Here is a 55,174-nt window from a genome sequence, read left to right on the forward strand (position 1 = left end):
ACGGCCAGCACCGGCCGGCCGGCGCCGTTCTGCGCCGCGGCGATCGCGGCGAGCAGGACCGGGCGCACCGGCGTAGGCGCGCTCAGATCGAGCGTCGTGACCCCGTCGTTGCGGGCGTCACGGACGGCCTCGGACACCACCGGATCGGTGATCAGGGTGTCGACCAGACCGCTGAGCTTCACGAGTTGTACTTCCCTTGGGTGGACTCGAGGCCGTCGGTGAGCAGCGACTCGACCGCGTCCGCGGTCCGGTCGACGGCGAACGGAAGGTCCTTGCGTTCGGCCGCGGAGAACTCGTTGAGGACGAAGTCGGCGGGCGCCTGCCGGCCCGGCGGACGACCCACACCGAACCGGACTCGATAGTACTCACCGGTGCCAAGCGATTTGCGCAGCGATTTCAGCCCGTTGTGGCCGTTGTCCCCGCCGCCGAACTTGCACCGCAGGACACCGAAGTCGATGTCCAGCTCGTCGTGCACGACGAGCAGGTTGGCCGGATCCAGCTTGAAGAACTTCAGCAGCCCGGAGACCGGTCCGCCGGACTCGTTCATGTACGAGCGGGGCTTGGCCAGCACCGCCCGCAGGCCGCTGATCCGGGTCTCGATCACCTCGGCCTTGACCTGCTTGCTCTGCTTCCACTTCGCACCCGACCGGGCGGCCAGCTCGTCGGCGACCAGGTGCCCGATGTTGTGCCGGGTGCGGGCATACGAAGGGCCGGGATTCCCCAGTCCGACGACCAACCACACGTCGTCCGCCACGGATCCCGGCCCTCCCGAAGATGTCTGGTGCTGCGGCAGAGGCTACTCGGCCGCGGCGGCCACCGGCTCCTCGGCCGCGGTCGGCTCGTCGCGCTCGATGCCCGCCTCGGCCTCGGCCTCGGCCAGCTCGCCCTCGACCTGCTCGGCGGTGGGCTGCGCGGTGACGTTGACGATCAGCGTGTCGGGCTCGATCGCCAGCGTGGAGCCGGACGGCAGGGTCAGGTCGGACGCGTGGATCTGGGCGCCGATCTCCAGGCCCTCGATGGAGACGACGATGCTCTCCGGGATGTGCGTCGCCTCGGCCTCGACCAGGACCGCGGCGTGCTCGGTGACGACCAGCGCGTCGGACGCGGCCTCGCCCTCCAGGTGCACCGCGACCTCGACCTGGACCTTCTCGCCGCGGCGGACGATCACCAGGTCGACGTGCTCGATGAAGCCCTTCAGCGGGTCGCGCTGGACCTGCTTCGGCAGCGCCAGGTGCGACTCGCCGCCCTCGACCTCGATCATCAGCAGGGCGTTGGCGGTCTTCAGAGCCAGCATGGTGTCGTGACCAGGCAGCGTGATGTGCACCGGGTCGGTGCCGTGGCCGTACAGGACGGCAGGGACCTTGTTGTCCCGGCGGATTCGGCGGGCAGCACCCTTGCCGAACTCGTTGCGCGCTTCGGCTTGGATCTTGACCTCGGCCACGAGATGACACTCCTCAAAAGCGTTGCGGTGATCTGTTGACTGGATGGAACTCGGCTGCGGCCTCAGCGGGCGCCTGCTGACCCCGAGAAGGCGTCAGGCAACGAACCACCGCGTCGATCACGGAGCCGCGCCCAACAGTTCCGGGGGGCGTCCCTCGCCGAGGCAACCAAAACAGTCTACCCACGAGCCTGCCCAGACGGGAAATCCGTCCTCCTGGGGCATTTTGCTCCGGCGACGGCGAGGTTCCCGGTGACCCGTTGCCGCACCCGATCTTCGGCGCGTTGCCGAGGTCGGCGCCGTTCGTCCTGCGGGACCAGGGCCTAGGTGAGTCTGGTCCAGACCTGACGGAGCGCCCGGGCCGCGTCGCCTTCGAGGCCGGCGGCGTCCAGCGTCTCGGCGAGCTCGTCGAACTCGGGGCCCCAGCGCCACGCGACGCTGCGGAGCTGCTCGGGCAGTCCCGGATCCTTCAGGGATCCGGCGTCCGCCCGGATCTGCTGCGCGACCAGCGCGTCGGTCACGCCGTGCTTGTCCGCCAACTGGAACGCGAGCACCGCCAGCGCCGCCTTGCCCTTGTTGTAGAGCGCGTACGACGACTTGGCCGCGCTCGCCGCGCCCGGTTCGGCGCCGACCACCATCGGCGTGACCGCCGTACCGGCCCACAACCCCGCCGCGGTCTCGGCCTCCGCGCCCGACAACATCAGATGCGTCGGGCTCGCCCCACCCGTCGGCGGCGGCCCGATCACGCCGGCGTCGACGAACGTCGCCTCGGGTACGGCGGAGCGCGCCTGCGCCAGCGACGCCGGGGACAGCGGGTTCGCCTCGACGTACAGACCGCTGAAGCCTGCACCGCCGACCTGCCGGGCGACGTCGACGGCGCCCTGCGGCGCGCAGGAGCAGAGGATCGCCTCCGCGGCCCCGACCGCCTCGGCGAACGGCGTACCGATCAGACCGGCCTCGTCGGCCCGCGCCTTGCTGGCGGCACTGCGGCCGTCCGGCACCCAGTGCACCTCGTGACCGGCGACCACCAGCTGCGCAGCGAGTTTCGAGCCCATCGCTCCCGGGTGGAACACGGTGATCCGCATGCGGCGTCCGATCCTCGATTCGGTCAGTTACCGCCCAACCTATGTCAGTCACCGTCCCCGGCGAACCGTTGTCACATCGCCGTGCCCGGGTGCAGCGTGGACAGGAACAGCGGTTCTCAGGGGGAGGGTTTCATGAGCGAGAACGCGATCGGGCGCCGGCAGGCGCTGAGGGGTGCGGGAATGGCAGCAGGAGGTGTCGCCGTCGCCGGTCTGGCGGCGACCACACCGGCGATGGCGGACAGCGGCGGCGGGTTGCTGGGCAGCTGGATCTGCACGCGGCAGGACGACGGATCGCCCGACAAGGTCCGCCTGGTGCTGAGTTTCGCGGGCGGCGGGGTGATCGTGTCACACGACATCAGCCCGGCGGGGCCGCCTTTCACCGGGACCTGGGCATCGCACGGGAAGTCTTTCCGGCTGACGATGTGGACCGGGACCGCCGGTGAACAGGGGCCGGAATCGGTCGGGCCGACGATCCGCGTGCAGGCCTGGGGCTCGGTGTCCCACGGCACGATCACGGCGAAGTACCGCTTCACCGTGTTCGCACCGGGCAGCCTCAGCCAGGTCGTGGACTCTGGCACCGGAAAGCTGAGCGGACGCCGGATCACCGCCTGACAGCCGCCGGCACTGCTGGGACGCGGCGGCGCGGCCGCACGCCGCCGCGTCGGGAGGTCGCGGTCAGGCGCGGCCGTCGAACAGGCTGGTGACCGAGCCGTCCTCGAAGACTTCGCGGATGGCCCGGCTGATCAGCGGCGCGATCGACAGCTCGGTGAGCTTGTCGAAGCGGCGCTCCTCGGCGATCGGCAGCGTGTTGGTGACGATCACCTCGCTGGCCTGGCAGTTCTTCAGCCGGTCCACCGCCGGGCCGGACAGGATCGCGTGCGTGGCCGCGATCACCACGCCGGCGGCGCCCTCGGCGTACAGCGCGTCGGCGGCCTTGGTGATCGTGCCGGCGGTGTCGATCATGTCGTCGACCAGGATGCAGACCCGGCCCTTGACCTCACCGACGACCCGGTTCGCGACCGTCTCGTTCGGACGGTCGATGTCGCGGGTCTTGTGGATGAACGCCAGCGGCGCGTTGTTCAGCCGCGCCGACCACTGCTCGGCGACCTTGATCCGGCCGGCGTCCGGCGACACCACGGCCAGTTGCTGGTCGCCGTACTTCTCCGCGACGTACGAGCTGAGGATGGGCAGCGCCATCAGGTGGTCCACCGGGCCGTCGAAGAAGCCCTGGATCTGCGAGGTGTGCAGGTCCACGCAGATCAGCCGGTTCGCGCCCGCGGTCTTGAACAGGTCGGCCATCAGCCGGGCCGAGATCGGTTCCCGGCCGCGGTGCTTCTTGTCCTGCCGGGCGTACCCGTAGAACGGGAGCACCACGGTGATCCGCTTGGCCGACGCCCGCTTCAGCGCGTCGACCATGATCAGCTGCTCCATGATCCACTCGTTGATCGGCGAGGTGTGGCTCTGGATCACGAACGCGTCGCTGCCCCGGACCGACTCCTCGAACCGGACGTAGATCTCGCCGTTGGCGAAGTCGTACGCCTGGGTCGGCACCAGGCCGGACCCGAGCTCCTCGGACACCTCCTCGGCGAGACCGGGATGCGCCCGGCCGGAGAAAACCATCAGGTTCTTCTCGGTGGTTCGTTTCATCCCGCTCATCGCCCGCGCCTCCCGTTGTCCTCGTACCGCTCAGGCCTGCTCGTCCGGCTGGTCCGCCGGCTGCTCGGAGAGCGCCGCCTCGGCCGCCGCGGCGGTCTTGGTGCCGGCCCGCTTGCGCGCGACCCAGCCCTTGATGTTGCGCTGCCGGCCGCGGGCGACCGCGATCTCGCCCGGGCCGACGTCCTCGGTGAGCGCCGTGCCGGCCGCGAGATACGCGCCGTCCGCGATCGTCCGCGGCGCCACCAGCACCGAGTTGCTGCCGATGAACGAGTGCTTGCCGACGTGCGTCGGGTGCTTCGCGACACCGTCGTAGTTCGCGAAGATCGTGCCGGCGCCGATGTTCGCGCCCTCGCCGATCGTCGCGTCGCCGGCGTACGTCAGGTGCGGGACCTTGGCGCCGTCGCCGATGGTGGAGTTCTTGGTCTCCACGAACGTGCCGATCTTGCCCTTCACGCCGAGCTTGGTGCCCGGGCGCAGGTACGCGAACGGGCCGACGCTGGCCTGCGGGCCGATCTCGGCGCCGGAGCCGTGCGTGCGGATGATCGTCGCGCCGGCCCCGACGGTGATGTCGGTGAGCGTGGTGTCGGGGCCGATGGTGGCGCCCTCGTCGACCGTGGTCGCCCCGTGCAGCTGGGTGTTCGGCAGCAGGGTGACGTCGCGGGCGACCTGGACGGTCTGGTCGACCCAGGTGGTGTTCGGGTCGACGACCGTCACGCCCGCACGCATCAGGCGGGTGAGCGTACGCCGGTTCAGCTCGGCGCGGAGCGTGGCGAGCTGGACGCGGTCGTTGACGCCCTCGGTCTGCATCGCGTCGTCGGTGACGTGCGACCCGACCCGCTTGCCGTCGTTCCGGGCGATGCCGATCACGTCGGTCAGGTAGAGCTCGCCCTGGGCGTTGTCGGTGGTCAGCCGGCTCAGGCCGTCCCGCAGGGTGGCCGCGTCGAACACGTAGATGCCCGCGTTGATCTCGTCGATCGCGCGCTGCTCGGCGGTGGCGTCCTTGTGCTCGACGATCGCCGCGACGGTGCCGTCCGACCCCTGCACGATCCGGCCGTACCCGGTCGGGTCGGGGACCCGCGCGGTCAGCACGGTGACCGCGTTGCCCTGCTTGTCGTGGTCGGCGATCAGGTCGTGCAGCGTCTCCGCCTCGAGCAGCGGGACGTCACCCGACGTGACGACGACCGAGCCGTCGAAGTCGGCCGGTACGGCGCTCAGGCCGGCGCGGACCGCGTCGCCGGTGCCCAGCTGCTGCTCCTGGACGGCCGTGCGGGCCTCGGGGTCGACGGCCTTCAGGTGTTCCTCGACCAGTTCGCGGCCGTTGCCGACCACGACGACGAGGTGTTCGGGGCTGAGCGCCCGGGCGGTGTGCACGGCGTGCCCGACGAGACTGCGCCCGCCGATCTCGTGCAACACCTTCGGGGTCGCCGATTTCATCCGGGTGCCCAGACCGGCGGCCATGATGACGACCGCCGCGGGGCGATGGGAAGTCACGCGGTCTTCTCCTCGAGTTCCCTGCGAGTTTCTTTCAACAAGTATCAGCATGGGCACCCGAAACAGCGCCCGCGCAAGCCTACTTGCTGTCCGCACCGCCCCTCGCACGGGGACGGCGAGACCGATCTCACCCTCCCCGGCACCGCGCGTAGAACCGATGGCTACTCTCCGTGGTATTCGTGACCTACTTCACCGCGTTCCAATAGCCGTGGGTCACCGCGATCGGGCGGCAGCTGTCGAGCCACTGGACGCCGACGAGCCACATGTTCTTTGCGGACACCACGGTCAGGACGTTGCCGTTGACGGAACCTTCCAGACCGGCGTTGAGTGCTTGCCACTTTCCGCCGGCGTAGCGGTAGACGACGGCGCGTTCCTTGCCGCCGACGTTCGCCCAGCCGGTGACCCAGACCGAGGCGTCCGGCGCGATCGCGACGTCGTCGAAGGATCCCGTGGGTACGGCGGGAGGCTTGACGACCTGCCACTTGGTGCCGTTCCAGCGCAAGGCAAGCGGTTTCGGCTGGTCCGGGTCGGTGCGGTCCTCACCCACGGCCCACACGTTCTTCGCCGTACCGACTGCGACGCTTTCCAGGGTCGCGTTGGTCTTCACCGGTTGCGCTGTCACCTTCCAGGTCTTGCCGTCCCACCGCATCGCGAGCGGGCGCCGGTCCTGGAAGTCCTGCTTCTGGTCGCCACCGACCGCCCAAGTGCCGCCCGCTCCGGTGGCCACGTCGTTGAACGTGGCCGGCTGCCGGTTCGTCGCAGTCGTTGTCCAGCGCAACGATCCGTCCTGTTCCCCGGCCTGCTGGGCGGCCGCGGGCACTGCTGTCAGCACGGACCCGGTCAGCGCGACCAGGATGCATGTCTTCAGTCTCACAACGATTTCCCTCCGAGATCGGCGTCGTCTACATCCCTCTCGACGCTGCGACTCCTTCGCTGCGTTACCTGCGGCTTTCTGCAACCCTGGAAGGCATGGCCCTCACACTCGGAGCAATCGTCCTGAACGTGCCGTCGACCGGCCCGGCCGCGGAGTTCTGGCGCGCGGCCCTCGATCTCACCCCCGACGAGAACCCGGACTTCCTCGTCCCGCCGCCGGGTACCCGGCCGACCAGGGTCCACCTCGACAGCACCGACCGCACGCATTTCGACCTGTGGGTGGACGGCTCCTCGACACCGGAAGCCGAAGTGGAGCGGCTGATCGGCCTCGGCGCCGAGCGAGTCGAGGACTGGACCTACCCGCCGGACGCCGACTTCACGGTCCTCAAGGCTCCGGACGGAACTGTCTTCTGCGTCATCGACTGAGCAGTGCGACGACCTGCGGGCTGTTGAAGAACTTCGCCGTCAGGGGCGCGTGACTGTCGCGGTCGTAGGGGTCGTCGTCGTGGGCGTTGGCGATGATCAGCGAGTACGCGCAGCGGTGGAGCAGGAGCTGATCGGCGTCGTACCCGAGGCCGGCGGCGAACGCCGCGTCGTACGCGGCCTCGACCTCGCGGGCCCGCGGCGACCAGAGATCGATGACGCTCGCGGTGGCCGCGGCCTCGAACACCGGATCGCCGGCCATCGTCAGCAGACCGAAGTCGAGCAGCGTCACCGGGCGCAGCTCGTCGTCGACGAGGATGTTGCCGGCGGTGACGTCGCCGTGGACGAGCCGGGGCTCGGGCTCCTTGAGGTCGGCCAGCAGCCGCAGCAGCGCCTCGAGCTTGGCGTCGAAGTCGTCCACCAGCCGCGCGTCGAAGCGAGCGGCCCGGCGCCGGACGAGCCCGGTCAGAGCCTCGCGCCACGACACGCCGCCCGGGCGGAACGGGTCGGTTTCGTCGAGCACCGACGTACGGCGGAGCACCTCCGGCGCGGCCACTTGCGCGAGTGCGTCGACCACCTCGACGACACAGTCCCGCACGCGCTTCCAGCCCGGCGTACCGAACTCCGGCGCCACCTCGTGCAGCGGGACGCCCGGCACCAGATCTTCGCGACCTTCCCGCCGCCGAGCCGGAAGACCGCGCCCTGCATCCCGATCGCGATCTGCTCGGGACCGCCGTACCCGAGGATGCGGAGCTGTTCCTCCAGGAAAGCGTCGGACAGCGGCATGCCGCAAGACCCTAGTCGCGTGCCGCGGCACTGTCGTCCGATTTTGTCGGTGGGGCCTGAAACCCTTGCGGGCATGGGTGATTCGCTGGTCGATGTCGGCGGTGTCACGCTGTTCGTGCGGGAGCTCGGGCGGCGGGGCGACGGGCCGTCTGTGGTGGTGATGCACGGCGGGCCGGACGTCGGGCACGGATACCTGGTGCCCGGGTTCGAGCCGTTGGCCCGCGATCATCACGTGGTGCTGTTCGACTTCCGCGGGTGCGGGCGGAGCAGCCGCGGGTTGCCGGACGACGATCTGCAACCGGAGTACGTCGTGCAGGACACACACCGACTGATCGACCGGCTCGGGCTCGGCGCGGTCGATCTGGTCGGGTTCTCGACGGGCGGGCGGGCCGCGATGCAGTTCGTGGACAAGCATCCGGAGCAGGTACGGCGGTTGGTGCTCGCCTCGACGTCGGCGTACTCGTCGGCGGACGCGGCCGGTTATCTGGCGGGCTGGGACGAGTATCAGCGCCGCCGACGCATCGAGGACGAGGCGAAGGGTGCCCTGCGCAACTCCACGGTCTTCGTGTGGGACCTCGGCCGCGCACCGGCGTACCTGCAGCTGCTCGAATCCCTCGGCACCGACCTCGGCGACTGGTCCGAGGAACGCGCGCTCCAGGGCCTCATGCACCCGTGGTGCCCCGGCGATCCCGAGCAGATCCTCGGCTCGTTCGCCAAACCCATCCTCATCCTGCACGGCGACAAGGACATGGGCTTCCCCGTCCAACTCGCCCACCGCCTCCACGAGGCCGTCCCCAGCCGCCTGGTCGTCATCCCCGACACCGCCCACATGTGCCACTTCGAACAGCCCGAGACCTGGTCGTCCCACATCCGCGAGTTCCTGGACAGCTAGGAGGTGGGACTTGGAAGAGCAGAAGCAGGTACGGGTTCCACACGGCGTGCTGGGCGCCGAGTGCCGGCAGCAGGACTGCCACCGGCACCGTTGCCCGGATCCACCAGCGCACGCGTCGGGCGACGAACGCCATCGCCACCATCGGCAAACCCTGCGAGCATTCCTGGCGCCGCCAGCGCCAGGAGGAGTCCGCCGGCGCATTGCACCACGGCTCCACGGCGTACAGCATTGCCACCAATGTCCCCCACCTCAGCGGATCCCGTCCCTGGTGATACCTGCACCGTCCTGGCTCGGATCGACCTGCGCGAACTGCTGTCGGAACACCACCGGCGGCAGCAGCAATGGAACCGCCGCGACCAGGACCAGGACGGCGATCGCGACCCGGTCACGCCACGAGACGACCGCCCCTGCCGTTCCCCGAGTCTGCCGTAGGCTGCGGTCTCGTGCAGGGGACACGGCTCGACATGGACCGGATTCGCGCGGCCCGGCGGGTCATTGCCCCGGTCTTCCTGGACAGTCCTCTCTATCGCTGCGAAGCGCTCGAGCTCGGCTGCGCGGTCGACATCAAGCTCGAGACGGCGAACCCGGTGCGCAGCTTCAAAGCCCGCGGTACAGAGGTCGTCGCGAGTCAGCTCGCGACCAGCGACTCGCGCGCGGTCGTCTGTGCCAGCGCGGGCAACCTCGGGCAGGCGCTCGCGTGGTCCGGTCGCGATCGCGGACTGGACGTCACGGTCGTCGCATCACGGTTCGCGACCACGGCGAAGCTCGATCGGATCCGCGCGCTGGGCGCCAAGCTCGAGCTCGTCGACGGCGACCACGAGCTCGCCCGCGTCCGGGCCGCCGAGATCGCGCGGTACGACGGGATCCGGCTGCTCGAGGACAGCCTCGACCTCGAAACCTGCGAGGGCGCCGCGACGATCGGCCTCGAACTCGTCGACGCTCTGCACGGGACCGACCCCGCCGTACTGATCGCGCTCGGCGGCGGCGCACTCGCGACCGGTGTCGGGTACGTCCTGAAGACCCTCGCACCCGCCGTCGAGGTGATCTGCGTCCAACCGCTCGGCGCGCCGGCGTTGACGCGTTCCTGGCACGAGCGGCGCGTCGTCACCACCGAAACTGCCGACACGATCGCGGACGGCGTCGCCGGGCGGATCCCGATCCCCGAGGTCCTCGACGACCTGCTCGTCGTCGCGGACGACGCCGTCCTCGTCCAGGAATCCTCGGTCGTCGCCGGCCTGCGCCTGCTCCTCGACCACGCCGGCCTCGTCGTCGAGCCGTCCGCCGCGCTCGGCATCGCCGCGATCCTCGAGGACCGCGACCGCTTCGCCGGCCGGCAGGTGGTCACGATCGTGTGCGGCAGCAACGTGGACCAGGACAAGTACCGGCGCTGGGTCGGCCTCTGATGGCGAGGCTCGCGGTCAAGCTCCTGCTCCTCGACGAGGACGACCGCGTGCTACTCATCCACGCCCGGGACCCGAAGACCCAGGCCGAATGCTGGTACCCGGTCGGCGGCGGCGTCGACTCCGGCGAAACGCTGCAGTCAGCCGCAGCCCGCGAGGCGTACGAGGAAACGGGGCTTCGCGACCTCCCACCAGGGACGCACGTGTGGACGCGGGACCACACGTACGAGTTCAACGGCCAGAGCACCGACGTCCACGAAGAGTGGCTCCTGCACCACGTCGCCCACTTCACCCCTGCACCGGCGCAGCTCTCCGAGTATGAATCCACCACCATCCTCGGCTTCGCCTGGTGGACCGCTCAGGATCTCGACGCCACCACCGAAACCGTCTACCCACCCGAGCTCGGGCGACTGGTCGCCGACGTGGCCGCTAGAACGTGACGCCGGGCGCCCGCTCGGTGCACGGGCTCGACGGCGCCTCCGGCTCTTCGTGGTCGATCTCGTACTGACACTCGCCACAGCCCTCCCCCGGCATGTGCTCCCGCCAGTCGTGCTGGCAGACCGGGCAGCCTCCGTAGTACGCCCACAGCACCCGCCGAGCCCGGCGTTCGCGCCACCACCTGCCGAGATTCACAGGCTCGATTCAACCCCGGCAGGTATTGAATTGCCCAGGCCATCGCGACTGGATCACCAATCCGGCGTACGAACCGCACCACCTGTTGTACGTCGCCGGCGACCTCGTCGTCAGCCACCTCGACATCGTCCATCCGCCCGGCCCGCGTCGACGACGGCGAGCACGTCTGGCCGCTCGCACAGGCGTTCGCCACCTCGTTCACTCCCGAGAAGACCGCGTTCGACGCGACGTGGCCGCACCTGGTCGAGGTACCAGACGCGCTGCTGCTGGTCGCAGAGACCGCTGACGGCAGAATCGTCGGCTACCTCCTCGGCAACAGCCACCTCACGTTCCTCGCCAACGGTCGTGTCGCGTGGGTCGAGGAGCTCGTGGTCGATGAGAGTTTGCGGCAGCACGGAATCGGCCGCCAGTTGATGGAGCACGCCGAACAATGGGCTCGCGCCACAGGCGCCGCCTACCTCGCACTGGCCAGTCGCCGGGCCGGACCGCTCTATCTGGCACTCGGGTACGACGATTCCGCGGTCTTCTACAAGAAGACCTTGTCCTGACTCAACGCGGCAGCGGCGGAAGTCCGAGGGTCTGCAGGAACCTGGCCGTCTTCAGCTCCACGAAGACATCCTCGTCAGGTACGTCGTCCTGCCTGTCGTCGGGCTGCTTATTGTCGCTCGCCAGAAAGCGTTCGATCTCGTCCGGGGCTGGGGACGTGCCGGCCAGCTCCGCCCAGGCGGCGAGTCCAGCGGCCTCGATCCCCGTGTCGGCCGCCGTCGGCGCGGACGGGTCCCCGAAGTACGCGCGCGGCGTGTGCCCGAGGAACGCCTCGCCGGTCCCCACACCCGCCGGCGCGTACCGGATCATCGCGATGTCGCTGTCATGAATCATCACGATCATGTACGGCTCCGACGGCACGCCGGCCTCCGCGTCCGGATCAACCTCGCTCCACGCGCGGTCGGCGTACACATAACTCCCGAAGAACCCCACCCTCGTCCCCTCTGATTCGGCTGCGCCGAGGCTACAGCCCGCCGAGCGGCACGGCCTCGACGGTTCGCCACTCGTACCTGCGGTTGTCGCGGTGCATCTCGACGAGGGAGACCGCGTCGACGGCAAACGCGGACGGTTGTGCGGTGTTCGAGTACGCCAGGCTGATGTGCGGGCGGTAGCCGTCCGCGTTCTCGGGTACGCCGGTTGCGCCGAAGTCGTCGGCGAAGGCGGCGCGTACGGCGTACCGGATCGTCTGCAGCGGTTCGAGCGGATCCGACGGGAGGAGGACCGCCTCCCGGCGTACGACGGGTCGGTGGAACCGCACCTTGACCGGCTGCAACTCCCCCCAACCGCGCCCAGCAGCGCATCCACCCGCGCCGCCGGCAACTCATCCACGAAGCCGACGCCCTGCATGGTCAGGTGCAGCCAACGCAGCGGGATCATGTCGAGCCCGGGCACGCCCGGAGACCGGCCGCCGAACCATCAGGTGTCGTAGCCGAGGCCGTCCCAGGGCTCGTAGTACGCGATGAAGTCGCCCGGTTCGATGTGCAACGAGTACGTACCTTCGAAGTCCCCGCTCACCCAGCCGAAGGTCACGCCGTCGACCTCCACCGCGAACGGCGCAACGTCGATCGGCTCGAGCACGTACTTCCCGAGCTCGGCGAGCCGCGACGCGACGACCTGATCCGCTCCGGCGGACGCCGCCTGCCCCGGCGGAACCCCCTCCGGCCGGACCGCCTCGTCGACCTTCACCTCGGCGAACGTCCCGTCCGCGTTCCACAGAAACAATCCGACGTACGCCGCGCCGCTCGCCGGATCGAACAGCTCGTCACTGAGAAAGAACCGCCGTCCGTCACCGGCCGTCCCGGCGTACGGCACGTGATAGTCGTCCGGCACGATCCGGAACCGCGCAGGCGCTTCGTCCACCGCTGCCCCTCCCCCACTGGCGCCACACCCGCTCAGCGCAACCACCAACCACAACGCAAGCCCCAACCGCCTCAATGTCCCACCCCTCGCACTGAACTTGTGGGCATCCTTCCGTACGCACTCGGCCTGGTGATCGCGCTGGTCCTCAGCGCACAGATCCTGCTGCTGATGGAACGCGACCGCCCACTCGCCAAGCGACTGCGCGACCTGAGCACCGGCGGCGACGCCCTCTCAATCCTCTTCGCCGCCTTCCTCACCCTGGGCACCCTCGGCGCCCTCCTCGGCAGCCTCCTCCACGCCCCCGCCCCCGGCGCCGCAACCGGCCTCACCCTAGCTCTCCTGACCTGGATTACAGCCGGATTCGCCGGGGTTCAGATCGAGTACGTCGAGGAGGGTTCGGTCCTCGTCGATCGCGTGGCTCAGGTGGCCGAGCTTGCCGTCGGCGGCCGCGTCCGTGGTGCCGACGAGTTGCCAGAGCCCGTCGTCGGCGTCGTGGCCGATCAGGAGTACGGGCTCGCTCATCCGTCGACTGATGCGCGACACTCGTCCGCCAGGTGACCTGCGACAGCGAATGCGCGGTTTGCGGCAACTCAGTGCGTCTCTTGGTTGGTACCTGGGCTCGGCGCAGCAGTCGATGGCGCTCTGGTGTCTGCGTCCGGTGAGCCGCCGGCCACAGCTCAACCATCGATGGGATCAGGAACGCGATCACGATCTGCGGCTGTGGTAGCTCGGCTTGGGCAGTTGGCCTGCGCGTCGATCTCGTCGGCAGACATCACGGTCCCGTTGACGTCGTACTGGCCGGGAGGTAACGGCGACCGGATGGCGTCTGGGTTGAGGAAACTCCCTCCGTAGTTGCGAACTGATCCGTCCACGTCTACTCCGAAAGACATGCCGACTTCATAGCGAAACTTCCCGGTGCTCGCGATCCAACCTGAGGCGTCGAGGACCACCAAATGCTGACGCGGATCCCGGACCCGGGTACCGCGCCACTGGACGTGCCCGCCGCCTTTGCTGTCGAAGCGCCGAATCTCCGCGCCGTTGACTGTCTCGTTCGCGCACAACGGAACGTAGATGCTGACAACCCCATCATCGACGCGGAATCCGTCGGCCGGAGGCTCCGGATCACCCGGCACAAGCCCGCAGCCGGTCAAGACCGTCACGAGACACGGGAACACCACAGCTGCGAGCCTCATTCATCCTCCCCTCGATGTATCCGTGCCGGGTGCGCCCGTCCGTGCGGTTCCGGCATGCGGCCCATCGTGCCCGATCAGACTCGCCCGTTACACCAACGTTGCTCATGCAGGAGAGTAGGAGACCTACGGTGCACTCACTGGCACGAGCGCGCTTCACTCGCGGCGGCCAATGAGTGCGTCGCGTGACGATGTGTCCGCTGCCGACCTACCATGGCCGAAACCGCACCGGGTCGCGTCACGTTACGGCGCAGCAGATGACGAGGAATGATCTACGCGGGATGCCTCATCGGCCTCGCGATGCCAGAACTGCCAACGGCCTCCATACGCAATGGCTACTGCGGAGGTGGGAGCACATCGTCAAGCGGGCCGAGGCTGGCTTCGACGAAACTTCGACCGGCTGTCCCGCTTGTGACGGCACTGAGGGTCTCGACGCATGTGACGAGCTTGAATCACTGATGCGCCGGGGCGGCAGACGAGCCGAGCGCATCTCGGTCCAGGTGAAGGCGCTGGATGAGCGCTTCCTACGAGCAACTTCTCCGCAGCCGTTCTCGCCCGTCGACGGCAACTGGTGGCGCTATCGCAATCTGGACTGACAGGGCCTAGGTCCGATACCCGGCAGATGACGTTGCGTCATCCAGGCGGGCGAGTGAGGCAGGTCGGGCTCGGGGTGGTTGGTGACGAAATCGCGGACTGCGTCGTCGCCGGTAAGCCCTTCGTCCAGCAGCCACTCGACGGCTCGGCCCTTGGCTCGCACGTCACGAAAGGCGTGCCAGACCGGCACCAGCTCGGCGTGTTCCTCGTACAGCTCGTCCTTGAATCGGCGGAAGGCTCCCTCGCCGAGGATTGCCCGCTCCAACCGTCGTCCGACACGCTCGTCGCTGAGCGCCTGGGGCAGCCGACCCCGCAATCACGCTGCGGGTTTACGCCGATGTGATCCGTCAGCACGCGGACGAGGTTGCCAACACATTCGCAGCCGCCGTCGGCGGCTCTGACTCGGGCATCGAGTAGCGGCGTGTTGGCAAATCCGTTAGCAAAACCCCGGCTCGGAGGCTCCGGACCGGGGTTTTGCGTTGCTCCCCCGCCAGGTTTCGATCCTGGTCTTCGAGATTCAAAGTCTCGCGGGCTGCCGATTACCCCACGGGGGATCGTGGTTGCCGGGACAGTTTGCCATGAGTGGGGTGGATGACACGCTCAGGGGTTCCTTACCTACGGGTCCGTAGGTTACGGTGGCGTAGGTAAGGAACCCCTGACTCGAGGGATGAACAGCTATGACTCCACCCGCCGTAGCCACTCCGGACGCGCCCACCCGTACCGTGCCGGTCGACGAGGAGGTGCACACCGGGACGCTCGGTGGTGAGCAGAAGAAGGTCTGGGAGCAGGTCGCCCTGGCGCTGTTCATCGGGATCCCGTTCCTGGCGGTGCTGGCGGCGGTGCCGATCGCGTGGGGCGGGTTCCTCGGCTGGCGGGACGTCGTGCTCGCGGTGGTCTTCTACACGATCGCCGGCCACGGGATCTCGATCGGGTTCCACCGGCTGTTCACGCACAAGTCGTTCAAGCCGAACCGCCCGCTGAAGTACGCGCTCGCGATCGCCGGTTCGCTCGCGATCGAGGGCCCGGTGATCCGCTGGGTGGCCGACCACCGCAAGCACCACAAGTTCTCCGACCGTGACGGCGACCCGCACAGCCCGTGGAAGTACGGCAACACGCTGGGCGCCCTCACGAAGGGGTTCTTCCACGCGCACGTCGGCTGGCTGTTCGACACCGAGCAGACCCCGCAGCGCCAGTACGCGCCCGACCTGCTGAGGGACAAGGACATCGTCAAGGTGTCCCGGATGTTCCCGCTGCTGGTCGCCGTGAGCCTGCTGGCGCCGGCCGTCATCGGCGGCTTGTGGTCGTGGTCGTGGACCGGTGCGCTGACCGCGTTCTTCTGGGCCAGCCTGGTCCGGATCGCGCTGCTGCACCACGTGACCTGGTCGATCAACTCGATCTGCCACACGATCGGTGACCGGCCGTTCAAGAGCCGTGACAAGTCCGGCAACGTGTGGTGGCTGGCGATCCTGAGCCAGGGCGAGTCGTGGCACAACCTGCACCACTCCGACCCGACCTGCGCGCGGCACGGCGTACTGAAGGGCCAAATCGACACGTCCGCGCGCTGCATCTGGTTCTTCGAGAAGCGCGGCTGGGTCTCCGACGTCCGCTGGCCGGTCAAGGAGCGGCTCGAGGCGCGCCGTACCGACAACTCCCAGCGCACCCTCAAAGCGGCCTGACCGTTAAACCTCCGCGAGCAACACCCGAAGTACGGCATGATGCTGACGTGATCACGACGTGACGGAACCCAAACCGCGGCGGTCCGGCCGGATCCGGATGACGAGTGCCGAACGTCGCGAGCAACTCATCACCATCGCCCGCGGCCTGTTCGCCCAGAAGGGGTACGAGGCCACGTCGGTGGAGGAGATCGCGGCCCGGGCCGAGGTCTCCAAGCCGGTCGTGTACGAGCACTTCGGCGGCAAGGAGGGCCTGTACGCCGTCGTCGTGGACCGCGAGGTCCGGGCGCTGCTCGACGGTGTCACGCAGTCGTTGACGGCCGGCCGGGCGCACGAACTGGTCGAGCAGGCCGCACTCGCGCTGCTCGACTACATCGAGAACAACTCCGACGGGTTCCGGATCCTGGTCCGCGATTCGCCGGTCGGGTCGTCGACCGGGTCCTTCATCTCGATCCTGAGCGACGTCGCGACCCGGGTCGAGCACATCCTGGCCGAGAACTTCAAGCGCCGCGGCCTGGACCCGAAGAACGCCCCGATGTACGCGCAGATGCTGGTCGGCATGGTCGCGCTCACCGGCCAGTGGTGGCTGGACGCCCGCAAACCGAAGAAGCCGGACGTCGCCGCCCACCTGGTCAACCTCGCCTGGAACGGCCTCTCCGGCCTCGAGGCCAAGCCCACGCTCTCCACCCGGCCCCACAAGTAGCGGACCGCCAGCACTCATCAACCACACCTCCGCCGGGCCGGCTGAGCGTGGAACGGTCGTCCGACGGCCGATTGCGCCGCCTTGGTGAGTGGTGGGCGTCCGCATACCCCGGTCGTACGGCGACATCAGCCCGCGGCATGATCCCCGCCGAAGAGCCAACCCGTACCCTGGCCAGCATGACGGGGATCCTGACCGCGCGGCCGGTGCCTGCCCGGAGCAGGGCGTTCGATCTGCTGCTGGCCGGCAGCCTCTGCATGGTGTTCGGCTTCCTGTCGCTGGCCCAGGCGCACCTGAGCGGCATCCTCGCGTTCGGCATGCTCGCCCCGCTGATCTGGCGCCGCACCCACCCCGAGCTGGTCTTCTTCGGCGTCTGCGCGGTCGCGGTGCTGCAATGGCTCGGCGGCTTCCAGCTGATGCCGGGCAACGTCGGCCTGCTCGTCGCCCTCTACGCGATCTCCGTGTACGGCGACGTGCGGCTGAGCCGGATCGCGCTCGGGATCGGCGGCCTCGGCGTCCTGATGGCGACCTCGCGGTACTGGGCCAACTCGGACTGGAAACAGCAGGTCACGATGATGGTCGCGCTCGGCGCGCTGGTCTTCGGCGTCTGGGCGTTCGGCGAGCGGCGCCGGACCCGCGGCCTGTACGTCGCCCAGCTCGAGGAGCGGGCCGCCCAGCTCGAGCGAGACCGCGACCGCGAGGCGAAATTGGCCGTCAGCAACGAACGGACCCGGATCGCCCGCGAGATCCACGACGTGGTCGCGCACGGGCTGTCGATCATGATCGTCCAGGCCGACGGCGGGCTGTACGCCGCCGACCAGTCCCCCGACGCGGCGAAGAAAGCGCTCGCCACGATCGGCGACACCGGCCGTGCGAGTCTGACCGAGATGCGCAAGATGCTCGGTCTGCTCAAACAGGACGAGCAGCACGACCTCGACCCGAACCAGCCCCGCCCGCAGCCCGGCGTCTCCAGCCTCCCCGAGCTGATCGACAACGTCCGGGAGGCCGGCCTCAACGTCACGTACGACGTCACCGGCGAGCCTCGCGATCTGCCGGCGCTACTGGGCCTCACGGCGTACCGGATCGTGCAGGAGGGGCTGACCAACACGCTGAAACACGCCGGGCCGGGAGCGCGGACCTCCGTCACCTTGGACTTCGGGCGCGAGATGCTGACCGTGGTGGTCACCGACGACGGCCGCGGCGCCGGTGTCGCGCCGAGCGCGGACCCGGGTCACGGCCTGGTCGGGATGCGGCAGCGCGCGTCGGTCTCGGGCGGTACGGTGAGCGCCGGACCGAAGGCGGGCGGCGGTTACGAGGTGATCGCCAGGCTGCCGTACAACCTGCCGACTGGAGAGTAATGGAAGACGACGTGATCCGGGTGTTCCTTGTCGACGATCAGGAACTCGTCCGGGCCGGATTCACGATGCTGGTGGACTCCCAGGCCGACATGCGGGTGGTCGGGCAGGCCGGTGACGGCGGCGAGGCGATCGAGAAGATCCAGGTGACCGCGTCCGACGTCGTCCTGATGGACGTCCGGATGCCGCGGCTGGACGGCGTCGAGGCCACTCGCCGGCTCCAGTCGTTGCCCGAAGCACCGAAAGTGATCGTACTGACCACCTTCGACCTGGACGAGTACGCGTTCGCCGCGATCAAGGCCGGCGCGGCCGGCTTCCTGCTCAAGAACACCCCGCCGGCCGACCTGCTGAACGCGATCCGGCAGGTGCACTCCGGTGACGCCGTGGTCTCCCCCAGTACGACGAAACGCCTGCTCGAGCACTTCGCCGGCGCTCTGCCCGACGAGCAGACCGAGCAGCCGGACCTGGCCGACCTGACCGCCCGCGAACGCGAGGTGCTGATCGAGGTCGCCCGCGGCCTGTCGAACACCGAGATCGCCAAGCTGTTCACGTTGTCCGAGGCAACGGTCAAGACGCATATCGGCCGCATCCTGGCCAAGACCGGCCTCCGCGACCGGGTCGCCCTGGTCGTTCTCGGGTACGAGACCGGGCTGGTCCGGCCCAGCAAGTAATACCCAGGTAGTACGCGGACTCCAGTCTGCGGTCCGACGAGATTCGCCGGCGAGATCACTAACTTCTTGGCCAACAACGAAACCAAGGAGTGACATGAGCTTGCAGACCGGGGAGCTTGCGGCGGGGCGGCTGCCGCAGGACGGGGAGCCGCGGACCGCGATCCGGGCGCACGAGCTGCGCAAGGTGTACGGACAGGGCGACACCGCGGTCGCCGCGCTCGACGGGGTCTCGGTCGACTTCGGGGTCGGTCGGTTCACCGCGATCATGGGGCCGTCGGGCTCCGGCAAGTCGACGTTGATGCACTGCCTGGCGGGGCTCGACACCCCGACCGGCGGCCAGGTCCTGCTCGGCGAGACCGAGCTGACCCGGCTGCCGGACGCCGAGCTGACCAAGATCCGCCGGGACCGCGTCGGGTTCGTGTTCCAGTCCTTCAACCTGCTGCCGATGCTGTCCGCGAGCGACAACATCCTGCTCCCGCTCGAGCTCGGCAACCGCAAGCCCGACCAGCAGTGGCTGACCACGCTGATCGACGTACTCGGCCTGCAGGACCGGCTCACGCACCGTCCGTCGGAGCTGTCCGGCGGCCAGCAGCAGCGGGTCGCGGTGGCACGGGCCCTGGTCGGCCGGCCGGACGTCGTGTTCGCCGACGAGCCGACCGGCAACCTGGACTCCCGGTCCGGCGCCGAGGTGCTCGGCTTCCTGCGGCGTTCGGTCCGCGAGTTCGGCCAGACCGTGGTGATGGTGACGCACGACCCGCTCGCGGCGTCGTACGCCGACCGCGTCGTGATGCTTGCCGACGGCAAGCTGGCCGGCGAGCTGCTGCAGCCGACCCCGGAGAGCGTTCTCGACGCACTGCGCCAGCTGGGGGCCTGACGTGCGACGCTCGCTCCTCTCCTCGTTGCGCGCCCACCTGGGCCGCCTGATCGCGGCCTGCCTGGCGATCGTGCTCGGGGTCGGTTTCGGTTCCCTGGCGATGATCGTGCACTCGTCCGCGTCGCACGGCGTCGACGCGACGATCGGCGCGCAGTACAAGGGTGTCGACGCCGTCGTCGCCCCGGACTCCTCGACCATCTCCCCCGGCGACATCGCGAAGGCGCAGAAGGTCCCCGAGGCCGCGTCGGTCGTCACGCTGACCACTGCCTATATGGAGGTCGCGTTCGCCGACCTGGTCCGCCCGACCACGATCCCGATCGACGCGCTGTACGACAGCTCCAGGATCGCCGGCCCCGGCACCTCGTCCGGGCGGTTGCCAACCGCAACGAACGAGATCGCGTTGCCGGCCAGGACCGCCGCGAAGCACAAGGTCACCGTCGGCCAGACCCTGCGGATCAGCTCGTACGACGACAAGTCCTGGACCGTCACCGTCGTCGGGCTGGTGGACGACTCGAAGTACGTCGGAACCGCCGCCGCGGTGGCGACCCCGGCCGCGGTGAAGATCTTCGACCCGGGCGCGTACACCCGGGCGATCGCGCTCGCCGCGAAGCCCGGCGTCACCCAGCAACAGCTCGCCGACGCCACCCGGGCCGCGGTGACCGGCGGCGTGCAGACCTTCACCGGTGAGGCCTTCATCGACCACGAGGTGAAGAGCTGGACGAACGGTATCGACGTCCTCGGCGGCGTGTTCGGCATGTTCGCGGTGATCGCGCTGTTCGTCGCCTGCCTGGTGATCGGCAACACGTTCACGATCGTGATCGCCCAGCGCACCCGCGAGATGGCGCTGCTGCGCTGCGTCGGCGCGTCCCGGCGCCAGGTGTTCACGTCGGTGCTCGCGGAGGCCGCCGTCGTCGGCGCGGTCGCGTCCACGATCGGCGTCGTGTTCGGTGTCGCGCTGTCCGCACTGGGTCTGGCGCTGTCCCGCGAGTTCGACTGGGGCATCCCGCCGCTCCCGCTGCATCTCGACCTGCTGTCGGTGTTCCTGCCGCTGCTGCTGGGCATCGCGGTCACGCTGCTGGCAGCCGTCGTACCGGCCCGCCGGGCGACCAAGGTGGCGCCGCTGGCCGCGCTCCGGCCCGAGGTGGCGCCGGCGGCCGCGAGCAAGGCCGGTCTCCTGCGCTTGATCCTGGGCTTCCTGCTCCTCGCCGGCGGCGGAGCGCTGCTGGCGGGAGGCGCCGTGCTGCAAGAGGTACTGATCGGTGTCGCCGGCGGCGCGCTCTCGTTCCTCGGTGTGCTCGCGATCGGGTCGCTGCTGGTGCCGGCGTTGATCCGCCTGATCGGCGCGCTCCCCGCCCGCGGTGGCGGCGTACCCGCCCGGCTCGCCGTCGCGAACGCGATCCGCAACCCGAAGCGTACGGCGGCCACCACGTCCGCCCTGCTCATCGGCGTGACGCTGATCAGCCTGACCTGTGTCGGGATCGCGTCGGTGCGCCAGACGTTCGACGTGTCGATGGACGGGCAGTACCCGGTCGACCTGATGGTCACGACGTACCAGGAGAAGATGCCGGCCGGCGCCGAGCAACAGCTCCGCGACATCAAGGGCATCACCCAGGTCGTCCCGGTCAGCAGGGTGCTGGTGAAGTCCGGCAGCCAGGAGGTCGAGGTCACCGGGATCGACGCGGCCGCGGCCGGATCGGTGATCCACAACCCGGCGCTGGCGACCCGGCTCGAGCCCGGTACGGCGCTGGTCGACCGCCAGACGATGGCGATGCTGGACGTCGCGGACGGCTACCCGCTGACGATCGTGTCCGGGCAGCACAAGCTGACCGTGAAGGTCCAGCGGTCGAACGGGCTGGACCCGATCACGGTCGCGTCGACGGATCTCGCGAAGCTGGCGCCGACCGCGCCGGTGACCGGATTCTGGCTGGCCTCGGACCCGAAGGCGGACGGCTCGGACGTGATCGACGCCGTGCAGCAGTCGATCCCGACCGTCAAGGAGCTGTCGGTCGACGGCGGGCTCGCGGAGCGGACCAGCTACACGAAGATCTTCGACGTCCTGCTGATCGTCGGGATCGGCCTGCTCGGGGTCTCGGTGCTGATCGCCCTGGTCGGCGTCGGCAACACGCTGAGCCTGTCGGTGCTGGAGCGGACCCGGGAGAACGCGCTGCTGCGGGCAATGGGCCTGTCCCGCCGCCAGCTGCGCCGCATGCTCGCAGTCGAGTCGTTGCTGATGGCACTGGTCGCCGCAGGTCTCGGGATCGTGCTCGGCCTGATCTACGGCTGGACAGGGACGAGCGCGCTGATGGGCGGCCAGACGGTCGACGGCAGCGTGGAGTACGCCGCACCCGGGACGCTGCTGATCGCGATCGCCGCCGTGGCCGCGGTCGCGGGCCTGCTCGCCTCGGTGCTCCCCGCCCGCCGCGCCGCCAAGGTCGCCCCCGCCGGCGCACTGGCGACCGAATGAGCCGGCGGCTCGCCCGCCTTGAGGGGGCCGGGTGAGCCGCTCAGGCACCGAAGGACAGGAGGTGTCGCCCGTTCGCCCGCCGCTGAGCGCTCGGCTGAGCGCAGGTGCGCCGCCCGGACGGGGACACCTCCTGTCGAACGGTCCCGTCAGACGATCTCGACCCGATTCCCGTGGCCGTCCTTGGTGTGGAAGCGCCGGCGGCCCGGGATCGTCTCGTTGTCCCAGGTCACGGGATAGCCCAGGTCTGCCAAACGGGCCGCCAAGGCGTCCAGGTCGTCGACCGCCAGCGCCGGATGCGCCTTCTTAGCCGGCGTGAACTCCTTCTCCACGCCGATGTGGATCTCCGCGGCACCGGCCCGGAACCAGCACCCGCCGCGCGGCTTGAGCAGCTCCGGCTTCTCCACCTCGGTCATCCCGAGCGCGTCGCGGTAGAACGCCCGCGCCACCTCCTCACCGCCCGGCGGGCACGAGACCTGCACATGATCGAGTCGCATCGTCACCCCTTCTTGTGTGCCACGGCGAAGATCCGGCGGAAGGGCAGCAGCGTCCCGTAGTCCTTCTGCGGATACGCCTCCGCCAGCCGGGCGCCGTACTCCGCCTCGAACCGCACCCGCACATCGTCCGGCAGCGACTGCAGCACTGGCCGCGCACCCGTCCCCTTCACCCACTCCAGGACGGCGTTGTCGCCGGACAGCAGGTGGAAATACGTCGTCTCCCAGGCGTCGACCACGCACCCCTCCGCGCTGAGCACGTCGACGTACTCCGCCGGGCCGGGGACGTCGGGGCGCAGCGACGCGTCCTTCGCGTACTCGGCGTACGGCGGTGTGTTGGCGAGCTCACGCAGGATCGCGTGCGACGGCGCGTCCCCGTTGCCCGGGATCTGGATCGCCAGCCACCCGCCGGGGCGCAGCGCCCGCACGAACCCGGGCAGCAGGTCGAGCTGCTCGGGCACCCACTGCAGGGTCGCGTTGGTGACGATCACGTCGAGATCGGCGGCGCTCCACTCGCGGACGTCGCCGAGTTCGAAGCTCAGGCGGTCGTCGGCGTACTGCGCGGCGGCCTCGAGCATCTGCGGCGAGCTGTCGACCCCGCGGATGTCGGCGTCCGGCCAGACCTGCCGCAGCGTCGCGGTCAGCGCGCCCGGACCGCAGCCGAGGTCGACCACGGACCGTACGCCGGTCGCCCGGACCCGCTCGACCAGGTCCCGGAACGGCCGGGCGCGCTCGTCGGCGTACGTGCCGTACTGCTCTGGACTCCACACCGGTGACGTGCGCATCGGCTTGCACCTCTCTGACGCGAGTTTATCTTGATGTCGAGATACTCTAACCTCGCGACTTGTCTTGATGTCAAGAGTCTTGATGAGTACTCTCGAACCCATGGAGGACGAGGTCGATCGGCTGATCGAGGCCTGGCGGCGTGAGCGCCCCGACCTCGACGTGGCGCCGATGGAGGTGCTGTCCCGGGTCAGCCGGCTGGCGCGGCACCTCGACCGGGCCCGCAGCCAGGCCTTCGACACGCACGGCCTGGAGTCGTGGGAGTTCGACGTCCTCGCAGCACTCCGCCGAGCGGGCACGCCGTACCAACTGTCCCCCGGCCGGCTGCTCAAGGAAACCCTGGTCACCTCCGGCACGATGACGAACCGGGTGGACCGACTGGCCGCGCGCGGCCTGGTCGAGCGCCTCCCGGACCCGCACGACCGCCGCGGAGTGCTCGTGCAACTGACGCCCGCCGGCCGGGACAAGGTCGACGCCGCGATGGCCGACCTGCTCACCCACGAGCGCACCCTGCTCGGCGGCCTCAGCGACCGCGACCAGCAGAAGATCGCCCGCGTACTGCGCGAACTGGTCCGGCCGTTCGACCTCGAAAAGCACTGAAACAAAACCCGCCGGTAACCACCGACAAAGCCGTCTGTTCGTGCGGACAAAGCACCGCCGAAATAGCGCCGGAATTATCCGAAAAGACGACCCGTCACTTCCACCCCGTCCCGATCGTTGCTAGTTGCAACGAGATCGTGAGATTGCTGTAGCCGTCGACTATCGACACCGGTCGGGCCCACTACTAGGGTCGTCACCGTCGGTGGCTGATCGACTACAAAATGTCAGAACACGGTGACTTCGGCGGCAAGAGGTGGTCCGCCGAAAGCGGTCGCGCGGTGTCCGGGGCTCGGGGCCCGAACAACGCCGGCCGGCACGGGGCCCGCTCACCCAGAAGCTCGGCGCACCCCTCCGAATCACAGGGGATCGGAGGGGGCGCCGCGGCTCGGAATCCCTGCTATTCGGCGCGTTCGGCCGCTTCGAACCAGGCGGTCTCGAGCTCGCCGCGTTCGTCGGCGAGCTTGCGCAGCTCGGCGTCCAGCTCGGCGAGGCGCTCGTAGTCGCTCGCGCTGGCGGCCAGCTGGTCATGCAGCTTCGCCTCCGCCTCGGTGAGCTTCGTGAGCTGCCGCTCGATCCGGTTCAGCTCCTTCTTCGCCGCCCGGGCCACTGCCGCGTCAGCCGTCGGACGCTCAACCACCTGACCATTTCCGGCGGCCGCCAAATCACTGGACATCTCCGCCGCCGGTGTCAACGCATTCGACGCCGGCCGCCGCGGAATTCCCGCCGCGAGTTCCTCGAGATACTGCTCGACACCGCGCGGCAGATGCCGGACCCGGCCGTCGCCCATGATCGCGTAAACCATGTCACTGACCCGCTCCAGGAAGTACCGGTCGTGGGTGACGGTGACGACGACACCCGGCCAGCTGTCGAGGAAATCCTCGAGCACGGTCAGCGTCTCGACGTCCAGGTCGTTGGTCGGCTCGTCCAGGATCAGCACGTTCGGCTCGTCGAGCAGGATTCGCAGCAGTTGCAGCCGGCGCCGCTCACCGCCGGACAGGTCCGAGATCCTCGTCGTCAGCTTGTCGCCGGTGAATCCGAACCGCTCGAGCAGCTGCGACGACGTCAGCTCACCGCCCCGGCCGGCCAGCGCCGCCGTACGCCGGATCGCGGTGATGTGGTCGAGGACGGTGACCGCGCCGTCGACCTCCTCCAGGGTCTGCGACAGGTTCGCGATCCGGACCGTCTTGCCCTGCTTCACCCGGCCGCGGTCCGGCGCGAGCTGCCCCGTGAGGACCTTGAGGAACGTGGTCTTGCCGGCGCCGTTCGGGCCGAGCAGCCCGATCCGGTCGGCCGGCCCGAGCCGGAACGTGACGTGGTCGAGCATCGTCCGCGCACCGAAACTCAGGCTCACGTCCTCGACGTCGAAGACGTCCTTGCCGAGCCGGGCGGTCGCCAGCTGGGACAGCGCGAGCTTGTCCCGCGGCGGCGGCTCGTCGGCGATCAGCGCGTTCGCGGCCTCGATCCGGAACTTGGGCTTGCTGGTCCGGGCCGGCGCGCCCCGGCGCAGCCAGGCGAGCTCCTTCTGCAGGAGGTTCTGCCGCTTGGCCTCGGTGACCTGCGCGGTCCGGGCCCGCTCGGCCTTGGCGAGCACGTACGCCGCGTACCCGCCGTCGTACGACGTGACGCGGCCGCCCTGCACCTCCCAGGTGTCGGTGCAGACCGCGTCCAGGAACCAGCGGTCGTGGGTGACCACGATCAGCGCGCCGGCCCGGTCGACGACGTGCTCGGCGAGCCAGCTGACCGCCTCGATGTCGAGATGGTTGGTCGGCTCGTCGAGGATCAGCAGGTCGACCTCGGTGAGCAGCAGCCTGGCGAGCGACGCCCGCCGGCGCTCACCACCGCTCAGGCTGCCGACCCGCGCCTGGTGGTCGACCTCGCCGAGCAGGTGCTCCATCACCGAGCGTGCCCGCGGGTCGGCCGCCCAGGTGTAGGTCTCGACGTCGCCGAGGACCGCGTGCAGCACGGTCTGGTCGGGGTCGAGGTCGTCGCTCTGCCCGAGATACCCGAGCCTGAGGTCGCGGTTGTGGGTGATCCGGCCGCCGTCGGGCACCTCACGCCGGGCCAGGACCTGCAGGAGCGTCGACTTGCCGTCGCCGTTGCGCCCGACCACGCCGATCCGCTCACCACGGCCTACGCCGAGACTGACCGAGTCGAGCAGTGTGCGGGTCCCGAAGCCCTTCGAAACAGCTTCCAGATTGACCAAGTTAGGTGCCGCCATAACGCGCCCAAGGGTAGCTGACCGCGGGAGGCGTGCCAGGATCGTCCAGGTGCTGACCTCCGCCTGGCTCGACGGCCTATCCCTCGGCGACCCGATCGCCGCCGATCCGCTGGAAGGCGGGTACGCCAGCAGAACGTTCCGCGTGCGGACGGCCCTGGGCGGATCAGTGGTCGTCAAGACGCAGGACAACCTGCCGGAGAACCTGTACGCGCTGGAGGCCGACGGGCTCGACGCGCTGCGCGCACCCGGCGGGTTCGCCGTCCCCGAGGTGCTCCGGGTGACGCCGTCGTACATCGTGCTGTCGGACCTCGGTACGTCGGAACCGTCGCCGACGTACCGGGAGGACGCGGGGCGGGCGCTGGCGCTGCAGCATCAGCAGACCGCGGACAAGTTCGGGTACCACGTCGACAACTACCTCGGCACGCTCCCGCAGCGGAACCCGTGGACCGGCGACGGGCACACGTTCTTCGCCGAGCACCGGCTCCTGCGCTATCTCGAGGAGCCGAACTGCCACAACCAGCTCCCCGCGGACGACCGCCGCCGGCTGGAGCGCATCGCGGGCAACCTGGTCAACCTCGTCCCGGTCCAGCCGCCGTCACTGCTGCACGGCGACCTGTGGCACGGCAACCTCCTCCCCGCCCCGAACGGCGGGCCGGCGATGATCGACCCCGCCGTCCACTACGGCTGGCCGGAGGCCGACCTCGCCACGCTCCTCATCTACGGCCGGCTGTCCGACACCTTCTTCGACGCCTACGAAGAAGTCCACCCGCCATCCCCCGGCTGGCGTGCCCGCCTCCCGCTCCTGCACCTGCGGGAACTCCTCTGCATCACCGCCCACTGGCCCGACCGCGCCGAAACAGTCCAAGAGATCCACACCATCCTCGAACAGTTCGACTGACGAGGGCGGAGCTGTGCCACTCACCAACCGCCGTCGGCGGCCCGCTGCTGAGCGTGAACCGCGGCGCCGGCCGGCCGTTGATGGGTGGCACACGTCCGCTCACGACTGGTTCAGGTGGAGGACGTACTGCTTCTCGTTGAGCGGGTTGCCGTCGGTGCGGGGTCTGATCGGGGGTTCGGTGGCGACGGGGATGTAGGAATGGAAGGTCGTGGTGAGGAGGCCTTCGCCGTGGGTGAGGGTGGGGAGCTGGGACTCGAAGGGGTGCGTGGTCGCCGCGGGGATCGTGCCCTCCAGGTGGGTGTCGGTCGCCTGGGTGACGACGCCGCGGTGTTCGGCGACGTGCGCCAGGATGCGCGAGATGGTGTCCGGCGGCACGTCGAGCTCGAAGTGGTTCACCGGCTCGAGAACCGTCGTCCCGGCCTCCGCGATCGCCTGCAGCAGGATCAACGGCACCAACCGACGGAAGTCGGCCGCCACGGTTCCCGCGCTGTCGTACGCCGTGTGCGTCAGCGCGACCCGGATGTCCGGGATCTCCCAGCCGAACAGCCCCTGGTGCAGCGTCTGCCGGACCGCCTCCTCGATCGCGGTGTGGAAGGCCCGCGGCAGCCCGCCGAGCTCCACCTCCAGCTCGTACTCGAGCCCGTCGCTGCCCGGTGAGACCCGGAAACCGACACCGGCCGCCCACGGTCCCTCGGTGATGTCACGCATCGCCGCACCGACGCCGTTCAGTCGTTCGACGTGGATCGGCGTCGTCTCGCTGAAGCTGACCTGGACGCCGTACTCCGACTCCAGCAGCGACGCGATCACCTCCTTCTGCACCTCGCCGTACAGGCTCACGGTCAGCTCGCCCGCCTTCCGGACCCGGATCAGCGGGTCCTGCTCGGCGAGCTGCATCAATGCCTGGAACAACTTCACCCGGTCGCGTGCACTGACCACGGTCTCCAGCGTCGGCGGCGCGAACAACCGCCCGACCTGCGTCGTCGGTACGCCGAGCTGGTCGCCGATCCGGATGCTCTTCAGCCCACGCAGCGCGACGATCTGGCCGGCCTCGACCCGCTCGATCGGCTGCCGCGCGCCGTTCGCGAACACCTCGACGCCGCTCGGTCGCACCTGGTACTCCGGTCCGTCCACGGGATGCACCGCGACCGGCGACCGTGCCGCCAGCGTCCCGCTGACCACGCGCGCCGACGCGATCTTCTGGCCGGCCGCGCCGCGCTCGACCTTGAACACCCGCGCGCGCAGCTCGTCGCCCGGCGTTCCAGTTGCCCGCGGCAACCACGTGCGGATGCCCTCGATCAGCTCCGGTACGCCGGTCCCGGTCATCGCCGACCCGAAGTACACCGGATGCACCTCCGCGGTCGCGACCTGCCGGCGCAGCTCGGCCGCCTGATCCACCGCGGCGCCCTCGAGGTACGACTCCAGGAACGAATCGTTGCGCTCAGCAAGAATCTCCGCCAGCTCGGAACGCTGCACCGCCAGCGGTTCCACCGCGGCCGGGCGGGTCCCCAGGTCCGTGACGGTTGCCATCGGTACGGCGGACGGCGTCAACAGCCGCCGGATGTCGGCGAGCAACTCGTCGTACCGCGCACCGACCCGGTCGATCTTGTTCACGAACAGCAGCGTCGGGATCCGCAGCCGGCGCAGCGTGCGCATCAGCAGGCGCGTCTGCGGCTGCACACCCTCGACCGCGGACAGCACCAGCACCGCGCCGTCCAGCACGGACAGCGCGCGCTCGACCTCGGCGATGAAGTCCGAGTGCCCAGGCGTGTCGATCAGGTTCACCGGCAGGTCGCCGAGCGCGAACGACACCACCGCCGAGCGGATCGTGATACCGCGTTTCCGCTCGAGGTCCATCAAGTCGGTCTGCGTGTTCCCGTCGTCGACGCGACCGACCCGGTCGATCACGCCGGCGGCGTACAGCAGCCGCTCGGTCAGGCTGGTCTTACCGGCGTCGACATGCGCCACAATACCCATCGTCAGAGAGTTCAAGAGTCCTCGCGAATGCGTCGAAGCGATCAGTACCCATGGGGTGGATCGATCCGCGGCGCATCCCGGTCTCCTGTCTGTCGATGAGAGATGTGTTCCCAGGGACGCTAGCACCGGCGATCACCGGTGACGAACGAATTTTCAGGCTTCGAGGACCGGTACGTCGTACTTCTGGATGAGCCCGTCCCGCGTAACGAGTGTGAGTCTCTCGGCCAGCGCCTGCGCAACCAGCACCCGGTCGAACGGGTCCCGATGGATCAACGGCAGCCGACCCGCCAGATCAGCGTGCTGCATGGTGATCGGCAGCTCACTCAAGCCACCCTGCCGAATCCACTTGATGAAGTCGTCCGGCAACGTCAGCTTGCCTGCTGCCTGCTTGATCGACAGCTCCCACACAGATGCCGAACTGACGTACACCTCGAGTTCGGTGTCGATCCTTTCCTTGATCTGATCCGACAGTTCGGGGCTGCCGGCCAACCACCACAGCAGGATGTGGGTGTCGAGCAGCAACCGCCCGGAACCGGTCTGCTCGCTCACGACGGCATACCGAAGTCGTCCGCGATTGCCTCGTTGGTGTCAGATGAGTCCCAGTCAGAAGACAAGGCGATCTGGCCCGAGAGCGACCCCCACCCGGTACGGCGGCGTACGGACGGCAGCGGAACAACCTTGGCGACAGGGTGTCCAGCGCGGCTGATGACGACTTCTTCGCCGTGCTCGACGCGTTCGATGATCCGGGACAACTGCGTCTTCGCCTCGTGGATGTTGTACTGCGCGAGTTCGCTCATCAGATCTCCTTAGTCCACTTAGCTAAGTGTACTACCGGCTGACGATCGCGGGCAGGATCCGGGCGCCCGGGACGGGGCCTTCGGCCTGGCGGACCATGCGGCAGCGGCCGGATTCGGCGAGTTCGACGGCCAGGTCGACGGCGCTGCGGCTGTCGGCGGCGAGGAAGAGGCAGGTGGGGCCGGAGCCGGAGATCTGCGCGGCCAGCGCGCCCTGGTCGAGGCCGAACTGGAGCGTGTCGCCGAGCTCCGGGCGCAGCGACAGTGCGGCCGCCTGGAGGTCGTTGCTGAGCGCAACGGCGAGCGCGCCGGGCTGGCCGGACAGCAGCGCGGACATCAGCTCCGGCCGGACCTGCGGCGGCTCGACACGCCGCAACGGGCGCATCCGGTCCAGCTCGCGGTACACCTCCGGCGTGGACAGCCCGCCGTCGGCGATCGCGAACACCCAGTGGAACGTCCCGCGGGACATCACCTCGGTGACCTGCTCGCCGCGCCCCTGGCCGAGCGCCGTGTGCCCGACCAGGCAGAACGGGACGTCGCTGCCGAGCTCGGCCGCATGGTGCTGCAGCTCGGTCTGGGTCAACTGCAGGCCCCACAGCCGGTTGCACGCCACCAGGGTCGCCGCCGCGTCGGTCGAGCCGCCGGCCATCCCGCCGGCCACCGGGATCGTCTTGCGGATCGTCAGGTCGACACCCTCGTCGACGTCGTACTCCGCCTGCAGCAACTGCGCCGCCCGGACCGCGAGGTTGGTCTCGTCGGTCGGTACGTCGTCCGCGAAATCCCCGGCGATCTCGACCGAGATCTCACCGTCGTCGTCCCGCAGGACCGCGGTCACGTCGTCGTACAGGGCAACGGCCTGGTACACCGTGGCGACCGGGTGGAACCCGTCCGGCCGCGGCGGACCGACCGACAGACCCAGATTGATCTTGGCCGGCGCCCGCACCGTGACCTCAGCAGAAGGTGGCACGTCGGACAGGCTAGTGCCTTACCCAGTCCTAGCTGCACCGGCGAGGGCGGCGAACTCTGTGATCCCGAGCATCTCGCCGCGCACCCGCGGGTCGATCCCGGCTGCCTCGAGCACCTCGTCGAGCCGGGAACGGTCGGGCATCCAGCGGGCCAGCGCGGACCGGATCGTCTTGCGGCGCTGCGAGAACGCCGCCTCGATCACCGCGAACACCTCCGCGCGACTCGCCGCCGTCGCCGGCGGGTCGCGGCGCTCGAACGCGACCAGCCCGGAGTCCACGTTCGGTGCCGGCCAGAACACGTTCCGCCCAATCGGCCCGGCGCGCCGCACGTCGGCGTACCACGCGGCCTTCGCCGACGGGACGCCGTACGTCCGCGAGCCCGGCCCGGCGGCCAGCCGGTCCGCGACCTCGGACTGCACCATGACCAGACCGTGCCGCAGCGAGTCCGAGACCTCGAGCAGATGCAGCAGCACCGGTACGGCGACGTTGTACGGCAGGTTCGCCACGCACGCGGTCGGCGTACCGATCTCGGCCGGCCCCACGTCCATCGCGTCCGCCTCGACCACGGTCAGACTCTCCGCCTGCCGGGGCGCGTACGTCGCGACGGTCGACGGCAGCGCCTGCGCGAGCAGCGGGTCGATCTCGACCGCGGTGACCCGGTGACCGTCCGCGAGCAGCGCCAGCGTCAGGGACCCGAGGCCCGGCCCGATCTCCAGCACGGTCTCGCCGTCGGACAGCTCGGCGGCGCGCACGATCCGGCGCACCGTGTTCGGGTCGATGACGAAGTTCTGGCCGCGCTGCTTGGTCGGGCGGACCCCGAGCGACGCGGCCAGCGAACGCACATCAGCCGGACCGAGCAGTCTCGGTCCGGCTGATGTGGATGAATCAGACGAGGTCACCTCGTCAGTGTTTCACTACGCCCGCTTGCCGCAGACAGGCCACGCGCCGTAGCCACCGCGGTCGGCCTTGACCTTTTCCGCGATCGCGATCTGCTGCGCCTTCGACGCGCCGTTGGCGTTGTTGGCGTACGCCGTACCGCCGTAGGCCGCCCAGGTGCCGTGGTCGAACTGCAGACCGCCGTAGTACCCGTTGCCGCTGTCGATCGCCCAGTTGCCGCCGGACTCGCACTCGGCGATCCGGTCCCAGGCGCTCGTGTCACCGGTCGCCGGGGTGTCGGTCTGGGTGGTGACGGTGGGCTCCTCCGGCTTCGGCTTGGTGCCGACCAGGACCTGCTCGTCGACCGCCTCGGTGACCAGCTTCGACCCGACCACCTTCGTGGTCGACAGCTTGCCGTCGAGGTAGGTGTACAGGTACGTGACAGCCTTGGCGCCGTTCGTGCCCTTGACCGTGGTCTTCTTGGTGCCCTCGAGCAACGTCGCCGACTTCGTCTCGTCGGTGCCGTGCGCGACCGCCTCGGTCTTGGTGACGGTCTTCTGCAGGACCTGCACGAAACCGACCTTGTTCACGCCGGCCTTCAGTGGGGTCGCGGCGGCCGGGGTGATCCGGTCGTCGGCGTCCCAGCGCAGCTTCGCCTCGGTCAGCGCCTGACCGACGGTGCCGGCCAGCGACTTGATCGTCACGGTCTTGCCCAGGTGCACGATCTGCACGGTCTTCGGCGTGGTGACGGTCAGCTCCAGCCCCTGGCGGCCCAGTGGCGCGCTCCGGCTGGTGGACAGCTGGGCCCCGTCGTACCGCAGACCCAGGTCGGCGAGCGCCTCGTTGACGCTGTCGGCCGTGGTCCAGTAGGCCTTCTTGGTGCCGTCGGCGTTGACGGTCAGCTGCCGCCCGTACTGCACGGCGATCTCCTGACCGTCCTTCAGCTTCGAGTCCACACCGGGCGCGACGAGGTCGTGCGCACCGATCTGAACTTTCTCGGCCTTCAGGGCGTCTGCCACGGTGGATCCGAAGGTGTGCACCTTCCGCACCTGGCCGTCGACGGAGATGCTGACGGTCTTGCTCTTCGCGGCATACGCCGCGGAGCCACCCGCGACAGCAAACGCGGCCGTCGCACCGACGGCCACGATGATGGACTTACGCACTAACGCTCCCAGGTAGGGCTACCCGGGCACGGGGTGGGACAGCACAGGCCGATCACGAACGCCGGACTGGCTGCCCGGAGCCCCTGATCCCGCCGAGGGGTTGTGCCGTCCGGAATCTTCCCCGATCCCGGCCAACATCACGGGACCATAACGAAGAAGATGCGGAAGTGCCAATCCCCTGGTCGGCGAGTCGCAAAAAGGTGTAACGGGACCCTTACGCGGTGTGATGACCCCACTGCCCCCGATGGACCACTTCGGCGGTCGTCCGGCGCCCTCGTTTCAGTGACGGCGACCGCTTGTCCGGAGCCCGGTGACCGACCGAGAGCACCCCCACCAGATCGAACCCGTCCGGCACCCCGAACTCCTTGAGCAACCGGCCCGCTTTGTCCGCAGGAGGCCCGAAAAAGCAGGCTCCCAAGCCTTCGTCGACGACCGTCTGCAGCATCAGCAGCACCGCCATCCCGGTGTCGACGTACCAGTACGGCGCGGTCCAGCGGCCCTCGTCGCGATCGGTCCAGCCCTTGTCCGGCTCGGTGTACCGATCGAGGTACGCGTCCTTGTGCGCGAAGGCCAGGATCAGCAGCGGCGCCCGGCGCAGCCCTGTGATCCAATCCACATACTTCTCGTCCGGATCCTCGGCCGCGATCCGCCAGTACCGCTCCCGGTCGTCCCCCTCCAGCGTCAGGAACGCCCACCCCTGACTGAACCCGCCCGACGGCGCGCGCAGCCCGTTCTCCAGGATCCGCTCCCGCACGTCCGCGGCCACCGCCCGCTCGGGGTCGTAGTTCCGCACCATCCGCCGCCGCCGCACGACCTCACTGAACTCCATGAGCCCTGTCTATCAGGCCCCTCAGCCGACCCCCGGCGCCCGCGGCCCCGACGGCCGGCCGGGGGCCTGCCGCCCACGCGAGCCGTCGCGTGGCCCCGCCTGACCGCGATCGACGCCCGTCCTGCGACCGGTCGCCCCGGCCGCCGGAGCCTGGCCGCTTGTCACGGCCAGCAGCCGCGCCCGCTGCGCGTTGTCGATCCGGTACTTGCGTTCGACGCGATTGACCGCGGCGTCCAGCCCTGCGATCGCCTTCTGAGCGGCCTCGGTAGCGGCGGCGGTCTTCTGCTCGTCCCCCAGCGACTCGTCCGATTCGACCGCCTCCAAACCGGAGAACGCGGCGCGTAACGGCGCAACCAGCTGCCGGCGTACGTCGGCGCGATCCGCCTCCAGCATCAGGCCGGGCTTGGCAAGACGTGCGTCGATCACCAGGTCGGCCGCGACGTTCCAGCGTTGGGCGTCGTCGGCCAGCATCAGCGTGTGAGTGACCTGCTCGTGGGTCAGCTCGCTGCGCTCCGCCAGCGCCTGATCGAGGTCGCGAACCGCAGAGGTGTAGGCGGGGTAGGCATCGATGCTCGTCTGGGACAGCACCGCGGCCTGCACGTGCTCCAGCCCGGCGTCCGGAAAGACATCGCGGATGATGTTGTCGAGATTGGCGTGTGTCCAGTACTCGGTGCGGCCTTCGTTGTCGGCCTCCGCCGCGGAGTCGTACGGGTACGCCTCCGGCGCCGTCTCGTCGCCGAGCTCGGTGAGCAGATGCGCGGCCTCGTGGGCGAGCGTCCCGATCGCGTCGCGGAGCTCCAACGCTTCGCCGGCGGTCAGCGGCCGGTCGAGATCCCGTGCCTTGCGCAACGGCTCCAGGACGTTGACGACGGACACGGACATGCTGCCGTCGTCACCCGCGGTCCCGAGGAAGTTCGGATCGGTTTCTTCGAGCAGCAACCCGGTCCAGCGGGTCCGGGGAGCAGCGGCGGTCCCGCCGACCCGCTGATCGACGGCGAACACCACCGCGGCCACCAGCCTGTACTCCCAGGACGCCGGGGAGATCTCGGCCTCGGTCACGCCCCGCTGTCCTGACCTTCACGCCGGCGACGCTCGATCAGGCGCTTCAGGGTCGAGTTCATCCGCAGGATCGTGCGGAACTCATGGCGCGGGGCCTGCCGTGCCAGCGCACCGATCTCGGTGATCGCGCGCTCAGCGTGGTCGATCTGCTCGGCCGGCGTGCCGTTGTCGTTGACCGCCTGCGTGACCAGGCTCGCCGCGCGCCAGTACTGCGGGCTGCTGCCGGGCCGGGGTCCGCTGATCAGCTCGGGTAGCTTCTGGGCTCTGATCAGTGCCAGTTCGCGATCGCGTTCGTCGTCGATCTGCTCCGCCAGGGCTTTGAGACGCGCGATCTCGGCGGCCACGGTGGCCTCGTCGGCCCCTCGGAGCGAGTCGGCGAGGGCGAGGACCTGCGCGTCCACGTCGTCGTACCGGACCATTACCAGGGACCCCCGAAGGCGCGGTTCGCGTTGTCGTTGAGGGCTCCGCAGAGTTCGGCGACGGAGATGTTGAGGACGTCGGCCATCTTGCGGACCGTGTGCGGGATCAGGTACGACGCGTTCGGCTTGCCGCGGTACGGCGACGGGGTCAGGTACGGGGCGTCGGTCTCGACCAGGATGCGGTCGAGCGGGGTGACGGCGAGGGCGTCGCGCAGGGACTGGGCGTTCTTGAACGTCACGACGCCGGCGAAGCTCAGGTACGCGCCGCGGTTGACGCAGGCGCGGGCGAATTCGGTGTCGCCGGAGAAGCAGTGCATCACCAGCCGGTCCGGCACGCCTTCGCGGTCCAGGATGCGCAGGATGTCGTCGTGCGCGTCCCGGTCGTGGATCATCAGCGTCTTGCCGAGCCGCTTCGCCAACTCGATGTGCGCGGCGAACGACTCGTGCTGCGCGGCCTGCCCGTCCGCGCCGGTGCGGAAGTAGTCGAGGCCGGTCTCGCCGATCACCCGGACCTTGTCCGAGCTCGCCGCGAGCCGTTCGATCTCGGCGAGCGCGCTGTCCAGCTCGCCGGCCGCCTTCAGCTTCGGCGCCTCGTTCGGGTGCAGGGCGACGCCGGCGATCAGGTTCGGGTACTGCGTCGCGGCCTCGACCGCCCACGCCGCGCCCGGCAGGTCACACCCCACCTGGACGATCCGGGTGACGCCGACCGACGACGCCAGCCGGATCGCCTCCGCCGGGCTCAGCCAGTCCCCGTCCTCCCCGTCGGCGATGTCGAGATGACAGTGCGCGTCGACCACGCTCATCGGCAACGGATCCGGCACCGCCGGCCGGCTCCGGTCCCGCGACCGCCCGTCCTCCCCGACCGCCGCCCGCTCCCGAGTCGGCCGACCCACCTCCACACCATCACCCATGCGTGCCAGGTTACTGAGTCTCGGCGGCCTCCTTGACCTTGGCCACCAGCATCTCCCACATGTCCTGGGAGTGGTCGGCCTCCTCCTCGGTCGCGTTGTTGTCCTGCTCGAGTTTCAGGTGGGTGTTGCCGGTCAGGGTGTAGGTGAGGGTGTGGTAGTTCTCGGGGACGTCGTCTTGCCCCGTGAGCGGACTGAAGTGGGTGAGCTTCAGCAGCCGTTCGGGCTGCACTTCGAGGATCTTTCCCTTGTCCTGATAGGGCTTGCCCTCCCAGTCGCCGTTCCAGGTGATCGGGCTGCCCACCTCCCAGTCCGTCTCCACCTCGGCGCCGAACCACAGCTTCTTCAGCTGCTCGGGACTCGTCAGCACGTCCCACACCCGCGCCGCCGGCGCGTCGATATCGATCTCGGCCACGGCCAGATACCCAGTCATCGTGAACTCCTTTCTCCCCCTGACCGTACGGTTCCCTGCCCGCATGCGCTTGGAGAAAAGCGTCAGCACACCGGTTCGTACGGCACACCGGGCAGGTACTTCGCCCACTCGTCGCCCGACACCGAATCCCCACCGGCGGCACAGATCAGGTCGACGGCCCGGGCCGGCTCCATCTCCCACAACCGGACTGTCCGGTCCGACCCGCCGGTAACGACCGTGTGGCCGTCCGGGCTGAATCCGACAGCCCACACCGCGGCCTGAGAAGCGGAGAGGATCGCGACGGTGGCCGGCACCGTCGGCCTGCCGACGTCCCAGAACCAGACCTGGCCGCTCCGGGTACTCGCGGCGAGCGTGTGCCCGTCGGGGCCGAAGGCGACGCTGGTCACGGTGCCGTCCGGTCCTCGGAGAACGTCGCCGACCGGCGACAGCCGCGCCGGGTCCGAGGCGTCCCACAGTTGCACCGTCCCGTCCGCGCTGCCGGTCGCGAGGATCTTGCCGTCGCGGCTGAAGGCAGCCGAGAACAGCAGGTCGGCGGAGCCTTTGACCGAGGGAAAGGCGCGCAACCGGCGCGGGTCGCTCATGTCCCACAACCGGATCATGCCGTCAGCTGTAACCCCGGCCAGTGTTCGGCTGTCGGGGCTGATGGCAACCATGTAGACGTAGTTGCTGTCCGGACCAGGAGCGGTCGGCAGCGGCGTGACGTGCTGTGGATCGTGGACGTCCCACAGGTAGACCTTGCCGTCGTCCGAGCCGGCCGCCAAGGTACGGCGGTCTGCGCTGAACGCGAGCGATTCGACCACCGCGGCCGGCCCTGTGAGTGGTGGCGGCATGACCTTCGGTCGGGCCGGATCTCCGACGTCCCACAGGACGACCGAGTTCACCGTCGTACCGCCGGCCGCGGTCTTCCCGTCCGGGCTCAGCGCACCGGCGCCGCTGATCGGCTGATCGGCGAGCGGCGACAACAGCGGTGGCGCCAGCACCGCAGGAGCTCGAGGCCGGGAGACGTTCAGCAGAAAGGCTCCGCCGCCGAACGTCACCAACGACCGTCCGTCCGGAGTGAACGCGGCCGAGGCGACGGCCGCGGTCGGTCCGGTGATCACCGGCCCGGGGATCGTCCACAGCCGCGCCACGCCGTCGGAACCCGCCGTCACCAGAGTCCGGTCGCCGTCGGCGAACGCCACCGACGACACCGGCTCCGGATGTGGCAGCGAGGCGACCAGCCGGCCGCTCGCCAGATCCCAGACCTGGGCAACATTGTCCGAGCTGCCCAGCGCCATCAGCCGGCCGTCCGCGGTGAGATCGACGGCGTTCACCCAGTTCTCCGGCACCTGGATCTGCATCGCCATCTTGGCCGGTGCCTCCGGCTTGGCCACGTTCCACCGCTGGAACAGACCTTTCGATCCGCCGATCAGCACCTCGTCGTGCCGCGGAACGAACCGTACGACGTTGATCTGGGCGGACCCGGCCTGTGTCCGGCTGACCAACCGCGGCGTCCGACGATCCGCGACATCCCACAGGTACAACGCACCGGTGGCATCGCCGGCCGCGAGAACCCTGCCGGATTCGCCGAAGGTCACCGTCTGCACGAATCCGCTCAGCGCCGGGATCACCTTGAGCGGCAAGGGCCGGCGTGGATCGTCGACAGCCCACAGACGCACCGATTCGTCCGAGCTCCCCGCCACGAGCGTCCTGCCGTCCGGAGAGAACGCCAGCGAGTAGACCGTGCCGTTCGGACTACCCGGCAGAACCCCAAGGGACATCGGGTGTTCGGGCTCGGTGACGTCCCACAGCCGGATCGTCTTGTCCCGACCACCGGTGGCGAGCAGGCGACCGTCCGGGCTGACGGCGAGCCCGAACACCGGCAGCGTGTGCCCGGTCAACGGTCCGCCGATGCTGCGTGGGCGGCGCCGGTCGCCGATGTCCCAGATCAGGATCGCGGTGTCGCTGGGTCCGGTACCGGCGGCGTACAGGATCCGGCCGTCCGGGCTGAGTACGACGCTCTGTGCTCCCTTGGACGGACGCACGATCCGTGTCACCGAAGGCGAACCGGTCGCGTCGAGCAGACTCGACCGGGCCTCGACCGTCGGGGCGATCCGGTAGGCCGCGAGCGACAACTGTGCCGCCAGTCCGGGGTCTGTCGACCGCAACCTGTCGGCGGTGATCGCGACCTGACGGGACATCGCCAAATCGCGTTCCCGGTCAGCGAGCCGGCGTTTCCAGAAGGCATACACGGTCAGCCCGACAGCCACCAGCGACAAGGCGGTCAGTGCCGCCACGAACTGCTGCAGCCTGCGGGTCCCACGCCTGACTGCCGCGTGCTCGGCCTCCTCCGCCCGCAGACTGGCATCGAGAAACTCGGTCTCGAGCGTGTTCAGGTCGCGGTCGGCCATCGTCCAGTCGCGGACACCCTGTAGGTTGCCGCCCCGGTAGAGCGAGCCGGGATCCCGCTGCAGATCACGCCACTGCCGGGCGGCGTCCGCGAGCTGCCGATGCCGCCGCAGCCCTTCGCGGTCGTTGTCGATCCATCGTCGCAGCCGGGGCCACGCGGTGATGAGCGCCTCGTGGCTGATCTCGACACTGTCCGCGTCCATGGTCAGCAGCCGGGCTCCGACGAAGTGTTCGACCTCTTCGCCGAGATCGGCGCCGTTGCCTTCGAGTTCGCTGCGCACGACCTTGCGCCGGCTGATCGCGAAGTCGTCACCGAGATTCACCAGCCGGAGGAACAGCCGCCGGGCGATGGTCTGTTGGGCCGGGTTCAAGTCGTTGTAGACGGCCTCGGCGGTCGCAGCGACGGCGCCCTTGATGCTGCCGGTCAGCAGGTACCCATGAGTCGTCATGCGCCCCCGCTCGGCCCGCTGCCAGGTCGCGAGCAGCGCGTGCGAGAGCAACGGCAGCGACCCTGCCGTCGAGGGCGCGGCGTCGGCCGGCGCCAGCGCCGGTGACGCGTCCCGGATCAGCAACTCGACAAGCCCTTCGTCGAGCTGCACGGCGGCCTTGGCGGCCGGCTCGACGATCGCCCTGCGCAGTTCGTCCTCGGTCAGCGGACCGACCACGAACTGCGCGCCCTGCAAGGCGGCCGCGATCTCGGGGTACTGCAATGCCTGCGGGTAGAAGTCAGCCCGCAAAGCCAGTACGACGACGGTGGCCACCCCCGACCGCAGCTCCGTCGACTCCCGTGGAACCGGCGCCCGCGTGACAGCGTCCAACGCCGCGACGAAGACACCGCGTTCCTTCTCGTCCGGACACATCGTGAACAGTTCCTCGAACTGGTCGACGACGATGATCAAGCGATCGAGCGCGGGGACAGCGGCCCCTTCCGGCGCGTTGGTCCGCGCCGCCTGCACGTACGCCGCCGCCTGCTCGACGACCGCGGCGGGATCACTCGCCAACTGCTCGGCGAACACCTCGGACCCGACCCGCGTACCGGCCGTCAGCCCGGACGCCAACTGGCGCAGGGGTTCCGCGCCCGGCGCCATCAACACGACGGGCCACGCGGGCCGGCCGGGAGCGGCCCGGTCGGTGAGTGCCGGGATCACGCCCGCCCGCACCAGCGAGGACTTTCCCGAGCCCGACGCACCGACAATCGTTTGCATGCCGCCACCCGCGGCGTGCCGTGAGAGGACCTGGTCGACGATCTGCTCGGTCAGCACCTCCCGACCGAAGAACCACTCGGCATCGGCCGGCTGGAAGCTTCGCAACCCGCGGTACGGCGGGCTTCCGCCCTTCGGCCCGGGCAGCTGCCGGACGCGTCGGCGCGCTTCAAGCCAGCGCTCGATCTCGTCCTCGCCGGTGATGCCGCAGATCCGCAGAACCTCCACGAACAAGGCCTTCGACGCGTCCGACGGCACGCTGCGGCCGGCGAACCACTCGCCGATCGTGCTGTGCGGCTGGGCGCCACCGACCATGGTGGAGATGTTCCGGACGGTCAGGCCCGCCCGGGTTCGCAGCACGGTCAGCTCGTCGGCGAACTGCATCCGGGTCTGGACGTGATCCGGTGAAGCTGTCCGCGGCTCGACCAATGGCTCGTCCATGGCGCCCCCCTCAAAGCCCCAACTCCCACAGCGAGTAGTCACGACGCTACAGGACGACGCCCGCCGGCGCTGTACGCCGCCGTGTACGTCCTTGTACGGAGATCTGCGCGTGCCCGCACGGAGCACCGCCGTGGCCCGACCGTGGGAGCTAGACCAGTTCGAAACTCGGATTTCGGAGCCGCGCGGCGAACCCGCGGCGGCTCCTCGAGGGGGAATCCAATGAACGCGATCCAGCCACGCCTACCCGAACCGTCCGCCAGCCCCGGCCGGCCCCGTCGGTATCCGGCCGCCTACCACGCCCGGGCAGTGGTCCGGCCGGCCGTGGACCGACCGGTCGGACCGCCGATCCGGCTGGTCGTCGGGCCGCCGCCGGTCCGTGCCCTCCGCGCGATCTGGCGCGGCGTATGCCGTCTGTTCGGCAGACCCGACGTACCACCGCCGCCGCGAGCCGTGCAGGGCGCTCCGCGATGCCTGCACTGCAAGGGACGGATGGCCGAGAAGTACCGCGAACTGCCCGAGCCGTACGGCGTCTGGGCGGTCTTCACCTGCAGCGCCGTCGGCTGCCCGGTGTGCCAAGGGCCGTGCCGGAGTCAGTCCCGGATGTTCCTGCCGGCGCATTGGCAGTCCGGACCACCGGGACAGATCACGTACCTCTGACCGACAGCCGGATCGTGCAGGAAGTCAGCATTCGGGGCCATGTTCCGCTCCGGGCGGCGAACAGTAACTTGCAGCGAGGTTCCGCCCCGATCGACAGGAGCAGTCGATGTCCCGGATCAGCTCAGTTCTTGCCCTTCTCGGCCTGGTGATGGGGTCGACCGCGCTGCCGGCCGAAACGCCCGCGCCGATTCCCGTGCAGGTCTTCAGCCTGACCGATCTGCACGGGTATCTGTCCGAGACCGAGAACCTGACCATCGCCGGCCCGTCGGGCACCCAGCAGGTCGGCGGTGCCGGGTACTTGAAGGCGCACCTGGACCGGCTCCGGAAGCCGAACAGCTTCCTGATCGGCTCGGGCGATCAGTTCAGCGGCTGGCCTGACTACACGCAGGCGTTCGCGAACGAGCCGACCATCGAGGTGCTGAACGCGCTCGGGATGGACTTCGACGCGGCCGGCAACCACGAGTTCGACCGCGAGTTCCCGTTCCTGCGGCGGATGACGACCGGAGCCTGCTACGGCAAGCCCGGCTTCGACAGCTGCTTCAAGGACTCCACCGGCCGCAACTTCCACGGCACCGACTACGCGTACCACGCGGCGAACATCGTCGACCCGCGGACCGAGCGCCCGGTGCTCCCGCCGTACTGGATCGCCCGGGCGGGATCGCAGCGGATCGGGTTCATCGGGCTGGGCTTTCCGGGTACGCCGACCGAGACGCTGTCGATCGAAGGCTCCGGATTCGAGTTCCAGGGCGTCGTCGAGGCCGCGAACCGGGCGGCGGCCGAACTGAAGGCCCAGGGCGTGAACGCGATCGTCGTGAGCATGCACGAAGGCGGGCAGCAGGGCGGCCTGTACGACGAGTGCAAGAACCCGACCGGCCCGATCTTCGACGCCGCCCGGACGATGTCGCCGGACATCGACGTGATCCTCGGCGGCCATTGGCACACCGCGTTCAAGTGCATGATTCCGGACCCGAACGGCGTACCGCGTCCGGTCCTGGAGGCGAGCAACCACGGGCGCGTGCTGGGTGAGGTGAACCTCTCGCTCGATCCGTCCACCGGTGAAGTGATCCGGGACGCGACCACCGCCACCAACCACGCGGTCACCAAGGACATCACGCCGGACGCGGGCGTCCAGAAGATCGTGAAGTACTGGACCGACAAGTGGGCGGCGCGTCAGCAGGAGCCGCTCACGAAGCTCGACCGCGACCTCGACTTCGCACGCACCGCCGAGAGCCGGACGGGCAACCTGGTCGCGGACCTCTACAAGTCGGAGGCGGACGGCGACTTCGCGCTGGTGCCGGCCGACCTGGGCGTCGACGTGATCGCCGCCGGGCTGCAGGCCGGGACGGTGACGTACGGCGGGGCGTGGCCGGTCGCCGGGATCTCGCCGATCACCACGTTGTCGATGAAGGGCTCCACGGTCGAGGCCGTCCTGGAACAGCAGTGGATCCCACCGGCGTACGGCTGCAGCCGGCTGTCATCGCTCGCGACCTCGGCGAACTTCCGCTACACCTACGATCTCGGCGGGCCGGTCGGCGACAGGGTCGATCCGGCCAAGGTGCTGATCGACGGCAAACCACTGCAACTCGGAAAGACCTATCGCGTGACGACGAGCGCCGCGATGCCCTTGCACGGCGCGCAGTACGGCTATCCGGGCTTCCAGCAGTACACGGATCTCACCAGAGCGCCGCGGATGGGCCAGGAAGTGTTCCTCACCTACCTGCGCACCCACCCGTTGCTCAAGGCACCCAGTCTGGGCCGGGTGACGGCGATCCCGGGTACGCCGCCGCCGGCCGACGGCCCGTTCGGTCCGCTGACGCTGCTGCCGCAGAGCGAGATGACGGCCACCGCCACGAGCCAGGGCTCGGCCGCGTACAGCGCGTCGGCCGCGATCGACGGCAGCTGTACGACGATGTGGCACTCGAACTGGAGCCCGCACGCCCCGCTCCCGCAGTACATCACCCTCGACCTCAAGACGCCCCGGGCGATCGAGGCGCTCGTCTACACGCCGCGCCAGGACGCCGACGTACCGAACGGCCGCATCTCGTCGTACGACGTCCAGACGAGCACCGACGGCGTCACGTTCACCTCGGCGGTGCAGGGATCCTGGGACGGCACGGTCGACGCGAAGATCGCCCGCCTCCCGGCAGGTACGACGGCACGCTACGTGCGGCTCGTCGGACTGGCCGGCGGTGCGGACTACGCGGCGGCGACCGAGCTCAATATAGCTCTAGCTCCGGCTTCCTGACCGCGTTGCGATGGGCCGTCGGGGACATCCCGTACCGGCGGCCGAACTGCCGGCTCAGGTAGTGCGGCGAGTCGAACCCGACCGCGGCCGCGATCTGCGCCACCGACATGTCGGTGGCTCCGAGCAGCTCGGCGGCGCGCTGCAGCCGGAGCGCGAGCACGACGTTCATGATCGAGTCGCCGACCTGCTCCTTGAACAGGTGCGCGAGGCGGGACACGGACACTTGCGCCAGCCCGGCCAGTGAGGTCAACGTGTGTGGGCGGGCCGGGTCGGCGGTGATGACCTCGAGCACCAGGTGCACGCGCGCATCCAGGTGCTGCGTCTCCCGGCGCAGGCTGGCGACGGCGGTCAGCAGCACCTCCTCGATACCGTTCATCGTCAGCTCGGTCGCGACGCTCTTCTCCAGCAGGTGCAGCTCGGTGTCGCCGGTCGGGGACAGCCCGGCCCGCTGCGCGTCGCGATGCAGGCGGTCGAACGCCGACACCACGCGATCGGTCTCCGACGACCGGGTCAGCCGTACGTACGACAGTCCCGGCATTGCCTGGGGCAACGACAACCACGAGTGCCATTCGCGGCGCGGCTGGAAATGCGCCCACCAGGACTCCCAGTACGTGCCGACGGTCCCGTAGTCGTGCGGGGTGCCCGGGCTGACCAGTACGACGTCCCCGTGGCGCAGCATCAGCTTGTTCTGCCCGATCAGGTACCGGCCCGTGCCGGACGCCGTGTAGAGCAGGTACCAACTGCCCACACCGTCCGGCCGCACGACCCGGTAGTCGCCGCCGCTGTGGAAGTGGCCGGTGACCAGCTTGCTCGGCGGCGGGATCTCGCTGTACAGCTCGATGAGCACCTGGGTAGCAAGATCGTGCTCGAAGTCAGCAGGCTCCGTCATGGTGGATCCCCTCGTCGGGGCTCCAAGATTAGCGGAACCACAGCAAGATCCTGCACCCGACCGAATCGAGGATCCCGTGCCCTTCCGCCCCGTCGCCGAGCTCGACCACGACACCGGCACGCTCGTCTTCGAGCACGGGTGGCAGTCGTGGAGCCCGAGCGGCTGGTACCGGCTGGACGCCCGCCCGCCCCGCCCGACTGCTCCGAATCATCACGTGATGGCGTACCGCCCGGGGGTCGAGGCCGGCCGCTTCCAGGGCGAGGGCCTGCTCGCGGTCGCGACCGGCGGCGAGGTCACCACCGTCTCCGCCACCTCCCCCGACGCGGTCCCGTCGATCCGCGCCGAGGTGCGCGGCGACAAGCTGGTGATCGAGGCCGACGGCGAGGTCGACGTCAGGACCAGCACGCACGCCAACCCCAACCAGGCGCTCGCCGACTGGGCCGACGCGTTCGCGGCCGGCGCGCCGCCGGTGCGCGTGTTCGGGCCGTCCTGGTGCAGCTGGTACGCGTATTGGGGCAAGGTTACCGAACGCGACGTGATGACCGACGTACGCCAGTTCGACCAGCACGACCTGAGTGTCGACCTGGTCCTGCTCGACGAGGGCTACCAGTCCGCGATCGGCGACTGGCTGACGCCGCGCGACGACTTCGGTTCGACCGTGACGCTCGCCGCCGACATCCGTTCGAGCGGTCGCCGGGCCGGCATCTGGGTCGCGCCGTTCCTGGTCGCGAGCGGCAGCGAGACGGCCTGGAAACATCCGGAATGGCTGGTTCCGGGCATTTCCGCCGGCACGAACTGGGGCCAGGAGCAACTGGTCCTCGACGTGACGCATCCGGGCGCCGTGCGGCACATCCAGGACGTGTTCACCGAGCTGTGCCGCCAGGGGTACGACCACTTCAAGCTCGACTTCCTGTACGCCGGCGCGATCGAGGGACCGCGGCACGAGCGGGTCGACGGCATCGCGGCGTACCGGCTCGGACTGCGGCTGCTGCGCCAAGCTGTCGGATCGAACCGGATCCTGCACGGCTGCGGCGCCCCGATCCTCCCGAGCCTCGGACTCGTCGACTGCATGCGGATCTCGCCCGACACCGATCCGCTGGTCGAGCCGCCGTCCGGCGACATCAGCCAGCCCGGCCAGCGCGGCGCCCGGTCCACCTCGGTGGCGCGCGAGTTCCTGCACGGCCGGTGGTGGGCGAACGACTCCGACTGCCTGATCGTCCGGCCCGACGTCCAGGAGCGCGAGCTGTGGGCGCAGCACATCGAGCAGGGCCCCGGCCTGCGGATGTCCAGCGACCCGATCGGCGCACTCGACCGGTGGGGCATCGACCGCACCCGCGAGCTGCTCGTCCCGAGCTCACCGCGCCCGCATCCGCTGAAGGATCCCGATGCTTAGGCCGGCACCCCGGCGTACCCGCCGGATCGGCCAGGCCCGGCAGACCGCCGCGGCCTACGCCCTGCTTGCGCCGAGCCTGGTCGGCGTACTGGGGTTCCTGCTCGCGCCGGTCGTCATCGTGCTGGTGGTCAGCCTGTTCGACTGGAAGCTGCTGTCGACGCCGGAGTTCATCGGCTTCGCCAACTACCAGAAGCTCTTCGCGGACTCGGACGTCTGGCACTCGCTGCTGGTCACGTTGTACTACGTGGTGATCTGCGTCCCCGGCACGACGATCCTGTCGCTGCTCCTGGCGCTTCTGGTCGACCGCAAGCTGCGCGGCATGAGGTACTTCCGGGCGCTCCTGGTCATCCCGTGGATGGCCACGCCGGTCGCTCTCGGCCTGGTCTGGAGCTGGATCTTCGATCCCGGCCGCGGCGCGCTGAACCAGTTCCTCGGACTGTTCGGGATCGACGGCCCGGCGTGGCTGTCGTCGCCGGTGCTGGCGATGCCGAGCGTGGCCGCCGTCCACATCTGGCAGTTCGCCGGGTACAACATGCTGTTCTTCCTGGCGGGGCTGCAGAATATCCCGCGGTCGTTGCGCGAGGCGTCGTCGCTGGACGGCGCGTCACCGGTCGCGCATTTCTTCACGATCACGCTCCCGCTGCTGCGGCCGACGATGCTGTTCGTGCTGATCACCAACGTGATCGGCTCGTTCCAGGCCTTCGACACGGTCTTCGTGATGACCGAGGGCGGTCCCGGTGACAGCACCGAGGTCGCGACGTACCTGATCTACGACGAGGCGTTCCGCAAGTTCGACTTCGGGTACGCGTCGACGATCTCGGTGCTGCTGTTCGCGGTGGTGCTGGTCGCGACGATCAGCCAGTTCGCGTACTTCGAACGCCGTACGACCTATGAGGTGTCCGGATGAAACTGCGCGTCTTCACCTACGCGGTGCTGGTGATCGGGTGCGTGTTCTCGATCTTCCCGTACTTCCTGACTGTGCTCACCGCGTTCAAGGGCCCCGGGCAACTGTCCGAGACGATGCCGTGGGAACCCGGACTGCCACCGAGTACGGCGGCGTTCGAGCGGCTGTTCGACTCCGGCTTCGGTGGCTACCTCGTCAACACCGCACTCGTCACGGCCGGCATCACGCTCGGCCAGGTGGTGTTCGCGATCCTGGCGGCGTACGCGTTCGCGCGGCTGTCGTTCCCGGGCCGGGACGCCCTGTTCTGGGTGTATTTGTCGACACTGATGGTCCCGCCGGTGGTCACGATGATCCCGCTCTACCTGATGATGCAGAAGCTCGGACTGGTGGACACCTGGGCCGGCCTGATGCTGCCGACGATGCTCGGGACGCCGTACGCGATCTTCCTGCTCCGCCAGTTCTTCCGCGGCATCCCCGCGGATCTCGAGGACGCGGCCCGGATCGACGGCGCCGGGCGGCTCCGGACGCTGGTGTCGATCGTGCTGCCGTTGTCGAAACCGATCCTGGTCACGGTCACCACGCTCGCCGTGGTGGCGAACTGGAACAGCTTCCTGTGGCCGCTGATCGTTACCAGCAGCGAGGACAAGCGGCTGCTGTCGGTCGGGATCGCCTTGTTCAAGGGGGAGATCGGCGTCGACTACAACGCCGTGATGGCCGGCAGCCTGATCGCGCTGGCGCCGCTGCTGGTCCTGTTCGTCGTCTTCCAGCGCTTCATCGTCCGCTCGGTCGCCGTTACCGGGCTCAAGTAGGTCGGAGACTCTCATGTCGTTGTCCAGGAGGACATTTCTGATCGGCGCCGGCAGTGTGCTCGCGCTCGCCGGCTGCGGCTCGTCCGACGACAAGGCCGCCGGCGGCGGCAAGGTCGAGCTCGTCTACCGGCTGTGGGACGAGCAGCAGGAGGTGGGCTACAAGACCGTCTTCGCCGAGTTCACCAAGGAGAACCCGGACATCACGGTCCGGATGGAAGTGCTGCCGTGGGACCAGTACTGGACCAAGCTGACCACCGAGCTGGCCAGCGGCAAGGCACCGGACGTGTTCTGGCTGACCGTCGACTACTTCCCCGACTTCGCGAGCAAGGGTGTCTTGACGCCGCTCGACGACCTGATCTCGAAGGCCGGCCTGAAACTCGACTCGTACCACCCGAACGTCGTGCAGTCGTACAAGTTCGAGGACAAGCAGCTGGGGATGCCGAAGGACATGGGCATCGTCGGACTGCTCTACAACAGGGACCTGTTCGCGAAGGCCGGTGTCACGATGCCGGCCGAGCTGACCTGGGCGCCGGACGGCTCGGGCAGCTTCCTCGAGGTCGCCCGCAAGCTGACCGTCGGCAAGCAGTGGGGCTTCTGTTCCTGGAACCACAGCCAGACCCAGTGGCTGAACTGGATCGCGTCGAACGGCGGCCACGCGATGGACAAGCCGTACGGCAGCTTCGACTTCGCCGGGGACAAGTCGGTCGAGGCGCTGCAGTTCGCGCGCGACCTGGTGTTCAAGTGGAAAGTGTCGCCGGACGGCACCCGGACCAACCCGCCGACGGGCCAGGCGACCGAGATGTTCTACCGCGGCGAGGTCGCGATGTTCCCGGCGAACAACGCGCTGCTGCCGTTCGCGCTGCCCGAGGTGAAGTTCCCGATCGGGGTCGCGGCGATGCCGGCCGGACCGGCGGGCCGGACCGTGGTGATCAACGGGCTCGCCGAGGCGATGTTCGCGAAGACGAAGCACCCCGACGAGGCCGGCAAGCTGGTCGCCTTCCTCGGCTCGGAGAAGGCCCAGCGGCTGATGGGCGACGCCGGCTACATCATCCCGGCGCTCAACGACGCCGGCGCCGGGTACCAGGCGTTCTGGAAGAAGAAGAACATCGACGTCCAGCCCTTCCTCGAATCGGCCGCCGGCAGCACCGTCAACCTCCCGATCGCCGAAGGCTGGACCGCGAAGTCCCCCGAGATCAACAAGACCGTCAACGACCTGTACCTGAACAAGGTCGGCGTCGCCGACATCGCCGCCGCCATGGACAAGATCGGAAACAACAAGTGAAAGAATTGACGGATTCGTCCGGCGACGTGCTGGATGCCGGCGTACTGCGGGAACGGCTGGCGAGCGACGGATACCTGTTCTTCAGGGGGCTGTTGCCTGCCGATGTGGTGGGGGATGTGCACGAGCAGCTCGCGCGGATCTTGTACGACAGTGACTGGTTGGCGCGGGATGCCGATCCGCTGGAGTTGGTGGCGTCGGGGCGGGCAGTCGAGGAAGGATCCGCCGGGTTCTTCGGGGCCTATACGGCGATCCAAAGCACGGAGGCGTTTCACCGGTTGGCTGTGCGGTCGGAGCTGTTGTCGTTGACCGCGCGGTTGCTGGGTGAGGAGACGTTCGCGCATCCGGCGCACATCTGCCGGATCGCTCCCCCGTCGCCGGGTGCGAATCCGACGCCGATCCATCAGGACTACCGGTTCATCCAGGGGTGTGTGGACACGCTCACCACCTGGCTGCCGTTGAGTGCGGCGCCGCCGGAGATCGGCGGGTTGCGGGTGCTGGCCGGGTCGCCGCGGCTCGGTGTGCTGCCGGTGAAGGCGTCGGACGGGCCGGGGATGATGCGCGCCGAGGCCGACGAGAACCATCCGGAGTGGCGGACGACGTCGTACCGGCCGGGTGACGTGCTCCTGTTCGGCAGCCTCACCGTGCACGGCGCGATGCCGAACCGGACGAAGCTGCTGCGGATGTCGGCGGACTTCCGGTACCAGGCGGCAAGCGCACCGATGGCCGTCGACCTGCTCGGAACCGGGAAGCCGCACTACCACCCCGACGTCCCGGACTTTCCCACCCTCACCCGCGGCTGGACCTCGACGGACTGCGTCGAGATCCCCGCCGGGGTGCACTTCGTAGACCGCTGGGATCCACGCGTCGACGAGGTACCGACACCGCGGTCCCGGTTCGCGTACGTCTGAGCGCCGGACCTGCACCACTCATCAACCGGCCACGGCCGACCGAGCGCCCGCGTGAACTGCTCGGTCGATCCGCCGCCGGCGGAGGTTGATGAGTGCTGGAGGTCCGCCTACAGAGCGAGGACGATCTTGCCGCGGGCGTGGCCGGACTCGCTCAGCTCCTGAGCCTTGGCCGCGTCCGCGAGGTCGAAGGTCTCGGCGACTCGGATCGTCAGCGTGCCGTCGGCGACCGCCTGCAACTGGGCGCCGAGGGCGGCCCGGACCTCCGCGGGCGTCGCCGTCGCGGCCATGGAAGCGGTGACGCCGAGCTCGGCCGCTGCGAAGTCGGCGATCGTGACGATCCGGTCGGTGCCGCCGCGCAGCTCGATCGACTCCTGCAGACCGCCCTGGCCCGCGGTGTCGAACACCGCGTCCACGCCGTCCGGAGCCGCCGCGCGCACCCGCTCGAGCAGACCTTCGCCGTACTCGACCGGCACCGCGCCGAGCGACCGCAGATAGTCGTGGTTCGCGGTCGACGCCGTACCGACGACTGTCAGACCCGCAGTCTTCGCGAGCTGTACCGCGACCGAGCCGACCGCGCCCGCGGCACCGTGAATCAAGATCGTCTCGCCGGACTTCACGCCCAACAGATCGAGCACACGCTGCGCGGTCTCGCCGGCCACGGGTACGCCGGCAGCCTGCTCCCAGCTCACGCCCGCGGGCTTGCGCGCCACGTTCCCCGCGATCGCGTACTCGGCGTACGAACCGCCGTCCGACCAGCCGGCGACCTCGTCTCCGACCGCGAACTCAGCGCCCTCACCGACCTGGTCGACCACACCGGCCACCTCGAGTCCCGGGACGGCCGGGAGCACCGGGTCGATGAAACCCTTCGTCCAGCCGCGGCGCACCTTGAAGTCGATCGGGTTCACGCCGGCCGCGCGGACCTTGATCCGCACCTGCCCCGGTCCCGCCTGCGGCTCCGGCACCTCCTGGACCTCGAGTACCTCCGGCCCGCCGAACTCCTCGAACACCACCGCTCGCATCGCATTGCCTCCACACATTTGGTTGTCGCTTTAATAAAATGCTCGCGGATCCGCGGACATTCCCGACTGGCCGATCGGACAGTTCTTCCCCGTCCGAAAGACGGGCCCGGGTGGACGCGTCAACCGACGTACGCTGAAGGGCATGGGAGAAACCGACGTGCTTGCGGACGCGGAACCGGTGGCGCCGACCGCCGACGCGCAGGTGCTGGCGGCGGCCGCGCAGGTCATCGACGGGCCGGCCGAGGAGTTGCTCTCCCGGCTCTCGGCCGCCACCGCAGACCTGATCCCGCACCGCGCCGTCGCCCAACTGGCCTCGCAGTGCGCGTCCACCCCCGTCACCGCGCACGGCGATCCCGCGCTCGCCGCAGCGATCACCGGTGCCGACCTCGCCGCGCTGCTGGGAACCGTCACTGCCGGACATCCCTGGCAGGGCATCGTGAACATCGCCGGATCCACACACCCGGTCCTCGCCATCGCGAGCGATCGTGCGCCGCGTGGCTCGGTCGTCGTCTTCCTCCGCGCGGCCGACGAACCGATCGCCGCCGACGCGCTGCAGGCGTTGTGGGACGTCGTCACCGCCCACATGTACCGGCTGACTCTCGAACGCGAACCAGGCGCGATCGCCCAGAACCGCGCCGTCGCCGAGGCCCGCAACGATGTGGCGGCCGAGCTGGGTGAAGCTCAGGCGGCGACGCTCGCGACGCTTCTCGGCGTACTGCGGAATCAGCGGATCGACGACGCGACCGCTCGCACGATGGCGGTCGAGCTGGCGCTGAACGGGCTCAGCGAGCTGCGCAACGACACCCAGCGCGACCGCGTCTGCAGCGGCGAGGAGCCGGTCGGCAAGGCCTTCGACCGGCTCGCGGACTCGCTGCGGGCGCTGCTCCGGCACGGCCCGGTCGAACTCGAGCTGGATGCCCCCGGCAACGACCGGTTGATCCCCGGCGGGGTCGCGCATGCCGGCCGGGTGGCGGTCCGGGCGGTGGTGCTCGCGATGCTCACGCAGGACCGGCTGGCCCGGATCCGCGTCGGCTGGCGCTGGAGCGGCACCGAGTTGCAGGCGACCGTGCGCGACGACGGCCCCGGCCGGATCGAGAACGTCCTCGACCTCGGGCAGCTGTCCGAGCGGCTGCGTCTGCACGAGGGCGACCTGGACCTGGACGCCGTCCCCGGGTGGGGCCTGACGGCCCGGATCACCCTCCGTACGGCACAGGCGCCGCTCACCGTCACGTCCGACCCGCTGGCCGCGCTCGGCGCCCGCGAACTGGAGGTGCTCGAGCGGCTGGCCCAGGGGCAACGCAATCGCTCGATCGCCGACGACCTGCACATCAGCGAGTCGACCGTGAAGTTCCACGTCGCCAACATCCTGACCAAACTGGACGTGACCACGCGAACCCAGGCCGCCGCGCTCTACCTCGCGGTTTAGGCCGAACAGGGCCTAGCTCAGGCGGGCAGCGCGGGCACGGAGGTAGCGCTGCTCGGGTGCGCTGGTGGTGAGTTTGGCGGCGGCGAGGTAGGCCTGGCGGGCCGTGTCCAGCGAACCGGACTGTTCCAGCAGGTGCGCCCGGACGGCGGCCAGCCGGTGGTGACCGGCCAGCTTGGGGTCGGTCGCGAGGCTGTCGAGCAACTCCAGGCCCGCGGCCGGTCCCCGGTGCATGGCGACAGCGACCGCGGAGTTCAGCCGAACCACCGGATCCGCGGACATCCGGACCAACACGTCGTACAACGCGACGATCTGCGCCCAGTCGGTGTCTTCGAACCGCTCGGCCTCGGCATGAACGGCGGCGATCGCGGCCTGCAGTTGGTACGGCCCGGGCCGGCGGCGCGGCAGCACGTCCTCGAGCAGGGCGACACCTTCGGAGATCAGCTCGCGGTCCCACCGGCTCCGGTCCTGTTCCGCCAACGGGATCAGGTCACCGGTGGGACCGGTGCGGGCCTGCCGGCGCGCGTGGGTCAGCAGCATCAGCGCCAGCAGGCCGCCGACCTCGGGCTCGGACGGGAGCTTCTCGCGCAGCATCCGGGTCAGCCGGATCGCCTCGGCGGCGAGCTCGACCCGCTGCAACGTCGTCCCCGAGGAGGCGGTGTAGCCCTCGTTGAAGATCAGGTACAGCACCTGCATCACCACGTCGAGCCGCTGCCGGCGCTGCTCCGGCGCCGGCAGCCGGAACCGTGCGCCGGACTGGCTGATCCGCTGCTTCGCGCGGCTGATCCGCTGCCCGACGGTCGCCTCGGGTACCAGCAGTGCCCGGGCGATCTCGGCCGTCGTCAGACCGCCCACCGCCCGCAGCGTGAGAGTCAGCTGACTGGCCGGCTGGACGTCGGGATGGCAGCACAGGAAGAGGATCACCAGGGTGTCGTCCTGGTCGGCGGTCGTGATGCTGTCGTCGCCGAGCAGGCTCTCGGGCAGCCGGCGGGTCGCGTCCAGTTGCTCCCGCCGGCGCCGGGCCTGCTCGCTGCGCAGCATGTCGGTCATCCGGCGGACGGCGACGGTCGTCAGCCAGGCGGCGGGGCTGGGCGGTACGCCGTCCTGGGACCAGCCGCTCACCGCCGCCAGCAACGCCTCCTGGACCGCGTCCTCGGCGAGATCGAACCGGCCGAAGCGCCGCGTGACAGCGGCGAGGACCCGCGGCGCGAGTTCGCGCAGCAGGTCCTCGATCCGGGCCTCCGCCGGGACCTCCTCGGCCGGCCCGGTCACATCTCCTGGCCGCCCTGCTCCATCACCGGCCGCAGCTCGACTCTGGTCTCGACCAGCGCCGAGAACCGCGCGGCCAGCTCGACGGCCCGGTCGTGCGAGTCGACCTCGATGATGCCGAAGCCGGCCAGCACCTCCTTCGCCTCGGCGTACGGACCGTCGGAGGCGACCGGACGGCCGTCGACGACCTCGATCGTCAGCGTGTGCGACGGGTCGGCCAGCCCGAAGCCGGTGACGAGTTCACCGTTGGCCGCGAGCTCGCCGTAGAACTCACCCATCGCCTGGTAATGCGCGTCCACCTGCTCCTGCGACCAGGTCGATTCCCGGCCGCCGAGCCCGAGGGTGTCCCAGGCCGACTCGTCCCCGAACGTCATGATCATGTACTTCACTGCCGATCACCCCACGCGCGTCATGGTCGACTCGTACCCGCCGCCCGGCCACTGCCAGGCACCGGTGTTGACTGTGTGGCCGGCGTCGAACTCCCCGACGAACTTGGCCGGCGAGTCGGTACCGCCGAACCAGATCGTCAACGTGCCGCCGGCCAGTTGGTAGGTGTACTCGAGGATCTTGCCGGTGTTGGAGAAGTAGTGGGACCGGAGCATACCGGTATCGGCGTCCACGCCGATGTACTCGACACCGCGACTGGTCTCGCCGTCGCTCACCAGCTCGACCCGCTGGACGACGAACGCGCCGTCCTCGAACCATTCGTAGCTGACGGTGCCGTGGTGGCCCGGTCCCTCGACCTTCCAGGTGCCGATCAGCGGCGCGAGAGTGCGCAGGGCGTCGGCGGGTGACTGCTCGGACATGATGGTCTCCTAGAGTGTCAGCGACGGACGGAACGGCCGAGTACGACGAGCTGCTGCCGCCGCGCGTACGCCACCACCGCGGCGAGGACGCCGAACGCCAGCGGAGCGATCGGCGAACTGCCGAGGATCGCCACGTTCGTGACCACCGCGCCGATCATCAGGCCGACCAGGCCTGCCGCCGCCACCCCCGCCAGCCGCGGGACCAACAGCCCGACCGCACCGGCGACCTCGAGAACTCCGACGAGCACGCGGAGCCAGTGCCCGGCCCCGATGTCGTCGAACATCCGCACCATCTGGTCGGAGCCGGCGAGTTTGCCGGCCCCGCCGACTCCGAACTGCGCGGCCAGCGCCACCCGCACGGCCCAGACGGCCATTGTCCGAACCACTGTCCGAAACACTGTCCGAACCCGCGCGGCGGGCCGGACCACTCCAGGAAGTACGCGCTCACTCATCGTTCGCTCCGATCATCAGGGTCACTTTCACCCCGTTATCGGAGCCACCACCGCGGCTTCGACAGCCCGGCCGAACTTTTTCTCAGGCCTCTTCGAGGCGCGGGAACAACGGCTCGCCCTTGGTCAGGGTGGCGCCGGCCGGGAGCTGGCCCCAGGTGCCGGCGTCCTGGACACGCTGGTCCTTGAGCGCGCCGAGCTTCTCCTCCGCGCCGAGCAGCGTCCACAGCTTCGCGGACGTCTTCGGCATCGTCGGGTTGTGCAGTACGGCGACCCCGCGCAGCACCTCCGCGGCGCTGTAGAGGATCGTCGCCAGCCGCGCCCGCTGCGAGTCGTCCTTCGCGACCTTCCACGGCTCCTGCTCGGTGACGTACCCGTTCACGGCGCCGACGAGCTCGTTGATCGCCGCCAGCGCGTCCTGGAACGCGAGCGAGTCCAGAGCCTTGTCCGCGGTGGCCACGGTCTGCGCGAGCTTGTCCGCGAGCGCCTGCTCAGCCGGTCCGTGATCGGTCGGCTCCGGCAGCGCGCCGTCGAAGTACTTGCCGACCATGGCCGCGATCCGGCTGGCCAGGTTGCC

Annotated in this window: 60 protein-coding genes and 1 tRNA gene (2 of these 61 only partly in view); 25 read left to right on the forward strand and 36 right to left on the reverse strand. The window is 69.5% G+C overall.

Annotation, left to right across the window (positions count from 1 at the left end; translation table 11 throughout):
- The 4 genes from mfd to AB0L64_RS37705 all read right to left on the reverse strand — a co-directional run.
- Positions 1–182 carry the 5' end (the start) of a transcription-repair coupling factor gene (mfd, locus tag AB0L64_RS37690; RefSeq protein WP_363717766.1) on the reverse strand. It extends 3,448 nt beyond the left edge of the window, so only the first 182 of its 3,630 coding nucleotides appear in the window; the start codon lies at positions 180–182; its stop codon lies off the left edge, out of view.
- A complete protein-coding gene (pth, locus tag AB0L64_RS37695) occupies positions 179–754 on the reverse strand; it encodes an aminoacyl-tRNA hydrolase (RefSeq protein ID WP_355477158.1) in 576 nt (191 codons plus the stop codon). The genes mfd and pth overlap by 4 nt, the downstream gene beginning before the upstream one ends.
- Positions 755–796: 42 nt before the next feature.
- Positions 797–1,441, reverse strand: a complete 645-nt coding sequence (locus tag AB0L64_RS37700) for a 50S ribosomal protein L25/general stress protein Ctc (RefSeq protein WP_359926684.1) — start codon at positions 1,439–1,441, stop codon at positions 797–799.
- Between the two features lie 320 nt (positions 1,442–1,761).
- Entirely contained in the window at positions 1,762–2,523 is a 762-nt protein-coding gene (locus tag AB0L64_RS37705; RefSeq protein ID WP_363717767.1) for a DUF1932 domain-containing protein, read from the reverse strand.
- Between the two features lie 132 nt (positions 2,524–2,655).
- Here AB0L64_RS37705 and AB0L64_RS37710 point away from each other — a divergent pair, with 132 nt between their 5' ends.
- Positions 2,656–3,135, forward strand: coding sequence for a hypothetical protein (locus tag AB0L64_RS37710; RefSeq protein ID WP_363717768.1), 480 nt, complete (start codon positions 2,656–2,658; stop codon positions 3,133–3,135).
- 63 nt (positions 3,136–3,198) lie between these two features.
- Here the strand turns inward: AB0L64_RS37710 and AB0L64_RS37715 are convergent, their stop codons facing one another.
- The 3 genes from AB0L64_RS37715 to AB0L64_RS37725 form a co-directional block, all read right to left on the reverse strand.
- On the reverse strand, positions 3,199–4,179 hold the full coding sequence (locus AB0L64_RS37715; RefSeq protein ID WP_359926693.1) for a ribose-phosphate diphosphokinase: 981 nt from the start codon (positions 4,177–4,179) through the stop codon (positions 3,199–3,201).
- Positions 4,180–4,209: 30 nt separating this feature from the next.
- Entirely contained in the window at positions 4,210–5,670 is a 1,461-nt protein-coding gene (gene glmU / locus AB0L64_RS37720) for a bifunctional UDP-N-acetylglucosamine diphosphorylase/glucosamine-1-phosphate N-acetyltransferase GlmU (protein WP_363717769.1), read from the reverse strand.
- Between the two features lie 184 nt (positions 5,671–5,854).
- Positions 5,855–6,544 (reverse strand): hypothetical protein, encoded by a 690-nt coding sequence (locus AB0L64_RS37725; protein ID WP_363717770.1) that lies wholly within the window; start codon positions 6,542–6,544, stop codon positions 5,855–5,857.
- 95 nt (positions 6,545–6,639) lie between these two features.
- Between AB0L64_RS37725 and AB0L64_RS37730 the strand changes: the two genes are divergently transcribed.
- Positions 6,640–6,969: a VOC family protein gene (locus AB0L64_RS37730; RefSeq protein ID WP_363717771.1), complete on the forward strand. Its 330-nt coding sequence runs from the start codon at positions 6,640–6,642 to the stop codon at positions 6,967–6,969.
- Here the strand turns inward: AB0L64_RS37730 and AB0L64_RS37735 are convergent.
- On the reverse strand, positions 6,959–7,624 hold the full coding sequence (locus AB0L64_RS37735; protein ID WP_363717772.1) for a phosphotransferase: 666 nt from the start codon (positions 7,622–7,624) through the stop codon (positions 6,959–6,961). The two genes, AB0L64_RS37730 and AB0L64_RS37735, sit on opposite strands and share 11 nt — an antisense overlap.
- Before the next feature lie 201 nt (positions 7,625–7,825).
- On the opposite strand from AB0L64_RS37735, the gene AB0L64_RS37740 reads away from it, so the two are divergent.
- The 3 genes from AB0L64_RS37740 (at position 7,826) to AB0L64_RS37750 (ending at position 10,484) form a co-directional block, all read left to right on the forward strand.
- Complete coding sequence (locus tag AB0L64_RS37740; RefSeq protein ID WP_363717773.1) at positions 7,826–8,644, forward strand: alpha/beta hydrolase; 819 nt, start codon at positions 7,826–7,828, stop codon at positions 8,642–8,644.
- A gap of 443 nt (positions 8,645–9,087) precedes the next feature.
- Complete coding sequence (locus AB0L64_RS37745; protein WP_363717774.1) at positions 9,088–10,047, forward strand: pyridoxal-phosphate dependent enzyme; 960 nt, start codon at positions 9,088–9,090, stop codon at positions 10,045–10,047.
- Entirely contained in the window at positions 10,047–10,484 is a 438-nt protein-coding gene (locus AB0L64_RS37750; RefSeq protein WP_363717775.1) for an NUDIX domain-containing protein, read from the forward strand. Before AB0L64_RS37745 ends, AB0L64_RS37750 begins: the two co-directional genes overlap by 1 nt.
- Here AB0L64_RS37750 and AB0L64_RS37755 read toward each other — a convergent pair.
- Positions 10,474–10,677, reverse strand: coding sequence for a hypothetical protein (locus AB0L64_RS37755; RefSeq protein ID WP_363717776.1), 204 nt, complete (start codon positions 10,675–10,677; stop codon positions 10,474–10,476). The two genes, AB0L64_RS37750 and AB0L64_RS37755, sit on opposite strands and share 11 nt — an antisense overlap.
- A 131-nt stretch (positions 10,678–10,808) precedes the next feature.
- On the opposite strand from AB0L64_RS37755, the gene AB0L64_RS37760 reads away from it, so the two are divergent.
- On the forward strand, positions 10,809–11,225 hold the full coding sequence (locus tag AB0L64_RS37760; protein WP_363717861.1) for a GNAT family N-acetyltransferase: 417 nt from the start codon (positions 10,809–10,811) through the stop codon (positions 11,223–11,225).
- Between the two features lies 1 nt (position 11,226).
- Here AB0L64_RS37760 and AB0L64_RS37765 read toward each other — a convergent pair whose 3' ends face one another.
- From AB0L64_RS37765 to AB0L64_RS37775, 3 genes are all read right to left on the reverse strand, one after another.
- Positions 11,227–11,655 carry a hypothetical protein gene (locus AB0L64_RS37765; RefSeq protein WP_363717777.1) on the reverse strand — a complete coding sequence of 143 codons (429 nt, stop codon included), beginning with the start codon at positions 11,653–11,655 and terminating at the stop codon, positions 11,227–11,229.
- A gap of 31 nt (positions 11,656–11,686) precedes the next feature.
- Entirely contained in the window at positions 11,687–11,980 is a 294-nt protein-coding gene (locus AB0L64_RS37770) for a 2'-5' RNA ligase family protein (protein WP_363717778.1), read from the reverse strand.
- A 158-nt stretch (positions 11,981–12,138) separates the two neighbouring features.
- Positions 12,139–12,582 carry a hypothetical protein gene (locus tag AB0L64_RS37775; RefSeq protein WP_363717779.1) on the reverse strand — a complete coding sequence of 148 codons (444 nt, stop codon included), beginning with the start codon at positions 12,580–12,582 and terminating at the stop codon, positions 12,139–12,141.
- Between the two features lie 129 nt (positions 12,583–12,711).
- On the opposite strand from AB0L64_RS37775, the gene AB0L64_RS37780 reads away from it, so the two are divergent.
- On the forward strand, positions 12,712–13,140 hold the full coding sequence (locus AB0L64_RS37780) for a hypothetical protein (protein WP_363717780.1): 429 nt from the start codon (positions 12,712–12,714) through the stop codon (positions 13,138–13,140).
- Between the two features lie 119 nt (positions 13,141–13,259).
- Here AB0L64_RS37780 and AB0L64_RS37785 read toward each other — a convergent pair whose 3' ends face one another.
- Positions 13,260–13,775 carry a hypothetical protein gene (locus AB0L64_RS37785; protein WP_363717781.1) on the reverse strand — a complete coding sequence of 172 codons (516 nt, stop codon included), beginning with the start codon at positions 13,773–13,775 and terminating at the stop codon, positions 13,260–13,262.
- Positions 13,776–14,029: 254 nt separating this feature from the next.
- Here AB0L64_RS37785 and AB0L64_RS37790 point away from each other — a divergent pair, with 254 nt between their 5' ends.
- Together AB0L64_RS37790 and AB0L64_RS37795 are read left to right on the forward strand one after the other, a co-directional pair.
- Entirely contained in the window at positions 14,030–14,368 is a 339-nt protein-coding gene (locus tag AB0L64_RS37790; RefSeq protein ID WP_363717782.1) for a hypothetical protein, read from the forward strand.
- A gap of 26 nt (positions 14,369–14,394) precedes the next feature.
- The gene (locus AB0L64_RS37795) at positions 14,395–14,709 is read left to right on the forward strand and encodes a hypothetical protein (RefSeq protein WP_363717783.1); all 315 of its coding nucleotides are present in this window, start codon (positions 14,395–14,397) and stop codon (positions 14,707–14,709) included.
- 139 nt (positions 14,710–14,848) lie between these two features.
- Here the strand turns inward: AB0L64_RS37795 and AB0L64_RS37800 are convergent.
- Positions 14,849–14,920 (reverse strand) — tRNA-Gln (locus AB0L64_RS37800).
- A gap of 123 nt (positions 14,921–15,043) precedes the next feature.
- Between AB0L64_RS37800 and AB0L64_RS37805 the strand changes: the two genes are divergently transcribed.
- The 6 genes from AB0L64_RS37805 to AB0L64_RS37830 all read left to right on the forward strand — a co-directional run bounded on the left by AB0L64_RS37805 (position 15,044) and on the right by AB0L64_RS37830 (position 22,103).
- Positions 15,044–16,042 (forward strand): acyl-CoA desaturase, encoded by a 999-nt coding sequence (locus tag AB0L64_RS37805; RefSeq protein WP_359926727.1) that lies wholly within the window; start codon positions 15,044–15,046, stop codon positions 16,040–16,042.
- A 58-nt stretch (positions 16,043–16,100) separates the two neighbouring features.
- Entirely contained in the window at positions 16,101–16,742 is a 642-nt protein-coding gene (locus AB0L64_RS37810; protein ID WP_355477195.1) for a TetR/AcrR family transcriptional regulator, read from the forward strand.
- A gap of 176 nt (positions 16,743–16,918) precedes the next feature.
- Positions 16,919–18,097 (forward strand): sensor histidine kinase, encoded by a 1,179-nt coding sequence (locus AB0L64_RS37815; protein WP_363717784.1) that lies wholly within the window; start codon positions 16,919–16,921, stop codon positions 18,095–18,097.
- Positions 18,097–18,765: a response regulator transcription factor gene (locus tag AB0L64_RS37820; protein ID WP_355700714.1), complete on the forward strand. Its 669-nt coding sequence runs from the start codon at positions 18,097–18,099 to the stop codon at positions 18,763–18,765. The genes AB0L64_RS37815 and AB0L64_RS37820 overlap by 1 nt, the downstream gene beginning before the upstream one ends.
- A 94-nt stretch (positions 18,766–18,859) precedes the next feature.
- Complete coding sequence (locus AB0L64_RS37825) at positions 18,860–19,639, forward strand: ABC transporter ATP-binding protein (protein WP_363717785.1); 780 nt, start codon at positions 18,860–18,862, stop codon at positions 19,637–19,639.
- A 1-nt stretch (position 19,640) separates the two neighbouring features.
- Positions 19,641–22,103, forward strand: a complete 2,463-nt coding sequence (locus tag AB0L64_RS37830) for an ABC transporter permease (RefSeq protein WP_363717786.1) — start codon at positions 19,641–19,643, stop codon at positions 22,101–22,103.
- A 146-nt stretch (positions 22,104–22,249) separates the two neighbouring features.
- Here the strand turns inward: AB0L64_RS37830 and AB0L64_RS37835 are convergent, their stop codons facing one another.
- Together AB0L64_RS37835 and AB0L64_RS37840 are read right to left on the reverse strand one after the other, a co-directional pair.
- A complete protein-coding gene (locus tag AB0L64_RS37835) occupies positions 22,250–22,597 on the reverse strand; it encodes a VOC family protein (protein WP_363717787.1) in 348 nt (115 codons plus the stop codon).
- Positions 22,598–22,599: 2 nt separating this feature from the next.
- Positions 22,600–23,379, reverse strand: coding sequence for a methyltransferase domain-containing protein (locus tag AB0L64_RS37840; RefSeq protein WP_363717788.1), 780 nt, complete (start codon positions 23,377–23,379; stop codon positions 22,600–22,602).
- Positions 23,380–23,461: 82 nt separating this feature from the next.
- Here AB0L64_RS37840 and AB0L64_RS37845 point away from each other — a divergent pair, with 82 nt between their 5' ends.
- A complete protein-coding gene (locus AB0L64_RS37845) occupies positions 23,462–23,977 on the forward strand; it encodes a MarR family transcriptional regulator (protein ID WP_359926747.1) in 516 nt (171 codons plus the stop codon).
- A gap of 397 nt (positions 23,978–24,374) precedes the next feature.
- Here the strand turns inward: AB0L64_RS37845 and AB0L64_RS37850 are convergent, their stop codons facing one another.
- A complete protein-coding gene (locus AB0L64_RS37850) occupies positions 24,375–26,195 on the reverse strand; it encodes an ABC-F family ATP-binding cassette domain-containing protein (protein WP_363717789.1) in 1,821 nt (606 codons plus the stop codon).
- A gap of 49 nt (positions 26,196–26,244) precedes the next feature.
- Here AB0L64_RS37850 and AB0L64_RS37855 point away from each other — a divergent pair, with 49 nt between their 5' ends.
- Complete coding sequence (locus AB0L64_RS37855) at positions 26,245–27,093, forward strand: fructosamine kinase family protein (RefSeq protein ID WP_363717790.1); 849 nt, start codon at positions 26,245–26,247, stop codon at positions 27,091–27,093.
- A gap of 99 nt (positions 27,094–27,192) precedes the next feature.
- On the opposite strand, the gene AB0L64_RS37860 is transcribed toward AB0L64_RS37855, so the two are convergent.
- The 12 genes from AB0L64_RS37860 to AB0L64_RS37915 form a co-directional block, all read right to left on the reverse strand.
- A complete protein-coding gene (locus AB0L64_RS37860) occupies positions 27,193–29,067 on the reverse strand; it encodes a translation factor GTPase family protein (protein WP_363717791.1) in 1,875 nt (624 codons plus the stop codon).
- A 153-nt stretch (positions 29,068–29,220) separates the two neighbouring features.
- Positions 29,221–29,616 carry a type II toxin-antitoxin system VapC family toxin gene (locus AB0L64_RS37865; protein WP_363717792.1) on the reverse strand — a complete coding sequence of 132 codons (396 nt, stop codon included), beginning with the start codon at positions 29,614–29,616 and terminating at the stop codon, positions 29,221–29,223.
- The gene (locus AB0L64_RS37870; protein ID WP_363717793.1) at positions 29,613–29,864 is read right to left on the reverse strand and encodes a type II toxin-antitoxin system prevent-host-death family antitoxin; all 252 of its coding nucleotides are present in this window, start codon (positions 29,862–29,864) and stop codon (positions 29,613–29,615) included. Before AB0L64_RS37870 ends, AB0L64_RS37865 begins: the two co-directional genes overlap by 4 nt.
- Positions 29,865–29,895: 31 nt before the next feature.
- Positions 29,896–30,828 (reverse strand): 4-(cytidine 5'-diphospho)-2-C-methyl-D-erythritol kinase, encoded by a 933-nt coding sequence (locus AB0L64_RS37875; protein WP_363717794.1) that lies wholly within the window; start codon positions 30,826–30,828, stop codon positions 29,896–29,898.
- Between the two features lie 18 nt (positions 30,829–30,846).
- Positions 30,847–31,668 carry a 16S rRNA (adenine(1518)-N(6)/adenine(1519)-N(6))-dimethyltransferase RsmA gene (gene rsmA / locus AB0L64_RS37880; RefSeq protein ID WP_363717795.1) on the reverse strand — a complete coding sequence of 274 codons (822 nt, stop codon included), beginning with the start codon at positions 31,666–31,668 and terminating at the stop codon, positions 30,847–30,849.
- Positions 31,669–31,740: 72 nt separating this feature from the next.
- Positions 31,741–32,865, reverse strand: a complete 1,125-nt coding sequence (locus AB0L64_RS37885) for a ubiquitin-like domain-containing protein (RefSeq protein WP_363717796.1) — start codon at positions 32,863–32,865, stop codon at positions 31,741–31,743.
- A 214-nt stretch (positions 32,866–33,079) separates the two neighbouring features.
- Positions 33,080–33,694: a nitroreductase family protein gene (locus AB0L64_RS37890; protein ID WP_363717797.1), complete on the reverse strand. Its 615-nt coding sequence runs from the start codon at positions 33,692–33,694 to the stop codon at positions 33,080–33,082.
- Between the two features lie 21 nt (positions 33,695–33,715).
- On the reverse strand, positions 33,716–34,753 hold the full coding sequence (locus AB0L64_RS37895; protein ID WP_363717798.1) for a hypothetical protein: 1,038 nt from the start codon (positions 34,751–34,753) through the stop codon (positions 33,716–33,718).
- Positions 34,750–35,172 carry a hypothetical protein gene (locus tag AB0L64_RS37900; protein WP_363717799.1) on the reverse strand — a complete coding sequence of 141 codons (423 nt, stop codon included), beginning with the start codon at positions 35,170–35,172 and terminating at the stop codon, positions 34,750–34,752. Before AB0L64_RS37900 ends, AB0L64_RS37895 begins: the two co-directional genes overlap by 4 nt.
- A complete protein-coding gene (locus AB0L64_RS37905) occupies positions 35,172–36,083 on the reverse strand; it encodes a TatD family hydrolase (protein ID WP_363717800.1) in 912 nt (303 codons plus the stop codon). The genes AB0L64_RS37900 and AB0L64_RS37905 overlap by 1 nt, the downstream gene beginning before the upstream one ends.
- Positions 36,084–36,093: 10 nt before the next feature.
- Positions 36,094–36,513, reverse strand: coding sequence for an SRPBCC domain-containing protein (locus AB0L64_RS37910; protein ID WP_363717801.1), 420 nt, complete (start codon positions 36,511–36,513; stop codon positions 36,094–36,096).
- A 62-nt stretch (positions 36,514–36,575) separates the two neighbouring features.
- Positions 36,576–40,544: a WD40 repeat domain-containing protein gene (locus tag AB0L64_RS37915; RefSeq protein ID WP_363717802.1), complete on the reverse strand. Its 3,969-nt coding sequence runs from the start codon at positions 40,542–40,544 to the stop codon at positions 36,576–36,578.
- A gap of 321 nt (positions 40,545–40,865) precedes the next feature.
- Here AB0L64_RS37915 and AB0L64_RS37920 point away from each other — a divergent pair, with 321 nt between their 5' ends.
- Complete coding sequence (locus AB0L64_RS37920; RefSeq protein WP_363717803.1) at positions 40,866–41,201, forward strand: hypothetical protein; 336 nt, start codon at positions 40,866–40,868, stop codon at positions 41,199–41,201.
- A gap of 106 nt (positions 41,202–41,307) precedes the next feature.
- Complete coding sequence (locus tag AB0L64_RS37925) at positions 41,308–43,446, forward strand: discoidin domain-containing protein (protein WP_363717804.1); 2,139 nt, start codon at positions 41,308–41,310, stop codon at positions 43,444–43,446.
- On the opposite strand, the gene AB0L64_RS37930 is transcribed toward AB0L64_RS37925, so the two are convergent.
- Positions 43,418–44,335 carry a helix-turn-helix domain-containing protein gene (locus AB0L64_RS37930; RefSeq protein ID WP_363717805.1) on the reverse strand — a complete coding sequence of 306 codons (918 nt, stop codon included), beginning with the start codon at positions 44,333–44,335 and terminating at the stop codon, positions 43,418–43,420. The genes AB0L64_RS37925 and AB0L64_RS37930 overlap by 29 nt on opposite strands.
- Before the next feature lie 76 nt (positions 44,336–44,411).
- Here AB0L64_RS37930 and AB0L64_RS37935 point away from each other — a divergent pair, with 76 nt between their 5' ends.
- The 5 genes from AB0L64_RS37935 to AB0L64_RS37955 are packed head-to-tail and all read left to right on the forward strand — an operon-like array spanning position 44,412 to position 49,631.
- Complete coding sequence (locus tag AB0L64_RS37935; RefSeq protein WP_363717806.1) at positions 44,412–45,728, forward strand: glycoside hydrolase family 36 protein; 1,317 nt, start codon at positions 44,412–44,414, stop codon at positions 45,726–45,728.
- Entirely contained in the window at positions 45,721–46,635 is a 915-nt protein-coding gene (locus AB0L64_RS37940) for a sugar ABC transporter permease (RefSeq protein ID WP_363717807.1), read from the forward strand. The genes AB0L64_RS37935 and AB0L64_RS37940 overlap by 8 nt, the downstream gene beginning before the upstream one ends.
- Complete coding sequence (locus AB0L64_RS37945) at positions 46,632–47,441, forward strand: carbohydrate ABC transporter permease (RefSeq protein ID WP_363717808.1); 810 nt, start codon at positions 46,632–46,634, stop codon at positions 47,439–47,441. The genes AB0L64_RS37940 and AB0L64_RS37945 overlap by 4 nt, the downstream gene beginning before the upstream one ends.
- 13 nt (positions 47,442–47,454) lie before the next feature.
- Positions 47,455–48,723 (forward strand): sugar ABC transporter substrate-binding protein, encoded by a 1,269-nt coding sequence (locus AB0L64_RS37950; protein ID WP_363717809.1) that lies wholly within the window; start codon positions 47,455–47,457, stop codon positions 48,721–48,723.
- Between the two features lie 5 nt (positions 48,724–48,728).
- A complete protein-coding gene (locus AB0L64_RS37955; RefSeq protein WP_363717810.1) occupies positions 48,729–49,631 on the forward strand; it encodes a phytanoyl-CoA dioxygenase family protein in 903 nt (300 codons plus the stop codon).
- Between the two features lie 107 nt (positions 49,632–49,738).
- Here AB0L64_RS37955 and AB0L64_RS37960 read toward each other — a convergent pair whose 3' ends face one another.
- Entirely contained in the window at positions 49,739–50,650 is a 912-nt protein-coding gene (locus AB0L64_RS37960; protein WP_363717811.1) for an NADP-dependent oxidoreductase, read from the reverse strand.
- Positions 50,651–50,792: 142 nt separating this feature from the next.
- Between AB0L64_RS37960 and AB0L64_RS37965 the strand changes: the two genes are divergently transcribed.
- Positions 50,793–52,076: a LuxR C-terminal-related transcriptional regulator gene (locus AB0L64_RS37965; protein ID WP_363717812.1), complete on the forward strand. Its 1,284-nt coding sequence runs from the start codon at positions 50,793–50,795 to the stop codon at positions 52,074–52,076.
- 12 nt (positions 52,077–52,088) lie between these two features.
- Here AB0L64_RS37965 and AB0L64_RS37970 read toward each other — a convergent pair whose 3' ends face one another.
- From AB0L64_RS37970 to metG, 5 genes are all read right to left on the reverse strand, one after another.
- Complete coding sequence (locus tag AB0L64_RS37970; RefSeq protein WP_363717813.1) at positions 52,089–53,345, reverse strand: sigma-70 family RNA polymerase sigma factor; 1,257 nt, start codon at positions 53,343–53,345, stop codon at positions 52,089–52,091.
- Positions 53,342–53,722: a YciI family protein gene (locus AB0L64_RS37975; RefSeq protein ID WP_363717862.1), complete on the reverse strand. Its 381-nt coding sequence runs from the start codon at positions 53,720–53,722 to the stop codon at positions 53,342–53,344. The genes AB0L64_RS37970 and AB0L64_RS37975 overlap by 4 nt, the downstream gene beginning before the upstream one ends.
- A 15-nt stretch (positions 53,723–53,737) precedes the next feature.
- Entirely contained in the window at positions 53,738–54,148 is a 411-nt protein-coding gene (locus AB0L64_RS37980; RefSeq protein WP_363717814.1) for a hypothetical protein, read from the reverse strand.
- Between the two features lie 17 nt (positions 54,149–54,165).
- A complete protein-coding gene (locus AB0L64_RS37985) occupies positions 54,166–54,522 on the reverse strand; it encodes a DoxX family protein (protein ID WP_363717815.1) in 357 nt (118 codons plus the stop codon).
- Positions 54,523–54,682: 160 nt separating this feature from the next.
- On the reverse strand, positions 54,683–55,174 hold the 3' end of the coding sequence (gene metG, locus AB0L64_RS37990; RefSeq protein WP_363717816.1) for a methionine--tRNA ligase. It continues 1,074 nt past the right edge of the window; the window shows 492 of its 1,566 coding nt (coding positions 1,075–1,566); its start codon lies off the right edge, out of view — the gene reads right to left on this strand; its stop codon occupies positions 54,683–54,685.

The sequence above is a fragment of the Kribbella sp. NPDC051936 genome, assembly GCF_040680955.1.
Taxonomy (GTDB): Bacteria; Actinomycetota; Actinomycetes; order Propionibacteriales; family Kribbellaceae; genus Kribbella.

Excerpts from the sequence above, each read along its gene's own strand:
- AB0L64_RS37705 (WP_363717767.1), bottom strand. The coding sequence starts at position 2,523 with ATGCGGATCACCGTGTTCCACCCGGGAGCGATGGGCTCGAAACTCGCT.
- AB0L64_RS37710 (WP_363717768.1), top strand. The coding sequence starts at position 2,656 with ATGAGCGAGAACGCGATCGGGCGCCGGCAGGCGCTGAGGGGTGCGGGA.
- AB0L64_RS37715 (WP_359926693.1), bottom strand. The coding sequence starts at position 4,179 with ATGAGCGGGATGAAACGAACCACCGAGAAGAACCTGATGGTTTTCTCC.
- AB0L64_RS37730 (WP_363717771.1), top strand. The coding sequence starts at position 6,640 with ATGGCCCTCACACTCGGAGCAATCGTCCTGAACGTGCCGTCGACCGGC.
- AB0L64_RS37740 (WP_363717773.1), top strand. The coding sequence starts at position 7,826 with ATGGGTGATTCGCTGGTCGATGTCGGCGGTGTCACGCTGTTCGTGCGG.
- AB0L64_RS37750 (WP_363717775.1), top strand. The coding sequence starts at position 10,047 with ATGGCGAGGCTCGCGGTCAAGCTCCTGCTCCTCGACGAGGACGACCGC.
- AB0L64_RS37785 (WP_363717781.1), bottom strand. The coding sequence starts at position 13,775 with ATGAGGCTCGCAGCTGTGGTGTTCCCGTGTCTCGTGACGGTCTTGACC.
- AB0L64_RS37790 (WP_363717782.1), top strand. The coding sequence starts at position 14,030 with ATGACGAGGAATGATCTACGCGGGATGCCTCATCGGCCTCGCGATGCC.
- AB0L64_RS37795 (WP_363717783.1), top strand. The coding sequence starts at position 14,395 with ATGACGTTGCGTCATCCAGGCGGGCGAGTGAGGCAGGTCGGGCTCGGG.
- AB0L64_RS37805 (WP_359926727.1), top strand. The coding sequence starts at position 15,044 with ATGACTCCACCCGCCGTAGCCACTCCGGACGCGCCCACCCGTACCGTG.
- AB0L64_RS37815 (WP_363717784.1), top strand. The coding sequence starts at position 16,919 with ATGACGGGGATCCTGACCGCGCGGCCGGTGCCTGCCCGGAGCAGGGCG.
- AB0L64_RS37820 (WP_355700714.1), top strand. The coding sequence starts at position 18,097 with ATGGAAGACGACGTGATCCGGGTGTTCCTTGTCGACGATCAGGAACTC.
- AB0L64_RS37825 (WP_363717785.1), top strand. The coding sequence starts at position 18,860 with ATGAGCTTGCAGACCGGGGAGCTTGCGGCGGGGCGGCTGCCGCAGGAC.
- AB0L64_RS37835 (WP_363717787.1), bottom strand. The coding sequence starts at position 22,597 with ATGCGACTCGATCATGTGCAGGTCTCGTGCCCGCCGGGCGGTGAGGAG.
- AB0L64_RS37840 (WP_363717788.1), bottom strand. The coding sequence starts at position 23,379 with ATGCGCACGTCACCGGTGTGGAGTCCAGAGCAGTACGGCACGTACGCC.
- AB0L64_RS37845 (WP_359926747.1), top strand. The coding sequence starts at position 23,462 with ATGAGTACTCTCGAACCCATGGAGGACGAGGTCGATCGGCTGATCGAG.
- AB0L64_RS37850 (WP_363717789.1), bottom strand. The coding sequence starts at position 26,195 with ATGGCGGCACCTAACTTGGTCAATCTGGAAGCTGTTTCGAAGGGCTTC.
- AB0L64_RS37860 (WP_363717791.1), bottom strand. The coding sequence starts at position 29,067 with ATGGGTATTGTGGCGCATGTCGACGCCGGTAAGACCAGCCTGACCGAG.
- AB0L64_RS37870 (WP_363717793.1), bottom strand. The coding sequence starts at position 29,864 with ATGAGCGAACTCGCGCAGTACAACATCCACGAGGCGAAGACGCAGTTG.
- AB0L64_RS37890 (WP_363717797.1), bottom strand. The coding sequence starts at position 33,694 with ATGGAGTTCAGTGAGGTCGTGCGGCGGCGGCGGATGGTGCGGAACTAC.
- AB0L64_RS37900 (WP_363717799.1), bottom strand. The coding sequence starts at position 35,172 with ATGGTCCGGTACGACGACGTGGACGCGCAGGTCCTCGCCCTCGCCGAC.
- AB0L64_RS37905 (WP_363717800.1), bottom strand. The coding sequence starts at position 36,083 with ATGGGTGATGGTGTGGAGGTGGGTCGGCCGACTCGGGAGCGGGCGGCG.
- AB0L64_RS37910 (WP_363717801.1), bottom strand. The coding sequence starts at position 36,513 with ATGACTGGGTATCTGGCCGTGGCCGAGATCGATATCGACGCGCCGGCG.
- AB0L64_RS37915 (WP_363717802.1), bottom strand. The coding sequence starts at position 40,544 with ATGGACGAGCCATTGGTCGAGCCGCGGACAGCTTCACCGGATCACGTC.
- AB0L64_RS37925 (WP_363717804.1), top strand. The coding sequence starts at position 41,308 with ATGTCCCGGATCAGCTCAGTTCTTGCCCTTCTCGGCCTGGTGATGGGG.
- AB0L64_RS37930 (WP_363717805.1), bottom strand. The coding sequence starts at position 44,335 with ATGACGGAGCCTGCTGACTTCGAGCACGATCTTGCTACCCAGGTGCTC.
- AB0L64_RS37940 (WP_363717807.1), top strand. The coding sequence starts at position 45,721 with ATGCTTAGGCCGGCACCCCGGCGTACCCGCCGGATCGGCCAGGCCCGG.
- AB0L64_RS37945 (WP_363717808.1), top strand. The coding sequence starts at position 46,632 with ATGAAACTGCGCGTCTTCACCTACGCGGTGCTGGTGATCGGGTGCGTG.
- AB0L64_RS37950 (WP_363717809.1), top strand. The coding sequence starts at position 47,455 with ATGTCGTTGTCCAGGAGGACATTTCTGATCGGCGCCGGCAGTGTGCTC.
- AB0L64_RS37960 (WP_363717811.1), bottom strand. The coding sequence starts at position 50,650 with ATGCGAGCGGTGGTGTTCGAGGAGTTCGGCGGGCCGGAGGTACTCGAG.
- AB0L64_RS37965 (WP_363717812.1), top strand. The coding sequence starts at position 50,793 with ATGGGAGAAACCGACGTGCTTGCGGACGCGGAACCGGTGGCGCCGACC.
- AB0L64_RS37975 (WP_363717862.1), bottom strand. The coding sequence starts at position 53,722 with ATGATCATGACGTTCGGGGACGAGTCGGCCTGGGACACCCTCGGGCTC.
- AB0L64_RS37980 (WP_363717814.1), bottom strand. The coding sequence starts at position 54,148 with ATGTCCGAGCAGTCACCCGCCGACGCCCTGCGCACTCTCGCGCCGCTG.
- AB0L64_RS37985 (WP_363717815.1), bottom strand. The coding sequence starts at position 54,522 with ATGGCCGTCTGGGCCGTGCGGGTGGCGCTGGCCGCGCAGTTCGGAGTC.